52 protein-coding genes, 2 tRNA genes, 2 pseudogenes and 1 riboswitch (1 of these 57 cut by a window edge) are annotated in these 56125 nt (G+C 59.1%); of the genes and pseudogenes, 33 read left to right on the top strand and 23 right to left on the bottom strand.

Annotated elements, in window-relative coordinates; all coding sequences use genetic code 11:
* The 7 genes from AC1EJZ_RS08695 to AC1EJZ_RS08665 all read right to left on the bottom strand — a co-directional run.
* A protein-coding gene (locus AC1EJZ_RS08695) for an ABC-ATPase domain-containing protein (RefSeq protein ID WP_058237670.1) crosses the window boundary here: on the bottom strand, positions 1 to 1540 show its 5' portion. The gene continues 215 nt to the left of window position 1, outside the view; 1540 of the gene's 1755 nt are visible here — the first part of the coding sequence; its start codon is at positions 1538 to 1540; the stop codon falls past the left edge of the window.
* A 167-nt stretch (positions 1541 to 1707) separates the two neighbouring features.
* A complete protein-coding gene (locus AC1EJZ_RS08690; protein ID WP_092648079.1) occupies positions 1708 to 2331 on the bottom strand; it encodes a hypothetical protein in 624 nt (207 codons plus the stop codon).
* 122 nt (positions 2332 to 2453) lie between these two features.
* Positions 2454 to 4607 (bottom strand): class 1b ribonucleoside-diphosphate reductase subunit alpha, encoded by a 2154-nt coding sequence (gene nrdE / locus AC1EJZ_RS08685; protein ID WP_058237672.1) that lies wholly within the window; start codon positions 4605 to 4607, stop codon positions 2454 to 2456.
* On the bottom strand, positions 4568 to 4993 hold the full coding sequence (gene nrdI, locus AC1EJZ_RS08680) for a class Ib ribonucleoside-diphosphate reductase assembly flavoprotein NrdI (protein ID WP_058237673.1): 426 nt from the start codon (positions 4991 to 4993) through the stop codon (positions 4568 to 4570). Before nrdI ends, nrdE begins: the two co-directional genes overlap by 40 nt.
* A gap of 169 nt (positions 4994 to 5162) precedes the next feature.
* Positions 5163 to 5426, bottom strand: a complete 264-nt coding sequence (gene nrdH / locus AC1EJZ_RS08675) for a glutaredoxin-like protein NrdH (RefSeq protein WP_058237674.1) — start codon at positions 5424 to 5426, stop codon at positions 5163 to 5165.
* A gap of 464 nt (positions 5427 to 5890) precedes the next feature.
* Complete coding sequence (locus AC1EJZ_RS08670; protein ID WP_257525615.1) at positions 5891 to 6412, bottom strand: GNAT family N-acetyltransferase; 522 nt, start codon at positions 6410 to 6412, stop codon at positions 5891 to 5893.
* Between the two features lie 124 nt (positions 6413 to 6536).
* On the bottom strand, positions 6537 to 7370 hold the full coding sequence (locus AC1EJZ_RS08665) for a hypothetical protein (RefSeq protein ID WP_058237675.1): 834 nt from the start codon (positions 7368 to 7370) through the stop codon (positions 6537 to 6539).
* Between the two features lie 74 nt (positions 7371 to 7444).
* Here AC1EJZ_RS08665 and AC1EJZ_RS08660 point away from each other — a divergent pair, with 74 nt between their 5' ends.
* The 5 genes from AC1EJZ_RS08660 to AC1EJZ_RS08640 all read left to right on the top strand — a co-directional run bounded on the left by AC1EJZ_RS08660 (position 7445) and on the right by AC1EJZ_RS08640 (position 11404).
* Complete coding sequence (locus AC1EJZ_RS08660) at positions 7445 to 7927, top strand: fluoride efflux transporter FluC (protein WP_058237676.1); 483 nt, start codon at positions 7445 to 7447, stop codon at positions 7925 to 7927.
* Positions 7924 to 8379, top strand: coding sequence for a fluoride efflux transporter FluC (locus tag AC1EJZ_RS08655; protein WP_058237677.1), 456 nt, complete (start codon positions 7924 to 7926; stop codon positions 8377 to 8379). Before AC1EJZ_RS08660 ends, AC1EJZ_RS08655 begins: the two co-directional genes overlap by 4 nt.
* Positions 8380 to 8440: 61 nt before the next feature.
* A riboswitch (SAM riboswitch) is annotated at positions 8441 to 8531 on the top strand.
* Between the two features lie 4 nt (positions 8532 to 8535).
* Positions 8536 to 9528, top strand: coding sequence for a methionine ABC transporter ATP-binding protein (locus AC1EJZ_RS08650; RefSeq protein WP_058237678.1), 993 nt, complete (start codon positions 8536 to 8538; stop codon positions 9526 to 9528).
* A 2-nt stretch (positions 9529 to 9530) separates the two neighbouring features.
* Positions 9531 to 10274, top strand: coding sequence for a methionine ABC transporter permease (locus AC1EJZ_RS08645; RefSeq protein WP_058237956.1), 744 nt, complete (start codon positions 9531 to 9533; stop codon positions 10272 to 10274).
* A gap of 218 nt (positions 10275 to 10492) precedes the next feature.
* Entirely contained in the window at positions 10493 to 11404 is a 912-nt protein-coding gene (locus AC1EJZ_RS08640) for a MetQ/NlpA family ABC transporter substrate-binding protein (protein WP_480294594.1), read from the top strand.
* Positions 11405 to 11583: 179 nt separating this feature from the next.
* Here AC1EJZ_RS08640 and upp read toward each other — a convergent pair whose 3' ends face one another.
* Entirely contained in the window at positions 11584 to 12222 is a 639-nt protein-coding gene (upp, locus tag AC1EJZ_RS08635) for a uracil phosphoribosyltransferase (RefSeq protein ID WP_058237680.1), read from the bottom strand.
* Between the two features lie 84 nt (positions 12223 to 12306).
* Between upp and tadA the strand changes: the two genes are divergently transcribed.
* The 3 genes from tadA to AC1EJZ_RS08620 all read left to right on the top strand — a co-directional run bounded on the left by tadA (position 12307) and on the right by AC1EJZ_RS08620 (position 15561).
* Positions 12307 to 12960 carry a tRNA adenosine(34) deaminase TadA gene (tadA, locus tag AC1EJZ_RS08630; RefSeq protein ID WP_074026232.1) on the top strand — a complete coding sequence of 218 codons (654 nt, stop codon included), beginning with the start codon at positions 12307 to 12309 and terminating at the stop codon, positions 12958 to 12960.
* A 98-nt stretch (positions 12961 to 13058) separates the two neighbouring features.
* Positions 13059 to 13147, top strand: a tRNA-Ser gene (locus AC1EJZ_RS08625).
* Between the two features lie 854 nt (positions 13148 to 14001).
* Positions 14002 to 15561, top strand: coding sequence for an Ig-like domain-containing protein (locus AC1EJZ_RS08620; RefSeq protein ID WP_058237681.1), 1560 nt, complete (start codon positions 14002 to 14004; stop codon positions 15559 to 15561).
* Positions 15562 to 15736: 175 nt separating this feature from the next.
* On the opposite strand, the gene AC1EJZ_RS08615 is transcribed toward AC1EJZ_RS08620, so the two are convergent.
* From AC1EJZ_RS08615 to tdh, 3 genes are all read right to left on the bottom strand, one after another.
* A complete protein-coding gene (locus AC1EJZ_RS08615; RefSeq protein WP_058237682.1) occupies positions 15737 to 16357 on the bottom strand; it encodes a superoxide dismutase in 621 nt (206 codons plus the stop codon).
* Positions 16358 to 16517: 160 nt separating this feature from the next.
* Positions 16518 to 17711 carry a glycine C-acetyltransferase gene (locus AC1EJZ_RS08610; protein ID WP_058237683.1) on the bottom strand — a complete coding sequence of 398 codons (1194 nt, stop codon included), beginning with the start codon at positions 17709 to 17711 and terminating at the stop codon, positions 16518 to 16520.
* Positions 17712 to 17733: 22 nt separating this feature from the next.
* Positions 17734 to 18792: an L-threonine 3-dehydrogenase gene (gene tdh, locus AC1EJZ_RS08605; protein ID WP_058237684.1), complete on the bottom strand. Its 1059-nt coding sequence runs from the start codon at positions 18790 to 18792 to the stop codon at positions 17734 to 17736.
* 314 nt (positions 18793 to 19106) lie between these two features.
* Between tdh and AC1EJZ_RS08600 the strand changes: the two genes are divergently transcribed.
* The 7 genes from AC1EJZ_RS08600 to AC1EJZ_RS08570 all read left to right on the top strand — a co-directional run bounded on the left by AC1EJZ_RS08600 (position 19107) and on the right by AC1EJZ_RS08570 (position 30217).
* The gene (locus AC1EJZ_RS08600) at positions 19107 to 20531 is read left to right on the top strand and encodes a serpin family protein (protein WP_082628644.1); all 1425 of its coding nucleotides are present in this window, start codon (positions 19107 to 19109) and stop codon (positions 20529 to 20531) included.
* A gap of 493 nt (positions 20532 to 21024) precedes the next feature.
* Positions 21025 to 22980, top strand: a complete 1956-nt coding sequence (locus AC1EJZ_RS08595) for a DUF7059 domain-containing protein (protein WP_058237686.1) — start codon at positions 21025 to 21027, stop codon at positions 22978 to 22980.
* Positions 22981 to 23090: 110 nt separating this feature from the next.
* Positions 23091 to 26039, top strand: coding sequence for a type I DNA topoisomerase (topA, locus tag AC1EJZ_RS08590; protein ID WP_058237687.1), 2949 nt, complete (start codon positions 23091 to 23093; stop codon positions 26037 to 26039).
* A 61-nt stretch (positions 26040 to 26100) separates the two neighbouring features.
* Complete coding sequence (gene tmk, locus AC1EJZ_RS08585; protein WP_058237957.1) at positions 26101 to 26949, top strand: dTMP kinase; 849 nt, start codon at positions 26101 to 26103, stop codon at positions 26947 to 26949.
* Between the two features lie 92 nt (positions 26950 to 27041).
* Positions 27042 to 28211 carry a DNA polymerase III subunit delta' gene (locus tag AC1EJZ_RS08580; RefSeq protein WP_058237688.1) on the top strand — a complete coding sequence of 390 codons (1170 nt, stop codon included), beginning with the start codon at positions 27042 to 27044 and terminating at the stop codon, positions 28209 to 28211.
* 114 nt (positions 28212 to 28325) lie between these two features.
* A complete protein-coding gene (locus AC1EJZ_RS08575) occupies positions 28326 to 30011 on the top strand; it encodes an alpha/beta hydrolase (RefSeq protein ID WP_058237689.1) in 1686 nt (561 codons plus the stop codon).
* A gap of 133 nt (positions 30012 to 30144) precedes the next feature.
* Positions 30145 to 30217: transfer RNA gene (locus tag AC1EJZ_RS08570), tRNA-Thr, on the top strand.
* A gap of 79 nt (positions 30218 to 30296) precedes the next feature.
* On the opposite strand, the pseudogene AC1EJZ_RS08565 reads toward AC1EJZ_RS08570, so the two are convergent.
* A pseudogene (locus AC1EJZ_RS08565) lies at positions 30297 to 30527 on the bottom strand (helix-turn-helix domain-containing protein); the annotation flags it as partial.
* Between the two features lie 91 nt (positions 30528 to 30618).
* Here AC1EJZ_RS08565 and AC1EJZ_RS08560 point away from each other — a divergent pair.
* Complete coding sequence (locus AC1EJZ_RS08560) at positions 30619 to 30846, top strand: MerR family transcriptional regulator (RefSeq protein WP_157843529.1); 228 nt, start codon at positions 30619 to 30621, stop codon at positions 30844 to 30846.
* A gap of 295 nt (positions 30847 to 31141) precedes the next feature.
* On the opposite strand, the gene AC1EJZ_RS08555 is transcribed toward AC1EJZ_RS08560, so the two are convergent.
* Positions 31142 to 31555, bottom strand: a complete 414-nt coding sequence (locus AC1EJZ_RS08555; RefSeq protein WP_154955731.1) for a hypothetical protein — start codon at positions 31553 to 31555, stop codon at positions 31142 to 31144.
* Here AC1EJZ_RS08555 and AC1EJZ_RS08550 point away from each other — a divergent pair.
* The 3 genes and pseudogenes from AC1EJZ_RS08550 to AC1EJZ_RS08540 all read left to right on the top strand — a co-directional run bounded on the left by AC1EJZ_RS08550 (position 31554) and on the right by AC1EJZ_RS08540 (position 33808).
* Positions 31554 to 32753: a hypothetical protein gene (locus tag AC1EJZ_RS08550; RefSeq protein WP_154955732.1), complete on the top strand. Its 1200-nt coding sequence runs from the start codon at positions 31554 to 31556 to the stop codon at positions 32751 to 32753. The two genes, AC1EJZ_RS08555 and AC1EJZ_RS08550, sit on opposite strands and share 2 nt — an antisense overlap.
* A pseudogene (locus AC1EJZ_RS08545) lies at positions 32750 to 32944 on the top strand (MarR family transcriptional regulator); the annotation flags it as partial. The gene AC1EJZ_RS08550 and the pseudogene AC1EJZ_RS08545, both read left to right, overlap by 4 nt.
* A gap of 72 nt (positions 32945 to 33016) precedes the next feature.
* Positions 33017 to 33808 (top strand): hypothetical protein, encoded by a 792-nt coding sequence (locus tag AC1EJZ_RS08540; protein ID WP_154955733.1) that lies wholly within the window; start codon positions 33017 to 33019, stop codon positions 33806 to 33808.
* 68 nt (positions 33809 to 33876) lie between these two features.
* Here AC1EJZ_RS08540 and AC1EJZ_RS08535 read toward each other — a convergent pair whose 3' ends face one another.
* Together AC1EJZ_RS08535 and AC1EJZ_RS08530 are read right to left on the bottom strand one after the other, a co-directional pair.
* On the bottom strand, positions 33877 to 34149 hold the full coding sequence (locus tag AC1EJZ_RS08535) for a hypothetical protein (RefSeq protein ID WP_480294589.1): 273 nt from the start codon (positions 34147 to 34149) through the stop codon (positions 33877 to 33879).
* An 18-nt stretch (positions 34150 to 34167) separates the two neighbouring features.
* Entirely contained in the window at positions 34168 to 35166 is a 999-nt protein-coding gene (locus AC1EJZ_RS08530) for a hypothetical protein (RefSeq protein ID WP_058237695.1), read from the bottom strand.
* A gap of 66 nt (positions 35167 to 35232) precedes the next feature.
* Between AC1EJZ_RS08530 and AC1EJZ_RS08525 the strand changes: the two genes are divergently transcribed.
* From AC1EJZ_RS08525 to AC1EJZ_RS08490, 8 genes are read left to right on the top strand one after another with little or no spacing between them, the layout of a single operon-like run.
* The gene (locus tag AC1EJZ_RS08525) at positions 35233 to 35802 is read left to right on the top strand and encodes a DUF6668 family protein (protein ID WP_480294587.1); all 570 of its coding nucleotides are present in this window, start codon (positions 35233 to 35235) and stop codon (positions 35800 to 35802) included.
* Complete coding sequence (locus tag AC1EJZ_RS08520; RefSeq protein WP_058237697.1) at positions 35803 to 36111, top strand: hypothetical protein; 309 nt, start codon at positions 35803 to 35805, stop codon at positions 36109 to 36111.
* Positions 36111 to 36881: a DUF8175 domain-containg protein gene (locus AC1EJZ_RS08515; RefSeq protein ID WP_480294586.1), complete on the top strand. Its 771-nt coding sequence runs from the start codon at positions 36111 to 36113 to the stop codon at positions 36879 to 36881. Before AC1EJZ_RS08520 ends, AC1EJZ_RS08515 begins: the two co-directional genes overlap by 1 nt.
* A complete protein-coding gene (locus AC1EJZ_RS08510) occupies positions 36882 to 38159 on the top strand; it encodes a collagen-like triple helix repeat-containing protein (protein WP_058237699.1) in 1278 nt (425 codons plus the stop codon).
* On the top strand, positions 38140 to 39627 hold the full coding sequence (locus AC1EJZ_RS08505) for an SCO6880 family protein (RefSeq protein WP_074026233.1): 1488 nt from the start codon (positions 38140 to 38142) through the stop codon (positions 39625 to 39627). Before AC1EJZ_RS08510 ends, AC1EJZ_RS08505 begins: the two co-directional genes overlap by 20 nt.
* 2 nt (positions 39628 to 39629) lie before the next feature.
* The gene (locus AC1EJZ_RS08500) at positions 39630 to 41108 is read left to right on the top strand and encodes an ATP/GTP-binding protein (RefSeq protein WP_480294584.1); all 1479 of its coding nucleotides are present in this window, start codon (positions 39630 to 39632) and stop codon (positions 41106 to 41108) included.
* Entirely contained in the window at positions 41105 to 42814 is a 1710-nt protein-coding gene (locus AC1EJZ_RS08495) for a type IV secretory system conjugative DNA transfer family protein (RefSeq protein ID WP_480294582.1), read from the top strand. The genes AC1EJZ_RS08500 and AC1EJZ_RS08495 overlap by 4 nt, the downstream gene beginning before the upstream one ends.
* Before the next feature lie 27 nt (positions 42815 to 42841).
* Positions 42842 to 43888: a hypothetical protein gene (locus AC1EJZ_RS08490; protein WP_480294580.1), complete on the top strand. Its 1047-nt coding sequence runs from the start codon at positions 42842 to 42844 to the stop codon at positions 43886 to 43888.
* A 25-nt stretch (positions 43889 to 43913) separates the two neighbouring features.
* Here AC1EJZ_RS08490 and AC1EJZ_RS08485 read toward each other — a convergent pair whose 3' ends face one another.
* The 3 genes from AC1EJZ_RS08485 to AC1EJZ_RS08475 are packed head-to-tail and all read right to left on the bottom strand — an operon-like array spanning position 43914 to position 46553.
* Entirely contained in the window at positions 43914 to 44306 is a 393-nt protein-coding gene (locus AC1EJZ_RS08485; protein ID WP_480294579.1) for a DUF4913 domain-containing protein, read from the bottom strand.
* 25 nt (positions 44307 to 44331) lie between these two features.
* A complete protein-coding gene (locus AC1EJZ_RS08480; RefSeq protein ID WP_480294577.1) occupies positions 44332 to 46149 on the bottom strand; it encodes a relaxase/mobilization nuclease domain-containing protein in 1818 nt (605 codons plus the stop codon).
* Complete coding sequence (locus AC1EJZ_RS08475) at positions 46146 to 46553, bottom strand: MobC family plasmid mobilization relaxosome protein (protein WP_480294575.1); 408 nt, start codon at positions 46551 to 46553, stop codon at positions 46146 to 46148. Before AC1EJZ_RS08475 ends, AC1EJZ_RS08480 begins: the two co-directional genes overlap by 4 nt.
* Positions 46554 to 47383: 830 nt before the next feature.
* On the opposite strand from AC1EJZ_RS08475, the gene AC1EJZ_RS08470 reads away from it, so the two are divergent.
* The 3 genes from AC1EJZ_RS08470 to AC1EJZ_RS08460 all read left to right on the top strand — a co-directional run bounded on the left by AC1EJZ_RS08470 (position 47384) and on the right by AC1EJZ_RS08460 (position 50083).
* Positions 47384 to 48634 (top strand): LCP family protein, encoded by a 1251-nt coding sequence (locus AC1EJZ_RS08470; RefSeq protein ID WP_480294573.1) that lies wholly within the window; start codon positions 47384 to 47386, stop codon positions 48632 to 48634.
* A 119-nt stretch (positions 48635 to 48753) separates the two neighbouring features.
* Positions 48754 to 49359 (top strand): peptidoglycan-binding domain-containing protein, encoded by a 606-nt coding sequence (locus AC1EJZ_RS08465; RefSeq protein ID WP_480294571.1) that lies wholly within the window; start codon positions 48754 to 48756, stop codon positions 49357 to 49359.
* A 466-nt stretch (positions 49360 to 49825) separates the two neighbouring features.
* On the top strand, positions 49826 to 50083 hold the full coding sequence (locus tag AC1EJZ_RS08460; RefSeq protein ID WP_480294569.1) for a hypothetical protein: 258 nt from the start codon (positions 49826 to 49828) through the stop codon (positions 50081 to 50083).
* Positions 50084 to 50107: 24 nt separating this feature from the next.
* Here AC1EJZ_RS08460 and AC1EJZ_RS08455 read toward each other — a convergent pair whose 3' ends face one another.
* On the bottom strand, positions 50108 to 50656 hold the full coding sequence (locus AC1EJZ_RS08455) for a recombinase family protein (RefSeq protein WP_480294567.1): 549 nt from the start codon (positions 50654 to 50656) through the stop codon (positions 50108 to 50110).
* Positions 50653 to 51477 (bottom strand): Fic/DOC family protein, encoded by an 825-nt coding sequence (locus tag AC1EJZ_RS08450; protein WP_480294565.1) that lies wholly within the window; start codon positions 51475 to 51477, stop codon positions 50653 to 50655. The genes AC1EJZ_RS08455 and AC1EJZ_RS08450 overlap by 4 nt, the downstream gene beginning before the upstream one ends.
* Before the next feature lie 442 nt (positions 51478 to 51919).
* Here AC1EJZ_RS08450 and AC1EJZ_RS08445 point away from each other — a divergent pair, with 442 nt between their 5' ends.
* The gene (locus AC1EJZ_RS08445; protein ID WP_480294563.1) at positions 51920 to 53425 is read left to right on the top strand and encodes a hypothetical protein; all 1506 of its coding nucleotides are present in this window, start codon (positions 51920 to 51922) and stop codon (positions 53423 to 53425) included.
* Here AC1EJZ_RS08445 and AC1EJZ_RS08440 read toward each other — a convergent pair.
* Both AC1EJZ_RS08440 and AC1EJZ_RS08435 read right to left on the bottom strand, forming a co-directional pair.
* On the bottom strand, positions 53382 to 54284 hold the full coding sequence (locus AC1EJZ_RS08440; RefSeq protein WP_480294561.1) for a DNA adenine methylase: 903 nt from the start codon (positions 54282 to 54284) through the stop codon (positions 53382 to 53384). The genes AC1EJZ_RS08445 and AC1EJZ_RS08440 overlap by 44 nt on opposite strands.
* Positions 54285 to 54496: 212 nt before the next feature.
* On the bottom strand, positions 54497 to 54697 hold the full coding sequence (locus AC1EJZ_RS08435; protein ID WP_058237710.1) for an antitoxin VbhA family protein: 201 nt from the start codon (positions 54695 to 54697) through the stop codon (positions 54497 to 54499).
* Positions 54698 to 54964: 267 nt separating this feature from the next.
* On the opposite strand from AC1EJZ_RS08435, the gene AC1EJZ_RS08430 reads away from it, so the two are divergent.
* Together AC1EJZ_RS08430 and AC1EJZ_RS08425 are read left to right on the top strand one after the other, a co-directional pair.
* Positions 54965 to 55297 carry a transcriptional regulator gene (locus AC1EJZ_RS08430; RefSeq protein ID WP_480294558.1) on the top strand — a complete coding sequence of 111 codons (333 nt, stop codon included), beginning with the start codon at positions 54965 to 54967 and terminating at the stop codon, positions 55295 to 55297.
* Positions 55294 to 55527 (top strand): hypothetical protein, encoded by a 234-nt coding sequence (locus AC1EJZ_RS08425; RefSeq protein ID WP_480294556.1) that lies wholly within the window; start codon positions 55294 to 55296, stop codon positions 55525 to 55527. Before AC1EJZ_RS08430 ends, AC1EJZ_RS08425 begins: the two co-directional genes overlap by 4 nt.
* 78 nt (positions 55528 to 55605) lie before the next feature.
* On the opposite strand, the gene AC1EJZ_RS08420 is transcribed toward AC1EJZ_RS08425, so the two are convergent.
* Positions 55606 to 55941 carry a DNA-processing protein DprA gene (locus tag AC1EJZ_RS08420; protein ID WP_480294627.1) on the bottom strand — a complete coding sequence of 112 codons (336 nt, stop codon included), beginning with the start codon at positions 55939 to 55941 and terminating at the stop codon, positions 55606 to 55608.
* Positions 55942 to 56125: the final 184 nt, after the last annotated feature.

The following is a 56125-nucleotide window of genomic DNA, read 5'->3' as shown; positions in this document are numbered from 1 at the left end:
TCGCTTCAGTCTGGCCCGCATCCACAATCTGCTCCACGTCGGACACGTCCACAGTGTGTCGGTCCAGTGTGATCGTATCGAGGCCCGCCGACTTGGTCTTCGGCTTGCCGCGACCCGAATTGCCTCGATCCCGCATGAGCACACGCGGCCTGCCCACCGGAAAGTCCTCCTCATCTGTGCGTTCGCGCGGCATCTCCGCCACCACCGCACGAGCCTGGTCGGTGACATCCCGGCACTGATATGTGTCCATCATCAGCACGCAGTCCGCGATGTCGAGGTAGTCACCTGACCCACCCATGACCATCAGCGTGGAGACGTGGCGCTGATCAAAAAGGGCGCGCACGCGGTCCACCAGCGGCGTGATCGGTTCACGTTCGGCCGCAACAAGGCGACGCATGCGCGCATCACGGATCAGCAGGTTCGTCGCTGACGTGTCCTCATCCAGCATGAGCAGTGGACTGCCCAATTCGACCGCCTCCACGATGGCTGCGGCCTGGGAGGTTGAACCGGAGGCATTCTGCGTGGAAAAGTCACTGGTATCCGCACCGCCCGGCAGATGCGCGATGAAGGCGGAGACATCTACGCCCGTCACCGGGCGCCCATCAGCTGCACGCACTTTCATTGCCGAGGGCGTCGTCGCCACCAATTGCCTGCCATCTGCAGGAACATGGGCGTATACCGAGCGTTGAATCGCGGCGAGCAGGGTGGATTTACCGTGATAGCCACCGCCCACAATGACGGTCACGCCCGGCTCGAGCGCCATGCCGGACACCTCGCCGGCGTGAGGCAAGGTCACTGTGCGGCGCAGTGATTCCGGTGAGCTGAATGGAACGGCGTCCTCCATCGGCAGGTCGGAAACGCCGGACCTGCGCGCCAGAATCGCATCATCAGCCACGAATGTGACCCAGTTGTTGTCGACCAGGGCCTGCTGAAGAGCCTGGTAATCCTCGTAGGTGTGAACGTGTTGATGCAGTTCGTCGAGGTGCCGGTCGGCCTGGTCAGAGACAAAGTCGAAGGTTTCCACCACGATGTCTGGCACGTCCTGGTCAAAGATCCGGGCGGCTGTCAGACCCTGAATGGTGCGCCCACGTGCCGGCATGTGGACCTGGAATCGCAGCTCAACCCGGTCAGGCATCACGGTGCAGGCTGAGCGCTCCAGGATTTCCTGCCCGGTGCGTGCGACCTGGACAGGGGAGCCATGACCGGCCCCTCCGGATCCTTGGCCGGACATTTTTCGGATCGCGTGGCTAAAAGAGCGCAGCAGGAAGTCGGCGCTGGCGACGCGTTGGGTGTGAGTGGACAGGCAGTCGTCAGGGATCCCCATTGTCTGTGGTGAGGCAATCACGCGCACAGCCGATGGCGGTGCGTACGGGTCGGACTGGACGCGGTCAATGGCGATGGAAAAGTCGCCGTAATCCCAGTCTCCGGTTGCTGACTTGTAGGAGCCGTAGCTTTTTCCGTCCAGGCGGCGCAGCAGTTCAATCAGGTCTCGATCGGTGCCGGAACGACGTCGGATAGGAGTATGGGGTCGAGGAGTCATGATCCCAGCCTACGGCTTCACGCGTCCGGACACGAACGTCAGCTGCGCCGGGTTTGTCACCATCGGCTGCTTTGGCGGCAGTCTCAGGCCAGCCGCGCATGGGTGCCACCACCGGCCGATCTGGCGGCAATATCAGGCCAGCCGCGCATGGGACCCCTCGTCGATGCCTAAACCTGTGGATCCGTCATCGCGACGACTATGGCCAGCACCACGCAGACGATACCGAGCAGGATGTAGATGACGGTGACCGCAATTGAGATACCGCGCGCAATGCGGGCACGTGACATCGCCTGAAGCGGCAGACCTGCCCTGCGTCCCTTGTTGATCATCGACTGGCTCCAGATCCACATCGGCACCGACAGCAGTATGCCCAGCGTGAAGAACGAGACGATGGAAAGGATCAGCGCCACCAGCCCGTTCGACTCAATTTCCGTGTAGACCTGCTGGGAGGAATGCTCATTCCAGTAAGGTCCCTGCGGGCCGTCAGTTTGCTGCTGAGGCGTCCACGGTGAGTACTGGCCCTGGGGCGTGCCTCCCGATCGCGGATGCGTGTCCGGTGCGCCGTAGCGGGGAGCCGAACTTTGCCACGATGACGGTGAAGCCGTTGCGGATCCTGCTGAGTCTCCGGACCCGGAACTGCCGGCTGACTCGTATGGGCCGGCGTTGGTCTGACGGGTAGTTGATGTATCGGAGGCGTGGGACTGTGAAGCGGATGAGGCCTCATCGGTCTCAGCATCAGGTGCGAAACGTTTCGAGTCATTGTCATCGGTGGCGTATTGATACATCGGCACGGCAAACCTCCTTAGGCTCACGATCATTGTAAAACATGGGTCGCCCTCGTCGAAGGTGAAAAATCGACGAGGGCGACCGCAGGTGCCTCAAAGAGCCGAGGAACTGAAAGCCTGGCGCATGCCTACAACATGCAGGAAACGCAGCCTTCGACTTCGGTGCCTTCCAGAGCCTGTTGACGGATCCGCATGTAGTACATGGTCTTGATGCCCTTGCGCCACGCACGAATGTAGGACTTGTTGACGTCACGTGAGGTCACGGTGTTCGGGTAGAACAGTGTCAGCGACAGTCCCTGGTCAACGTGCTGCGTGGCAACCGCGTAGGTGTCAATGATCTTTTCAGGGCCGATTTCGTAGGCATCCTCGTAGTACTCAACGTTGTCGTTGGTCATGTAGGGCGCCGGGTAGTACACGCGGCCGATCTTGCCTTCCTTGCGGATCTCGATCTTGGAGACGATCGGGTGGATCGACGAGGTCGCGTTGTTGATGTAGCTGATCGACCCGGTGGGAGGAACGGCCTGCAGGTTCTGGTTGTACATGCCGTACTTCGCCACGTCCGCTGCCAGTGCCTTCCAGTCTTCCTGGGTCGGAATGTGGATCGAGGATTTGGCGAGCAGTTCACGGCACTTATCCGTTGTCGGCTCCCACGTGCCGTTGATGTACTTGTCGAAGTACGTGCCACTGGCGTAGTCGGAATCTTCAAAGCCGACGAACTTTTCACCGCGTTCGCGCGCAATCATGCACGACGCCTTGATCGCCTCAAACGCCACGGCCAGAAAGTACATGTTCGTGAAGTCGAGTGCTTCTTCGGAGCCGTAGTGCACGCGTTCGCGCGCAAGGTATCCGTGCAGGTTCATCTGTCCCAGACCGATCGCGTGGCTCATGGCGTTGCCGCGCGCAATGGAGGGGACGGACTGGATATTGGACAGGTCGGACACTGCCGTCAGGCCACGAACCGCCGTCTCGATGGTTTGCGAGAAGTTGGGCGAATCCATTGTTTTGGCAATGTTCAGGGATCCGAGGTTACACGAAATATCCTTGCCCACGTGCGAATACGTCAGGTCTTCGTTGAACTCGGAGGCTTCGGAGACCTGCAGGATTTCCGAGCACAGGTTCGACATCGTGATGCGGCCCTTGATCGGGTTGGCGCGGTTGACGGTGTCTTCGAAGACGATGTACGGGTAGCCGGATTCGAACTGGATTTCAGCCAGCGTCTGGAAGAAGCGGCGAGCGTTGATCTTCTTCTTGTGGATACGCCCGTCATCGACCATTTCGCGGTACTTCTCGGTCACGGAAATTTCGCTGAACGGCTTACCGTAGACGCGTTCGACGTCGTAGGGGCTGAACAGGTACATATCCTCGTTGGCGCGCGCGAGTTCGAACGTAATATCCGGGATAACGACACCCAGGGAGAGCGTCTTGATACGGATCTTCTCGTCCGCGTTCTCACGCTTCGTGTCCAGGAAGGACATGATGTCCGGGTGATGGGCGTGCAGGTAGACGGCTCCTGCGCCCTGGCGCGCACCCAGCTGGTTCGCATAGGAGAACGAATCTTCCAGCAGTTTCATCACGGGAACAACACCGCTGGACTGATGCTCGATGCGTTTGATCGGTGCGCCCGCTTCGCGCAGGTTCGTCAGTGACAGTGCCACGCCGCCACCACGCTTGGACAGCTGCAAAGCGGAGTTCACACCTCGGGCGATGGACTCCATGTTGTCTTCGACGCGGATCAGGAAGCAGGAGACCAGTTCGCCGCGCGCACGCTTGCCCGCGTTGAGGAAGGTGGGTGTGGCCGGCTGGAAACGTCCTGACATGATCTCGTCGATGAGCTTGCGTGCCAGTTCGATGTCGCCGCGCGCCAGGTACATTGCCACGATGACAACGCGATCCTCGAAGCGTTCCAGGTACCGTTTGCCGTCGAATGTTTTCAGCGTGTACGACGTGTAGTACTTGAATGCGCCCAGGAACGTTTGAAAGCGGAACTTGTAGGCGTAGGCCTGCTTGTACAGGTCCTTGATGTCCTGAGGCTCGTACTGCTCGAGCACGTCGCCCTCGTAGTAGCCTTCGCGCACTAGGTACTCGAGTTTTTCTTCGAGGTCGTGGAAGAACACGGTGTTCTTGTTGACGTGCTGGAGAAAGTACTGGCGAGCCGCCTGACGGTCCGCTTCGAACTGAATCTTGCCGTTCTCGTCATACAGGTTGAGCTGGGCATTCAGCGCATGGTAGTCGAGGTCAGTGCTCAACTCTTCTGGGCCGGTGTCGGTGAGATTTTCGACCAAAATTCCTTCAATCCTTCGCGGACTCGGGAGACATCCTCGGACGTGCCGAGAAGCTCGAACTTATACATATGGGGAACGTGTAGCTTTGCAGAGATGATATCGCCCGCCAAGCAGTACGCCGGTCCGAAATTGGTGTTGCCTGAGGAGATCACTCCCCGGCAATATGAGCGGTTGGTGGCATCGTTGAGGAACTTGATGACCTGTTTGGGCACAGCTCCTTTGATATTTCCCCCGCCGTAGGTAGGGGTGATCAGAATGAAGTCGGTGTGAACGTGCAGGAATTCATCATGCGGGTGAAGAGGGATGCGGTGCGCCGGATAGCCCAGTTTTTCGACGAAACGGCGCGTGTTCCCCGTCGCCGACGAAAAGTAGACGATCTCCACCATGACTGAGGAATCTCCTTATATGGACGTGAGAGCCGGTTAAGTGTGTGAGCCTGCGGGCCGAGGGTGGCATGCGCCGTGGATGGTGTGAACCGTCGGTCGTGCCTTCCGCGTCTGACCTGTGCATGGGAAAAGCCCGACACCTGCGAGGTGGCCGGGCTTCACGCATTGATCAGGCTTGGGCGACCCGCAGCGGTGCAGCCTCGGCAGCCATTGCCGCAGCAGCTTTGATGCGGTCGGGGCGGTAGCCGCTCCAGTGGTCCTCGCCGGCGATCACAACGGGTGCCTGCTGGTAGCCCAGTCCCTTAATGTATTCGAGTGCTTCGGGATCCTGCGTCACGTCGATCGAGGTGTATTCCAGGCCCTGCTTGCCGAGCGCACGGTAGGTCGCATCACACTGCACGCACATCGGCTTCGAGTACACGGTGATGGTCATGGGATGCTCCTTTTTCTTCTATGCGCTCTGTGAGGTGGTGGGGATCGTCAGGTTCGGTGCGCGTCCTGCGCGCCTTCTTGATACCCCGAGCCGTAGTGGCTCCGTTGATGTATTAACACTACACCTTGTGGCGCCAAGTGCAAGTGACCACTACATGTTGTGTCTGAGTGATGGTGTGCATCGCGCTGTGGACAGGCTGTGGACAGCGATCGGCGGGCCTGTATCTGACAGCTTAAACTCCGGGCGGACCTGTGGATAGATGGAATCCCAGCGTGGTGCGCAATCCATATATCTAGTGGGCGTGTTGCGTTTCTTCGGCGTGTCGCCCCTATATTTAGGGTGGCGGACTGGTTGTCGTACCTCTATATAGGCGCATTCGGGCGCTGCAGCGGTGTCACAGGCCATCGTTCAAACGCCATCGGGCCCTACTGTCAGACCCCTCATTGCGGGACAGTCCCTTTCGCTCAGCCTTGGAGCCGGTAGACTTCATGATCTCCCGCCTTCCCGGCACCGGGGACCAGGCGCAGTCCGAGCTTTTCAGCAAGTCGAGCCGAGGCTGTGTTTGCGGGGTCGATAATCGCCACGATTGGGAGCTGTGGGTGGCGGTCGCGTGCCCATTCGATTGCGGCACTGGCAGCTTCGGTCGCGTACCCCTTGCCCTGCGCCTGTGACGCGAAGCGGTAGTAGAGATTCAGGACCGTCTCGTCACCCTCGACCGCATGCCGCACGCCAGTGAAACCGATAGTTTCACCTCCGTAAGTCAACACGACAAAGTAACCGATGCCGTGCTGGTGCCAATCCTGTTGCCACGCGGACGTCAGTTCCACGGCTTCGTCACGGTCTTTCATCGTGAGCTCCGGTCGGTGTCTGTAGGTCAGCGGGTCCGAGTGAATCTTAAAGACAGCGTCAACGTCTGCGTCCTGTGGTGGCCGCAGGCAGAGGCGCTCGGTCATCAGGGGAGTCGAATCTGCCGTCATGTCAGTCATAGTTCTCCTTTGATTGAGGGCGGGCTTCATTGGGGGCGGACTCACCTCGACTACACACTCGGGGCACGAACCGAATCCACAGCATCGCGCGCGAGGCGACCCGAGCCTGACGCATCAGGCTCCGTTACTGGTTCGCCAACTGCCCGGCGATCTGACTGACAAGCGCTTTCACCTCATCGAGACGATCCGCCGGCTGCGGTCCCACAGAGATCAGCACATTGGAAACACGGGCGCCGACGCTCACCTCGTGTTCTGCTGCCTCTGCCTGCGTACTGGTTTCCAGCACCCATCCCTGTGAGATCGCCGCATCATCCCAGTTGGACAACGCCAGCGTCGTAGGCGCCCCGCCACCAATCATGACCGTGTACTGCGAGCACTGCGCCGCCAGATCCTCAACGGCAGTCACTGCTTCTGCTGCCTCGTCACCCGACGGTGCGACAGCAACGAAAACCCCCTTCATATCGGCTGTCTGCTCGTCGCCTTCCTGCGGAAGATACAGACTGCGGTGGGGCCATTGGGCGCTCAGAGCTCCGAAAGTATGAGGCCGCCACAGGATCGACGCGCACGCAGCCGGCTCTATCGCCTCGGGTGGCAGATCACTTTCAGCCGCGCCGGTCGGGTCCGCCTTGGTGTCAGCGCCGTCATCGCCCTCACCCTCGGGAACGTTCTTGAGGGTGCGACCGTCAGACAATGGTGCGGCAACTGCAGCGTCCACCTGCTCTTCCGTTAATTCAGCTTCATTGGCGAGGGAGTCCCCATCTGTCTCATCAGATTGCGCACCGGATTGCGCGCCGTCTGATCGTTCGGCGGCAGGGGCGGATGACTGGCTGGAGGCTCCAGAGTCTTCGCCGCTGCCGCCCGTGTCCGGTGAGCAGGCCACAAGCGTCAATGCCAGTGCTCCTGATGCGGCCCCTGCGAACCAGATGCGAACCTGGCGTCTGGAAAAAACGCGTGTCATGGTTGGCTTCCTTACCTCGGTTACTTCACCCTACCGCGCCGGCATGATGGCACGCGTGGCGTTAGGCTGACCGTGTGGAATCCGCGCACACCGCCTCTGATGACCAGTCCCATTCGCGGCGCACGCCTGCACTTTCGCGCGCACGCCTGGCTGACATTGCGTGCGTGTTCCTCGGTGGCATGATCGGTACCCTCGTCCGCGCAAGTCTTGACCATATTGCGGCGGCACATCCCGCCTCATCGGCGCTGGTGCTGGCGTGGTCGACCATTGCGTGCAATCTTGCGGGCGCGCTTATCCTTGGTTTTTGCGCAGGAGCCGGCCGGTGGCTGAGCGCTCGCGTCAACCTTCTGATCGGCACTGGTATATGCGGGGCGCTGACTACATATTCGACCATGATGCTTGGCGCAGTCACATTCGTCCACAGCCCTCCGCTCGACACCACGACGGGCGCGATGGGCAGAATCCTTGCTGGCAGTGCCATTACCCTCGGCCTGCTTGTCCTGGGGGTAGGTGTCGCCGCTGCCGGCTGGTGGCTCGGAAAAAAGGCGCGGCCATGAGCGCGCTGATGTGGATACTCACCGCCCTGGCCGGCGGGTGTGGGGCCACCTGTCGGTGGCTGCTGTCGGGAGCAATCACGCGGCGACTGAACGCGCCGACGTCTGCCTCGTCAATAAGTCGACATGTGCACGGCTCGCGCGCCCAGCTCCTGCGTCCACTATGTGGAATCGCGGCGGTCAACGTGATCGGATGCCTGCTGGCCGGCGCATTCACGTTTCTGACGACATGGCCGCACTGGTGGACGGTGATCGGCGTGGGGTTCCTCGGTGCGTTCACGACGTTTTCCACCGCCGTCGTTGACGTGTGTGAAGTGCTGCGAAGCCACCGCACGGCCCTTGGTGCGAGCCTGCTGGTCGGTGTGTGGGCGCTATGCGTGGTGGCTGTCATTGTGGGGGCGGCTGCTGCTTCGATCGCGATGTTTGCTCTGGCCACGGTGAGTGCAGGCGGGTGAAGATGGTCACGAGTTGGGCTCGACGTTTGCTCTAAACGCGCCGACACTTTAAAGTAGTGATCGACCATCCAGAGCAGCTAAGAGACCTGGCTCGATGACGCTGCAGCAACCCCCGGTCACGGAGAGGGTGCTTCCGCCAGGACCGATGGAGGAACCATGATTGACCTTCACGACGTACGCAAGGTGTATCACTTGCGCGGCGGGAATGACGTTGTCGCACTTGATGACGTGACGCTGCACGTCGATGCGGGCTCGATTCATGGAATCGTGGGTCAATCGGGGGCCGGAAAATCCACACTGATCCGCTGTCTGACCGCCCTCGAACGCCCAACCAGTGGTGAAATCGTGGTCAACGACGTTGACATGACTCAGCTGCGCGGAGCGAAACTGCGTCAGGCTCGCCGGAACTTCGGCATGGTGTTTCAGGCAGCCAACCTGCTCGATGCACGCACGGCGGCAGAAAACATTGCATACACGCTGCAGATTGCGCGTCGCCCGAAGAAAGAAATCGACGAGCGCGTTGAAGAACTCCTGACCATGGTGGGGCTGCAGGGACGCGGCGGCTCCTATCCCTCGCAACTGTCAGGTGGCCAGCGCCAACGCGTCGGCATTGCGCGCGGCCTGGCTGGAACTCCGGCAGTGCTGCTTTGCGATGAGCCGACCTCCGCACTCGATCAGGACTCAACCGGCCAGATCCTCGATCTGCTGCGCGACCTGCGCGACTCACTGGGTGTGACGATTGTGATCATCACGCATGAGATGGCGGTTGTACGCGAAATCTGTGACTCGGTGACACTGCTCAACCACGGCGGCGTCCTCCAGAGTGGAACGATCGAAGAGATCATGAAGGATCCGTCCTCGCCGTTGGCTCAGGAACTGGTCCCCTTGCCGAACGTGGACGATGCCGTGATCCCGGAAGACCGCGCGCTGCTGGACCTGATTTTCACTTCAAGCCCCGGTGTGCCCACCGGTGCCAGCGTGCTCAACATGAGCGCGTCGATGGGTGCCGACGTGACCGCAGGGGTTTTCGAGTCCATCGGATCAACACAGGTGGGACGCCTGGCGCTGTCAGTGCCGCGCTACCACACTCAGCAGATCCTTCAACAGCTTCATGACCAAGGTATCTACGCGACTGAAAGGCTGGCATGATCATGAATCATGTACTGCTTGCTGCCCACATCGGTGTTGCACAATTTCAGTCCGCCATGATGTCGATTGCAGCAGACAAACCCACCTGGGGTGACAACCCGGCACTGACCAAGCAGTTCCTGCCGGCAGTGTGGGAAACACTCGTGATGACCGGCGTCGCCACACTGGTGACCGTGATCTTCGGTTTGCCGCTCGGCCTGCTGGTCGTCAACACGTCGCGCCACGGGCTCACGCCCAACCGCATCGTGCACCAGATCCTCGGCGTGATCGTCAACGTCGGCCGCTCATTCCCATTCATCATCCTGCTGATCGCGATTGTGCCGCTGACCAGGTTCCTGGTGGGAACCACGCTCGGCTGGAAAGCCGCGATGCCGTCCCTGATTATTGGTGCCATCCCGTTCTTTGCACGACTGGTGGAAACAAACGTGCTGGCCGTTTCACGCGGCAAGATTGAAGCAGCCCAAATGATGGGCGCATCCAACCAGCGCATCTACTGGGGGGTCCAGGTTCGCGAAGCTCTGCCTGCCCTGATCCAGTCGGTGACAGTCCTGGCGATCACGTTGATCGGCTACTCGGCAATGGCCGGAGCGGTCGGTGCCGGTGGCCTTGGAAAGCTGGCCATCAACTACGGCTACAACCAATTCATGCCCGACGTCATGCTGTGCGCAGTCGTTGCGATCATCATCATCGTCCAGGTGATCCAGATGATGGGTGACATGATCAGCCGGCTGGTGGACCACCGCTGAGGCACTACCAGCCGGCACACACCGCGGGCACTGCCCGCATCAGATTTCATGCGCGGCACCCGTCGCATCTGATCCGCAATACGCCTGCAACATGAGGAGTGCATTGCATCAACGGGAAGGTCGCCCTCGTTCATCTCACATGCTTCAGCGCAATTGAAAAAACCTGAAAACTTGACCATTCCGAATATAGAAACGGTTTGCATCGACAGACCGGCAACATGATTGGAGAAACTCTCATGCGTCTATCTCATCTGAACACACGCTCTTTCAAGGCCCTCGCAGTGTGCGGCCTGGCAGCATCCTTCGCGCTGGCAGGCTGCGGCGGCAACTCAACGGAATCAGCCACCAGCGGCTCGGCTGACGCAGCAGCATCAGGCGAAGCAGGCGGCGCAAGCGGTGACGTCATCAACCTGACCGTCGGCGCCAGCCCTTCACCGCATGCCAAAGTCCTGCACTTTATTCAGGACAACCTGGCTGCTGAAGCTGGCATTAACCTGGAGATCGTCGAGTACACCGACTACCATCAGCCGAACGTTGCACTGAACAGCGGTGACCTGGATGCGAACTTCTACCAGACCCCGAACTTCCTGAAAGACCAGGTCAAGGAATTCGGCTATGAGTTCGACCAGGGCGAGGGCGTCCACATCGAGCCGCTCGGTATCTTCTCCGAGAAGATCAAGGACCTGAAGGATTTCCCCGATGGCGGCAAGATCGGCATCATCTCTGATGTGACCAACCAGCGTCGTGCACTCGAACTGCTTGAAGCCAACGGATTCGTCAAGATTGCCGAGGGTGACGAGGCAGCCAACATCAACTCTGTTGAAAAGCTCAAGAACTTCGAGTTCTTTGAAGCCGAAGGCGCACAGCTGGTACGTTCACTGTCTGACGTTGACATCGCCGTGATCAACGGTAACTTCGCGCAGGAAGGTGGCCTGACCATCAATGGTGACGCACTGGTTGCCGAGCAGGGTAAGGGAAGCCCGTACACCAACTTGCTCGTGTGGAAGAAGGATCTGTCTGGTGACAAGCTCGAAGGTGTGAAGAAGCTTGACGAGCTGCTGCACTCCGACGAGGTCCGCACCTTCTTCGAAGAGAACTGGTCAGACGGCACCGTCCTTCCCGCGTTCTAAGCAGCTTGCTGGCACTGCTCCAGACAGTGTGCTGAGCAGTGCCAGATAGGGCTGTCCTCCTGATAGTAACGGCAGCCACTGCTTTACGCGGTAGCTGCCATTCAAGGGAGAAACTTCATAACAGATGGGGCGGCGCACTTCGCGAACGGAAGTGTGCCGCCCCCATCAGTACATTTTCCTTAGTCGATGATGCCGTACAGGCGGTCGCCGGCATCGCCCAGGCCGGGTACGATGTAGGACTTCTCGTTCAAGCCCTCATCAACGGCGGCGAGTACAACGGTGACATCAGCGCGATCACCCACGGCTTTTTCCACCTCATGAATGCCTTCTGGCGCCCCCAGAATGCATACGCACGTCACATCACGGGCGCCGCGTTCCAGCAGGTAGTTCGTCGCGGCTACCATCGTGTGGCCGGTGGCGAGCATGGGATCCAGAATAAAGCACTGACGGCCCGACAGGTCGTCCGGCAGCCGATTCGCATAGGTTTCAACCTGAAGCGTATCCTCGTCACGCTTCATACCCAGGAACCCAACCTCGGCGGTGGGCAGCAGGCGAGTCATCCCGTCGAGCATTCCGAGGCCTGCACGTAGGACGGGAACGACAATCGGACGTGGATCGGACAGTCGTGCCCCAACGGTGGGACACACGGGAGTCTCAATTTCGATATCTTTCACGGCAACGTGACGTGTTGCCTCGTAGGCCAGCAGGGTGACGAGTTCGTCAACGAGCTGGCGGAATGTTGCCGACGGAGTGCGGCTGTCTCGAAGAACAGTGAGCTTGTGGTTAATCAGCGGATGATCAGCGACATGTAGGTGCATGGTTCAAGCGTACCGCGCCGGACATGCCTGAGGCGATCGAGTCGTTACTGTTGTCCTTCTCCGCTGGCGCGGTAGGCTTACCTCGTGACGGTCGACGAATCATGGTCCCAGGCGATGGGACGCGCACTGTTTCTGGCGAACCGTGCCCGCGAAGCGGGCGATGTCCCTGTCGGAGCGGTGGTCCTGGACCCGCACGGCACGGTCATAGGGTCAGGCTGGAACCAGCGGGAAACGACCCACGATCCCAGTGCTCACGCTGAAATTGTGGCGCTGCGTCAGGCCGGCCTCGCGATGGGCACATGGAACCTTGCGGGATGCACCCTGGTTGTGACCCTCGAGCCTTGCACGATGTGCGCCGGAGCGGTGGTCAACTCGCGCGTCGACCGCCTGGTATTCGGCGCGTGGGACGAAAAGGCCGGAGCTGCCGGTTCGCTCCGCGACGTCGTGCGTGACGCTCGTCTGAACCACACAGTGGAAGTGATCGGCGGAGTTCTGCGCCAGGAAGTGGAAGTCCAGCTCAAAGGATTCTTCTTCGAGAAGCGCTCAGATGCGCTTCATGAAGGTCGCTCCCCACGAGTCACGTCACACTCGGCCGCCGCTGCCGCACTCCCGCCGGCCTCCCGCTCATCATCAACGAGGAAGACGCCGAACGGCCCTGATACGACAGTGCCGCCCGCATCGCCTGGTGAGAATCTGCTCCCGAAAGGAGTGCGCCTGCGAGGTCGCAAACGATCCTGACGACGGGCACCCGGCAACGTGTTTTTGGCCACGGTTAGCCGCCAGATCGCTGCTGAAGTAGCGTTGGTCGACGGATTTCGTGTAATCTGACTGGCCGAGGTAGCGTGTCCGAGCGGCCGAAGGTGCAGCACTCGAAATGCTGTGTGGTGATAAGCCACCCTGGGTTCGAATCCCAGCGCTACCGCCATTAAGAACCGCAAGATACCAACGAAAAGTCAGGGTCAGCGGTTCAGGGAAAACCGGACGGTGCACCAACGGTGCACATTCAGACCAAACTGCACACTTCGTGAGCGCTCAAAAGTAGTTAACGCTCAGACCTAGCGTGCTCAGTGAATAGCGCTAAACGCCCCGCCGCCTGACACCCTCACTGCTAGCCACACAGACACAGCGACAAGGCAATCGAGACAGCGGCCACGACAAAACGAACAGTGTCACGCCGTCAGCAGCGGTCTTACAGTTCTTCTTTATCGGCTGACTGCACACCGGGCACAGCCGAGTCTGACGGGATTTCCTCACCAATCATAATCAACACAAGAAATCAAGAATCATCACGACTTAACCCCGAAAAACATAAGTTCACCAGGAAACGCCGACCTGGCAAGCCGAAACACTCAACCGGAGCACCACGTTTTGGCAATTGACCCTTCTTTGGCTCCTGCCCTCTCCTGCGAGTCGGCAGGGGCCAGGTCTGTCAGTACACGCCCGCACCCCGCATGGCAATTGACGAGGGCGCCCCCATCCACTGTTGATCAGGGGGTTCGTGCACACGCCGCCCTTAGATTGAGGGGATTGTGCACCACAGAGCCTGAGAATGAGGGCAGTGTGCACACATCACCCGAAGAACCAGGCCGTGGCGCATCCCTTCCAGTACGATCTACGCAACGATGCCGCTACACTCATTAGTCGAACACGGCCATTCGAGCGGTACTCGGTGCTCTGGCGAGAGGGCCATTTCTACCAAAGTGTTGGGTTTTGTGGACTGGGAATGTAAAATGCTCCTAACCATCAATCTGGTGTGAGAAGGGACTCGCTACTGTGAGAATGAAAACGAGGGCATCACTGAGCGCACTTGCAGCCTTCGCGCTGGTCGCAGGTGTGCAGGGCATGACAAGTGTGGCGCAGGCAGCTGAAGAACCGCCTGAGAGCAGTTATACGCTGAACTTCAAATGGAAGACGTATGACAGCAATCCGGGGTGGACGTACGACCAATCGCGTACGGGTATTTCCAAAAAGATGAGGATGTACTGCACTCTCTACGGCAAGACGAGTCCGGATGCGGCTGAGAAGCAAATTCCTGCTTATGAGTGGGCAGATGTTCAAGTGACGTATGGCGAGAAGTCGTCGTATGTCGTGAAGACGCCGTCAACTCGCACCGTTGACGGTACGGATTATGTAGATGTGCATATCGATGCGTGTTATCACGTCATGAATGACGAAGAAGGATTTGCGCGTGATCTTGCCACGTCCCACTCGACCGTGGCTGGCACCAACGTCGACGATATTTCGATCTTTCAGCAGGCGAACACCGACTTTGAATTCGTTCTGACTGAAGGCGTCATTCACCCCGAAGATGCGGATGGTGTATCGGTCAAGATCGGACTGAATCGTACCTATAAAGGTAAGACTGAAGAAAACTTCAAAGGAAAAAGCCGCCAGAAAACTGTCAATACCTACAACTTCAAGGGCAACGCAGTTCACCATCCGAGCGCGGAATACAATGCTGATCGTACTCAGACGCCCATTACCAGAGCAGCTTCCGGGAATGATCTCGACATCTTCAGCCCTTATACGGGTCGCATCAAGACCTACGCGTTGAATGCGAAGTTTGCTGACACGGGCGGCGTTGTGAACGCAAATGGTCGCTACGAGATTGAAAAGGTCGAAGGCGACGATCTGACTGGGTGGACTGTATACGTCAAGTCCAATGTGAAGGAAGTTGCGCCTGAGAAACCGACCACCACCCAACCGGACAAGTGCGGTGAAGAAGCGACCGTTAACCTGCCAAAGGCGGAGGATCCTGACAATCCGGTGTGGAATTACGAGGAGACCCGCGTTAATGCGAAGGGTGAGCCGGACGAAAAAGGCCAGTTTATGAAGGTGACGGCTAAATTGGCTGACCCTGTTCTCTACATCGTGAAGAAGGATGAAACCACGGGCGAACCGGTCCAGACCGAATGGACATTCGACATCGCCGCTGCCGCATGCCCGGCAGCACCAAACTGGGATGATGTGACAACTCCTGCTGACAAGCCTGTCGTTGTTCCCAACCACGGTGGCCCGGTCGCCGACGGTGCCACTGTCCAGGTCAAAGGACCGGGAACGGCTGTTATCAACGACAATGGCAACATCACCGTAACCCCGAATTCCGGTGCGCGCGTCGGTGATGTCATTACCGTGACTGTGCTGGACAGGGACGGCAAGGTGCTTGATAGCTTCCAGGTCACGTTGACGAAGGTTGACCAGGTCATCACAGTCAAGCCCGCTGCCGACAGGAAGGGACTGGCACGTACCGGTGCTGATCTTGGGATGAGCGGTGCTGCAGCGGCTCTCGCGCTGCTTGCAGGTGCGTCGACCATGATCTTGGCGCGTCGTCGACGTTAGTAAACGATTCGGTTCACCGCCACAGGTGATCTGCAGAGTGTGGCTCCTCGTCTTTCAGGCGAGGAGCCACACTGCCTGTGAACCGCAAAAAGAAGGTGCTCCGAAGCATGAAACTTCGGAGCACCTTTGGTCAGTGGTGCGCCGCGCTGTCGCGGAGCATTCAGTTAGCGGAAAGTCAGGCTACAACCAGACCCTTGAAACCGCGAGCGCGCTCCAGGCGCTCGCTGACATCCTGCCAGTTCACCAGGTTCCACCACGCCTTGACGTAGTCAGCCTTGACGTTCAGGTAATCCAGGTAGAAGGCATGTTCCCACATGTCCAGCATGAGCAGCGGGACCGTCGCAACGGGCACATTCTGATGCTGATCAAACAGCTGGAACGTCACCAGGCGCTCCGCAATTGTGTCCCATGCGAGCACTGCCCAGCCGGAACCCTGCAGACCGGTCGCAGCTGCGGTGAACTGTCCCTTGAATGCGTCGAAAGAAGTGAAGAATTCCTTGATGGCTTCAGCCAGCTCGCCTTCAGGCTCGCCGCCGCCGTCCGGAGACATGTTCTTCCAGAAAATCGAGTGGTTGGTGTGGCCACCGAGGTTGAACGCCAGATCCTTCTCCAGCTTGTTGATCGTGGGGAAGTCGCCCTTCTCCTGCGCTTCGGCAAGCTTTTCGAGGGCGGTGTTAGCGCCGGTCACATATGTGTTGTGATGCTTGTCGTGGTGCAGCTCCATAATCTTGCCGGAAATGTGCGGTTCCAGCGCGGAGTAGTCGTACGGAAGATCAGGCAGTGTATAAGTCGGCATGGCAGCTCCTTAGCTCTAGACGAGGCGATTTGCCACACATCCGGGCCTTAAGCCCTGGATGCTTCTTCTTTAGGGTATCGGCCTTCGAATCTTTTCGCATGACTTATATGAGGTAATTACTGGTCACCCTCGTCCACTCTGTCAGTCCGACATCAGCTGCCTACCCAATAACGCTCTCACGTGCATCAATGAATGCCTTGACACACGCGCGTACATCGTCCTCGCTGTGCGCGGCCGACAGCTGCACGCGAATACGTGCCAGCCCCCGCGGAACCACAGGGAAACTGAACGCCGTGACATACACACCCAGCTCCAACATGCGGGCCGCAATTTTGACGGCCAACGCCGCTCCATCATCTCCACGGAACATCACGGCATGAATCGGATGCGAACCGGGCAGGACATCAAATCCGGCGTCCTCCATGAGAGAGCGGAACAGTGCCGACATCTCCTTCAGGTGAGCGCGCGCATCGTCAGCCTGGGCGGCCAGTTCCAAAGCCTTACGCGACCCTGCCACAACAACGGGAGCCAACGTGTTGGAGAACAGGTACGGTCGAGCCTGCTGACGCAGGGTGTCCACAATGGCCTGCGGGCCAGCGACATACCCACCCGAAGCGCCACCCAGCGCCTTGCCGAGTGTGCCGGTCAGAATATCCACCCGACCCTCCACACCGCAGTACTCAGGAGTTCCCCGACCGTGCTGACCGACGAACCCTGTCGCGTGCGAATCATCCACCATGACGAGGGCGTGAAACTCCTCTGCCAGATCGCAGATCTGTTCAAGGGGAGCGTACGAGCCGTCCATCGAGAAGACACCGTCAGTGACGATGAGGACCTGATCGCACTTCTTGTCTCGAGCTGCCTGGAGCTGGCGACGCAGATCCTCGATGTCGGCATTGCGGTAGCGGAAGCGGGTGGCCTTGCACAGGCGAATACCGTCAATCAGTGACGCATGGTTGAGCTCGTCAGACACGATGGCGTCATCGGGACCCAGAAGGGCGCCGAAAATTCCGCCGTTGGCATCAAAACACGACGAAAACAGGATGGAGTCATCCATGCGGAGAAACTGAGCGATCTCGCGCTCCAGCGCACTGTGCTGATCCTGAGTACCGCAGATGAAACGCACCGATGACATTCCGAAACCCCACCGGTCAAGCGCTTCCTTCGCTGCATCGACAAGTCTCTGATCCCCTGCCAGTCCCAGGTAATTGTTGGCACAGAAGTTGAGCGCCTGCCCGGAGTTGGTGTCAACGTGGGAGCCCTGGCGACCCAGGATTTCGCGCTCCTCCTTATACAGTCCCTGCTGGCGAATCTGATCGAGGTGAGCTGTCAGCCGTTCGCTGAGTGTGTCCATTGTGAAATGCTCCTTCGGATCTCTATTTCTCCCAATCGATAATGACTTTACCTGCCGTGCCGCTGGCTGCGGCTTCGAACGCATCCTCCCACTGCTCAGGGGCGAATCGGTGCGTGATGATGGAACGAACAGATTCGCGCAGCTTCTCGGACGATTCCATCATGAACGTCGCCAGGTACCACGTGTCGAACATCTGGCGCCCATACACCCCTTTAATGGTGAACATGCGGGTGATGACCTTGCCCCAGTCCACGGGGAAGGCGCCTTTCGGCAAGCCGAGCAGTGCCAGTGTTGCACCATGGGTGCAGCAGTCGATCAACGTGGTCAGCCCGCCGGGAGCTCCCGACATCTCGATTCCCACGTCGAAACCCTCACGAATGCCCAGTTCAGCCATCACATCTGGAACCGTGCGGCGCGTAATGTTGACCACGGCGTCCGCCCCTACCGAGCGCGCCATGTCCAGGCGTTCCTCCTGAACGTCGGTGATGACGACGTGGCGCGCGCCCGCATGTCGGGCGATCGCCACGCACATGATCCCGATAGGGCCTGCACCCGTAATCAGTACATCCTGACCAGTCATCTCCACCTGCTGACAGGTGTGGACAGCGTTCCCAAACGGATCAAAAAGTGCGCCGAGCTCCGGGTCGATGAGGTCGGGCTGAACCCACACGTTTGACGCCGGCACCACCACGTAGTCAGCGAAACCACCGTCGCGGTTCACGCCGATGCCGACGGTGCGCAGGCACATCTGCTTGCGGCCCGCGCGGCAGTTACGGCACCTGCCGCACACGATGTGCCCCTCCACTGATACGTGCTGTCCGGGATGTAGCTCGTCGCAGCCGAATCCGGCAGCGACACCCTCGCCAATTTCGACGATCTCCCCGAAAAACTCGTGCCCCAGCGTCTGCGGTGGGGTGAGGGATCCGGGGGCTCCGCCATCCCAGTTGAACAGGTGAACATCCGTGCCGCACAGGCCTGCGCGCTGCACTTTAATTTTGACTTCACTCGGGCCGACTGCCGGTTCGGGGATGTCGCACAGCTCCAAACCTGGTGCCTGTGCCATTTTGCGAAGTGCGCGCACGATGAGCCTCCTTGCTGCCAAAGCTGCGATGCTGCAGGCTGTCTGGAGGGCGAGCGCACCGCCTGAAAAATGTCAGCTCCTAGTGTGGCACGTATAGCCGCTGAAGTGAGAATTTGCGAGGGGAGGCCGAAGCCTGTGCGGATGACCGTATCGTGGTACCGCTCAGCTCATGGGGTATAGGTGCGCTGAGGCGTTGGGGCCTTGGTACTGGATGATCGTGGCAGACGATGAAGATGTCACGTCTTGGCAATGGTGGGTATTCATTTATGTAACGGGGGTTGTGGGCTGCTTCACTTCCTCATAATCTATGGATTATGGATAAAGGTTTTGAGGTGTGTCCCCATTGGGGGCGCGTGGTGTGCGGTTGTATCGGGAGTGCGATCCTTGTGGCTGGATGCACGATGGGCGGCGGACAGGGAGATGAACCACAGTCCCCGGCTGGCACAGTGGTTGAGCAGGGCGTGCCGCTCAATGTGGACATCGAGATTGGCCCGCTGGAAGCCGGGTCGTTTGATTCGCTTGATGATCAGGCCCGTGTGTCGATGTATGCGATGGGGTTGTCCACCGTTGCGCGCGCTGCTCGCTTAGGCGGCAGCGCTCAAAGTGGCAGTGCGGATGAGGGCGGCATGAGTGGCAACGGTGAAGCCAGCGTAGGCGGTGATTCGAGTGACACGAATGTGTTGACGTCTCCTGTTGGCACGGCGACAGCTATTGCGCAGATTGCCTTGGGTGCCCGAGGGCAGACGCGCGCGGAGTTTGAGCGGCTGATGGGCCTCAGTTCTGATGATGCGGCCAATCAGTTTTCCAAGGCATGGAACATGTGGGATCGCTGGAATGGTGATCCTGGGCAGGTCGCTGGTGGCGCAGTGGCCGAGAACCCGCTGGTCGCGCGATCGATGCGTATGGTCCTCGACGACGATCTGGTGCCTGATCCCGCGTGGCTTCATGCCGTAACGTCGAATTGGGACAGCGAGGTTGCCGATCTGGATCTGCAGTCTGCGTCAGCCAAGGAGGACCTGGACAGCTGGGTTAATGAACGCAGCGGAGGTTTGGTTGACGCCTCCGCAATTCAGCTTGATGAAAACTCGCGCCTGGTGGGGCAGAACGCGGTGGTTTTCAGTGCTCCGTGGGCGAAGCCATTTGATCAGAACAATACGCGGCGAAATGAGTTCTACACGGCTGAAGGGCCAGTCAAACTGGTCGATACGATGCACGCCGAGACTCCGGCACGTGCATTCGAGGACGACAAATGGACCGCCGGGACGCTGCCCTACAAAGGTGATGAACTGGTGCTTCACATTCTGATGCCTCACGAGGGGACACAGGTGAGTCCGGCCAGCATCGATGAGATGGTGAATGTGCTCGGTGACGTGGATGAGACGGAGGTGGACGTGTCTCTGCCGAAGGTCGATTTCACGTCATCATCGGATCTGCTGACGATCCTCGAAGACATGGGCGCACCTGTCGATCTGGGACACGGGGACTTTTCAGGGTTTGGCACCTCCGCTGATGAGGGGTCGGCGGTGTTTCTCGACCAGTTTGTTCAGCAGGGACGTTTAATCATGAAGGAGAAGGGCACTGTGGCGGCAGCGGTGACCGAGTTCGGAGGAAGAGCTACTGCGCCGGCACCGCCGCCCATGCTTGTGTTTGATCACCCATACCTCGCGATCATCGCGGAAATGCAAACCAATACGCCGCTGTTTATGGCATGGATCGGTGATCCGTCCCTGGTCAACTAGGGCAACTCAGTCGACTGCCAGGCGCATGGTGAGACGGGCTGCCCGTCCCTGATTCCCCTTAGGTTCGCCCCAGTGCAGGTGCACAATGCCCCAGGAACTCGTGCCCGTGTGCACATACCCCTAAAAAAGGCGTCCATACGTGCACATACCCCTGGAAAGTCGGCCCTGTGTGCACATACCCCTAGATCTAACGTCACGCCACATCACCCGAATTCTAAACATGCAGGTCAGGAGGTCGCGGGCTAGTCCCCGACGATGACATCCGAGGTTTATCTAGGGGAATGTGCACCGAGAGACCTTAAATCTAGGGGAATGTGCACCGAGAGACCTTAAAACTAGGGGTATGTGCATTGAGCAGCTTCAGATCCAGGGGTATGTGCAACTGCGACGTCCTCGCGGCCTCAGGTTAGCTGCCCGACTCGGAGCGCACGTGCACGCTCACCCGGCGACGTCCTCGCGGCCTCAGGTTGGCTCGTCCGCGTAGGCTGGGTGCATGCGAACAGATGACGTGTCGGATGCGAGCCAGCAGATTCCGCCGCAGACACCCTCGGGCGCGACGAAACCGCCGCACCCTCCCTCGGACATTGCGAAGTCGCCGCGACCGCCTGCGCTCGACGACAATCTGATCGAGGCATTGCGCCGGGACCTTGAAGCAGCTCACTTCACCGTCGATTATGTTGACTCGCTGCTCAGCCAGCAGGCGCAGAATGCGTTGATGCGTGATCAGCGCGTGCCGGCGATGGTGGAGCTTCAGCGGCTGATTGATGGTGAGTTCGCCGGGAACGCCGCAGCCGCCGCAACGTTGGCGCAGCTGTTTATCCTGGGGATGGATGTGGACTATGACCGCGTCGATGCGGCATTGCCGGCTCTGGGCAGTGCTGGGGCCTGCGCGCTCGGCCTCATCGCACCTGCCGGCGCGAGCGCGAATGCCGCCGAAACCAGCGGTGCCGACGCGAACGCGAAAGCCGCTGAGACCGGCAACCTCGCCGGGAACGCCGGTGAAACCAGCAGCGATGTCGAGTCAGCCGCCGCTCCGATGCGCGCGCTGTTTGACCTGCGACCACATGCCGCCACGCTGCCGGACGGCGACCATCACTGGTGGGTCCTCTCCGATCTGGGAGAGGCCACAACGGGCAGGCCGCTTGCTCCTGACCACGTGCTCGGCATCGGCGGAGCAACGACAACGTTGCTGACACTGACCGACCGCACACCCGTTGACAGCGCACTGGATGTCGGCACAGGCTGCGGCATTCAGGCACTCTACCTGGCCACGCACTGCACCCGAGTCGTGGCGACAGACCTGTCTGAACGCGCCTGTGAAATCACCCGTTTCAACGCCGCACTGAATCAGGTAGCCATTGACGTGCGCTGCGGATCCCTGTTCGAGCCGGTCGCCGGCGAGCGCTTCAACCTGATCGTCTCCAACCCACCATTCGTCATCACTCCCGATTCGGTGCGCGCATCCGGATTGATGCAGTACCGCGACGGTGGCGCGCAGCGAGACCACCTGATTGCGCAGATCATTCGCGAGGCACCCGACCACCTGACCGAGGGCGGCACCATTCAGATGCTGGCAAATTGGGAGGTCGACTCTGACTCCACCGCCACATGGTCCGATCACCCCAGAAGCTGGTTCGACGGCCTCCCCGTGGACGCGTGGGTGATTCAGCGAGACTGCCTCGAACCTGCCCAATACGTCGAAATGTGGCTGCGAGATTCCGGCGGCACGCTCACCGCCCGCGACACGTTCGAACGCGCATACGCCGACTGGCTGGCTGACTTCACCGCGGCCGGCGTCCAGTCGATCGGCATGGGACTCATTGCAGCTCGCCGCCGCCCGGATTTCGCTGAGAAGGGTCCTTCCGCCGACGGGGGTAGTCCGATTGACGAGGACGACGTGGCCGCCTCACCATCCAGTGCCAATGGGAATGAGCCGGATCGGGCGACGCAGCGCCGGCCCGCATACGTGGAATGTGACGCGGTGGCGACCGGACATGTGCCAACCGGGCGAGACATACGTCGAGGCCTTGACATTATTCAGCTCGTCGCCACCCGCGCCGGCGGAGGCAAGATCTATGGCAGCAGTGACAATGGCGGCAGCGTGGAGGGCGATAGCACCGATGGCGGAAGCGCCGACCTCCTATGGGACCTGCACGCCGTGTGCAGCCCGGATGTCACCCAAGTGCGTTATTTTGCGCCCGGTGAGGCCGACCCGCAAGTGATCGAGCTGCTCCAGGGTGGAGGTGTCGGACTGAAAACCTCGGTGAGTTCGGAACTGGCCGGCCTGGTGGGCGCTGCAGATGGCGAGCTGACCCTGGGACAGATCGTTGCCGCGATCGCAGCGCTCATGGAACTTGACCCCGGCGACCTGCGAAATCGTCTGTCGCCGGAGGTGATCCGCCTCCTCAAGTTCGGCATATTGCGCACCAGCTCACAGGACACGCCGTGAGCGAGATGCCGGTTAAACGTTGTATGGTCATCAGCGAACCACATTTCGCGGCTAAGTGAATTTCCCTCGGGAAGGCGAAATGACGGACAGGCAGGAAGGAACGGAGGGACATGGGCGCGTCGAAGTTAGTCATCGTCGAGTCTCCGGCGAAGGCGGCCACTATTGGATCTTATTTAGGGCCGGGCTTTCGTGTTGAAGCCTCGGTCGGTCATATCCGCGACCTGCCTCAACCGTCCGAACTGCCCGTGTCCATGAAGAAGGGCCCGTACGGTCGTTTCGCCGTCAACGTCGAAGACGGCTTTACTCCTTACTATCAGGTGACGCCTGAGAAGAAAAAGCGTGTCACTGAACTCAAGCGCGCCCTTAAGGATGCTGACGAGCTCTACCTGGCCACTGATGAGGACCGCGAGGGTGAAGCCATCGCGTGGCACCTGCTGGAAGTGCTCAAACCGAAGGTGCCCGTCAAGCGCATGGTGTTCCACGAAATCACCCGCGAGGCTATTGAGCGCGCACTGGACAACACGCGCGATATTGACACCGACCTGGTTGACGCGCAGGAGACTCGACGCATCCTTGACCGCCTCTACGGCTATGAAGTCTCACCGTTGTTGTGGCGCAAAATCCGCCCATCCTTGTCGGCCGGCCGCGTCCAGTCGGTAGCAACTCGCCTGATTGTGGATCGTGAACGCGACCGCATGGCGTTTATCCGCGCGGACTACTGGTCCATCGATGCCTTCATTCAGGCTGACGAGGGTGACTTTACGGCGCGTGTGAGCGCGCTCGATGGGCGTCCTGTAGCCACTGGCACTGATTTTTCCGAAGAGGGTGTGCTGTCGGACAAGGCTCGCAAAGCTCAGACAGTGGCGCTGGATGAGGCTGCAGCCGACCGCCTGGCGGACGGTCTGCGTGAGGCTCCCTCGTCGATTGAATCCGTCACGAAGAAGCCGTACCGCCGTCGCCCTGCTGCGCCTTTCACGACGTCAACCCTGCAGCAGGAAGCTTCCCGTAAGCTGCACTGGAATGCGTCCTCAACGATGCGCACGGCGCAGTCCCTGTACGAGTCCGGTTACATCACCTATATGCGTACCGATTCGACCGCGCTGTCGAGCCAGGCAATCCGTGCGGCGCGCGCCCAGGCAGCTGAACTGTACGGCAGCGATGTCGTGCCGGACAAGCCCCGTATCTACGGCACGAAATCCAAAGGCGCGCAGGAAGCACACGAAGCGATCCGCCCTGCTGGTGACCATTTCCGCACCCCCGATGAGGTGCGTTCGGTGTTGAGCCGCCAGCAGTGGGCGCTGTATGACCTGATCTGGAAGCGCACAATTTCCTCGCAGATGGCGGATGCGACGGGGCATACCTCCACGATCCGTGTCCTCAGCCAGCTCACCGATGTGCTCGAGCTGCCAGATGGCACGGGCGCGCGGGAAGTGACCTCGTCCGTGTCTGGTACAACGATCACGTTCCCCGGGTATCGACTGGCCTATCAGGAAGGCCGCGACAAGGATCGCGATGAACAGGCGCTGTCACAGCCCGCCGCTGACGCAGCATCCGCTTCACAGCCTGGCTCGCAGGATGGTGCGCGCGGAGCGGAAACCCTGCTGCCTGCCGTGGAGGAAGGCGAAACTGTCACGGTTCACCACGCTGAAGCCGAAGACCATCAGACCCAGCCACCGGGGCGCTACACTGAAGCGTCACTGGTGAAAATGATGGAGCAGCTGGGAATTGGCCGCCCCTCCACCTATGCGGCAACGATTCAGACGATCGGAGACCGCGGCTACGTCACGCACCGCGGTCAGTACCTGGTGCCTACGTGGCTGGCGTTTTCCGTCACGCGCCTTCTGGAGGAAAACCTCTCTGACCTGGTGGATTACGATTTCACGGCGTCGATGGAAACCGACCTGGACCGCATCGCGGGCGGGCAGGAGAACTCGACGCAGTTCCTCACGGAGTTTTATCTCGGCAGCAGCGCAGACCAGACAGAGGCCGAGACTGCCAGTGGCGTCGATGGTCCGCGTGACGAAGTGGCCGACGCAGCGGCGGATGGGTCTTCCTCGTCGAAGCGTGAAGGACTACGCACCCAGGTTGCCTCGCTGGGCGACAATATCGATGCGCGGGCGATCAACTCGATTGACTACGGCAACGGCGTGACGCTGCGCGTGGGGCGCTACGGGCCGTACCTGGAGCGCGACAGTGACGATGTGCGCGCCAACGTGCCGCCGGACGTTGCGCCTGACGAGCTCGATGAAGCGAAGATTGCCGAACTGTTCACTCAGGCAGCTGATGATGGCCGTGAGCTCGGCATCGACCCGGCCAGCGGGCATATGCTCATCGCGAAAAATGGTCGCTTCGGCCCCTACGTTTCCGAAGTTCTGCCCGAGGACGCCGACGAGGGCGACGCTGCGAAATCGACGCGTAAGAAGAAGGTGAAGCCGCGCACGGCTTCCCTGTTCAAGTCGATGGATCTGGCGACGATCACACTGGATGATGCACTGATGCTGTTGTCGTTGCCCCGTGAAGTGGGAGCTGATCCGGCAGATGGCGAAGTGATCACCGCTCAGAATGGTCGCTATGGGCCGTACCTGAAGAAGGGGAGTGACTCGCGCTCACTGGAAAGCGAAGAGCAGTTGCTGACGATCACGTTGGATGAGGCGCTGGCACTGTTCGCTCAGCCTAAGACACGCCGTGGCCGCACGGCCAGGCCGCCGTTGCGTGAATTCGGTATTGACCCGATCTCTGAGAAGAAAGTGGTGGTCAAGGACGGCAGGTTTGGACCGTACATCACGGACGGTCAGACCAATGTGACGGTGCCGCGATCCGAATCGATCGAGTCGCTGACTGAAGCCCGCGCCTTTGAACTGCTGGCTGACAAACGCGCCAAGGGGCCTGCTCCCAAACACGGACGCAAGAGCACCTCCAGAACGACCCGCAAGAAAGCCTCCACGAAGAGTGCGAAGACGACGCGTAGGAGCGCCGGGACTGGTGCGAAGAAGTCGTCGGGCACGTCCAAGGCTTCAGCGTCGAAGAAGAACTCCTCATCTGCGGATGGCGACCAGTAGTGCGTCGGCCTGAACAGCGTGCATGTACGCAAATGCCGGTGCCTCGTGCAAAGATAGGCTCATGAGCACTTCCAGCGGGGATTCGCGGCGCAGGCGCGGCCTGTTCATCACCTTCGAAGGCGGTGACGGTGCAGGCAAAACCACCCAGATCGAACACGTCAAAGAGTGGTTTGATCAGGCTGGATGCGTCTCGTTTGTGACCCGCGAACCGGGTGGAACTGACATGGGTAACCAGCTGCGTCAGCTCATTCAGCACGGACCCGAAGACGTGGATCCGCGTACTGAAGCCCTGCTGTATGCGGCCGACCGCGCCTACCATGTAGCAACCGTGATCAGACCCGCGCTTGCGGCCGGTCAGGTAGTGCTGGCTGACCGATTCATTGACTCGTCAGTGGCCTACCAGGGCGCTGCGCGCGAACTGGGCGTGGATGAGGTACTGGCCTTGTCAAAATGGGCGACGGAGGACCTGTCGCCGGATCTGACATTGCTGTTGGATTTGCCCCCCGAGGTGGGTGCCAGACGAGGGTCGGCGTCGCACACCGCTGACCGTATCGAGCGTGAATCAATGGACTTCCATGAGCGAGTGCGCCACGAATACCTGCACCTGGCAGATCGCTACCCAGACCGCATTGTCGTCATCGATGCGGTCGGCACCCCTGAAGAAGTGTTCCGCGAGATCAGAGGCGTACTGGAGGAACGCGTTCGACCCGCATTGGGTCTCCTCGTCAATCATGAGGCGCACGATCAGGTCGAGCTGTCTGCGACCGAATCACCCCAGCCGAACGCGCCTGCGCCCGAGCATGCAGCATCGCAGACAGGCGATGAGGACCGGGCTGGCACGATGGTGGCGGCTTTGCTGAAAGAATCCCAGGGCACGTTGTGGGAAGGTGACAGTGAGGGACTGCTGTGATGAGCCCGACGTGTTGCAGCGGTGTGCCCACCAGCGGGTATCAGCGCCTGTACGAGGCCTGTGCGCCGGTATCGCTGTGAGGCAGGTGAGCGATGAGCGTATGGGATGACATTGTCGGTCAGGAAAAGGCCGTCGCCACGTTGCAGGAAGCTGCCCGCGCCGCCCGCCACATCGTCGAGGGCAACAGTGATCGCAGCACCCACTCCATGACCCACGCATGGCTCGTGACAGGGCCGCCGGGTTCCGGGCGATCCAACGCTGCGCTCGCATTTGCCGCGTGCCTGCAGTGCACAGGAAGTGAGATCGGGTGCGGCACGTGCCCAGGATGCGTGACGACAGTGGCTCGAACAAACGCTGACGTGCTGAGTGTTGCCACAGAAACCAGCATTATTACTGCAGAACAGGTGCGCGACATCATCATGCGCGCCCAGGTGGCGCCCTCGCAGGGCCGCTGGCGCGTCATCGTTATTGAAGACGCGGACCGCATTCAGGAACTCTCGTCGAATATCCTGCTCAAGGCTATCGAGGAGCCTCCCGAGCGCACCGTGTGGGTGCTGTGTGCACCAAGCTCCGAAGACATGATCACCACCGTCAGGTCACGCTGCCGACAATTGTCCTTGCGCATCCCATCGATTGACGCTGTGGCTGGTCTGCTGGTCCGGCAGCTCGGCGTGGATATGAACGTGGCGCGCGAGGCTGCGCGGGCAGCGCAGTGCCACATCGGGCGGGCGAAAGCCTTGGCGCGTGACCCCGAGGAGCGCGATAAGCGCCGTCAACGCATCCGCGCTGCCATTCACGTCGCCTCAGTCGGTGAAGCCGCTGTCGCCGCCCATGACCTAGTTGAGATGGCGAAGAGTGACACGGAGACGGTTGCCGAGCAGCGCAACACGGAAGAAGAAGCCAAGTTGCGCTACCAGCTCGGCATGGTCGAGGGCGACAAGATGACGCCGCATGTGCGCTCACAACTGCGCCAACTGCGTGAAAATCAGACCCGCCGCATGAAACGCTCACTGACCGACATGCTGGATCGGATCCTGCTGGACGTGATGAGCGTGTATCGCGATGTCCTCATGCTCCAGCTCGGTGCGAATCAGGATCTGATGAATGACGATGTCGCGGAGGTCATCGAACATATCGCCCGCACCTCCAGCCCGGAGCAGACTCTTGCGCGCATCGACGTGATCGACCAGGCGCGCACCAGACTGACCAACGGTGCGAATCCACTGCTCGCAATGGAAGCAATGGTGGTGGCGCTGCGTTAGATGCGCGTGGCGTCCAGCCGGAGGGTGCGCGACCGCATCGACACTGTCCGTGAACCAGGAGGCCCCGGTCTTCCATACGGGGGTAGGTAACTGAATCATTGTTAGTCTTGACCCATGAAAACGCGTTCACGCAACATCGTGATAATTCTGCTCGCCATACTGGTCGTCGTTGCGCTGGCAACTGTCAGTGCCGTGCTGATCGTTGGACACGACCGCAAGAGCGGTGGATCTGCCACTCACCAGCAGTCAGCCGTCAGCGAAGATGGTCGCACGGTCATCACCTCGGAATCAACGTTCAGCGACACTTTGGGTGACCTGCCGGAACCAACCATTGAGGGCTTCTACCAGCAGAAAGTCAACTGGCGTGAATGCACTGATGACGACCTCAAACAGATGGAAGGCTCGCAGCAGTCATCAGACGGATATGAGTGCGGCGCACTGTATGCACCGTTGGATTGGGACCAGCTCGACGGCGATGTGATTGCACTGGCGCTGGCCATTCACCGCGCACCGCAATCCGAAGGCGCATTGTTCTATAACCCCGGTGGGCCCGGTGGCCCGGCAACTTCGATCTTGCCCTACATTGCGAGCCAGGGACTGTCGATGGATCTGGCGGACCGCTTTGACATCGTGGCATTGGATCCGCGCGGAGTCGGCCAGTCCACGCCGGTTATCTGCCTGACAGACAAAGAACGCGATGAAACGGCCGCAATGTCCGACGATCCAGCCGATCAATCCGACAGCACCCAAGAGCCCACCCCGCAGGAAATTGTTGAGGATCTGAAGGCTGAATCCGCCAAGCTGGCAGCTGGATGTAAGGAACACAGCGGCTCCCTGGCCGAGCACGTCGACACGATCTCAGCTGCCAAGGATTTTGATATGGCGCGAGCCGCCCTCGGACAGGACAAACTGACCTATCTGGGGTACTCATACGGCACCTACCTGGGAGCGACGTACGCCGAGCTGTTCCCCGACAAGGTCGGACGCATGGTGCTTGACGGTGCGCTCGACCCGTCGCTCAGTGTTGACGAGGTTGAACGACTGCAGATGCAGGGGTTCGAGGACGCCCTCGCAAACTGGATTAAAGTGTGCTCCGCATCGTCGGACTGCCCGGTGGGGTCAAGTGTTGACGAAGGACTGGAGACTCTGAACGCGTTCTTCGATCAACTGGAAGAAAAACCGCTTGAGACGCAGGATCCTAACCGACCGCTGACGTCTTCCCTGGCCTTCAGCGCCGTGATCGGCCTGCTGTACGACACGCAGTTGCACGATGCGTTGACCCAGGGGCTGGATATGGCAATCAAGCAGGACGATGGGTCAACGATGCTGGCGCTCGCAGATCTGCTGATGGAACGCAACGCTGATGGCACGTACCAGAATAATTCGATGGAAGCAATCAGCGTGATTAACTCCCTGGACTATTCTCCGGTCGGAGACATTGAGCAATGGGCTGCTGCAGCGGAGAAGATGAAAGCTGAGCTGCCGTTCATGGGTCGTTTCGCCGGGTATTCCTCTGCCGCTTTGGAAGGCTGGCCCATTGAATCTACGCGTGAACGCGGACCGATCCACGCTGAAGGCACCCCGGAGATTGTTGTGGTGGGAACGACGCACGACCCCGCCACGCCTTATGTGATGTCGCAGGCGCTTGCCGACCAGCTCAGTAAGGGCGTGCTGGTGAGCTGGGATGGATGGAATCACACGGCGTATTCGCGCGACGGGTCGCGGTGCGTGCGTGATGCTGTTGACGGTTTCTTCCTCAACGGAACCGTCCCGCAAGACGGTCTTCAGTGCACGGATTAGGCACTAACCTTTGTGCGTGACGCGCTCCACCTGTCGAGCATTTGTCGCAGGCGTGGGTAGTCGGCTACAGTAAACGTCGTTGCCTATCAATTGATGCGCGTGGCGCAGCCACGTAGCGCTGATAGGGAAGGCGGCCACCTTAGCTCAGTCGGCAGAGCGATTCACTCGTAATGAATAGGTCGTGGGTTCGATTCCCACAGGTGGCTCTGAGCTAGCCCCCGCGAGAGCGGGGGTTTTCGCGTATCCGGGGGTGAACGGAGCAGGGATCCAGCCGCCTTTTCCATCCGGATGCGGCATAAGGTCTTGAGCTTCAAGATCAAAGAATGCAGCGGTAAGAAGCAGATCCTCGGCCGACCAGCCAACGTTTCCACGAAGCTTCCGGCTAAGTGACGATGGTGAGACGCCGATCGCGTGAGCAAGAACCTGTGCTTGAAAGCCAGCTGCAAAGAGATGCTGATTGACTGACAGTCCAACAGCTTGGTCAACAGTTATTTGTGAGCTCTGAGTCGGTGGCATCCGAGTAGACATATTTCAAATGTAACCCATGCGTGCAAATACCGCAAGTGTTGTACTTGACGGAAAGTCCACAAAAGGGCATTCTTGTTGCATGAACATGCAAAAAACGCAAGTAGATGAGATTATCGGCACTGTTGTTGCTGCGGAGATCCTTGGGGTTTCGCCTGATACCGTCCGGCGTTGGGCGCGAACGGGGAAAGTTCGCTATGTGGAGTTGCCTTCAGGGCGGATGAGGTTTCGGCGCGAGGATATCGAAGTGTTGTTGGAGCCGGTTGAACCGCGTGGCGCGGGTGGTGGAGCGGTGAGGGGGTTGTGGTGAGTGCTGAGGCGGTTCAGTGGGCGTGGCGGGTTGAGTGTCGCAGGTTGAGTGACAAGCTTGTTCTTCTGCGGTTGGCGTGGAAGGCGGATGACGGTGGGGTTGTTCGTGTTGATCCTGCTTTGGTGTCGGGTGTGACGGGTTTGAGTGTGGCGCGTGTTGAGGCGTGCTTGTCGTCTTTGGAGCGTTCGGGTCTTATTGAGGCTCGGCGTTGGTCTGATTCGGGCTGTTGGTCGGCTCGTTTGGTGTTAGGCGGTGTGCTGTGAATCTAGGCGTTTTGCGTGCGCGTGTTGCATGTTTAGGGCCGCAGATTTTCCTTGGGGGACCGTATGGTCCAGCGTTCTCCGTCTTCGGTCTGCTCAATGGTAATGAACGCTGTTTGTTGCCATCGCAGCATAGTGGAGAGCTCACGAAGAAGCGTTTCTGGAGAGTCTGTTTCCGGAAGGTAGACCGTGTGGGTTTTCATGGTGACGCCGGAGGTTCGGCTGTTCGAACCGTCAATTGTTGCTTCTGCGGCTGTTGTGACTCCGAGTGCTCCTTCATCTGCTTTTTCAATTTTGACGTAGGGGTCGATGCTTCCTGCGTCACGAATCACGTTCACAATGGTGCTTGCTGCTGTCTCGGGTTTGATTATCCACATGTTCATTGGGGTTGCGCCCTTCTTCTCGTGGGTTTTGCTTGTGCTTTTGAGTTTAACCAGAGGTGTGGTCATGGCTGGTGAGTTTTTTGTCGTGCGTCGTGGGGCGACTGCGGTTCCTAATGCGACGGTGTGGAATAAGAAGTTGTCCATTCAGGCGTTGGGCGTGTTGGCACTGCTGTTGTCGATGCCTCCTGGCGCGCCTATGGGGTATCGGGCGTTGCTGGGGCGTGGTATGGGGCGTGATTTGTTGTTGCGGTGTTTTAGGGAGTTGGAGGAGTCGGGGTATCGGTGGCGGTTTTATGACCGTCAGGGTTCTGGCCGTTTAGTGACGGTGGTGGGCGTGTTTGATGTGCCTGTTTGTGAGGTGGAGGCGCGTGAAGCGTTGGAGTTGGCTCGTGGTGGAGCGCTGGGTGCGGTGTGCTCGGCAGGTTCGGGTGAAGGCAAGCAGGAGACTGGACCGTCTTCGGAGCAGGAAGGCGAGCCTGATCCGGTTGAGCGTCTTGGTGATGGTGCTGTAGGCGAGTCGCATGATTGCAAGGGTGTCACCGTGCGCCGGATTTCCGGCGCACGGTGTGAACGGGGCGATTGTGATTCCACCGTGCGCCGGGTTACCGGCGCACGGTCAGCCGTAGCACGGTCAGCCGGCGCACTATCCCTACGGGATACCAAGTTATTAGATAAATCTAATAACCTGACCGAACCAGACCTGGGTGAATCGGATTCGAAGCGTTGTGGTGATGAAGGGTGTGGTGCGGTTGGGTCCGGTCGGGCTGTGAGTGTTGATGGTTCTTCTGGGTCTTCGGGCGTGTCGGTGTCTGGCGGCGAGAACGTGGTGCCTGGCGCGGGCTTGTTGGCGCAGTGTCTGCCGCCTGGGATGCAGGCGTTGGATCCGTCTGGTGCTGCCAGGGTGGTTGGGTTGTTGCGTGAACGGTTGGATGCGGGGTGGCGTCCGCGTGAGATTCGGCGCGTGATGGATCAGCCGGTGCCTGGTGATGTGGGCCGGTTGTCGGCGTTGGTGGCGTATCGGTTGGAGCGCAATGTTGCGCCATTGATGGCGCCTGCGCGCCTTCAGCGTGTGGCGTTGGATGCGGAAGCTTCGCGTCGGCGGCGTGCTGTTGAGGCGTTGGAGCGGGATGCTGGTGCGGATGTTGATCCGGTGTGGTCTCGCGTGTGGGATGAGGTGACTGCTGAGTGCGTGGGGGTGTCGCGGGTTGTGCAGGTGCGTGAGGCGCAGAAGCGGTATGACCGTTTGGTTGGTGATCAGGCATGACGTCGTGGTTGGTGTGGGCGCGTGGTGTTGGGGGTCTTACTGCGTCGCAGTCGTTGGTGCTGTTTGAGTTGGCGCGGCTTGCGGATGCGCGTGGTGTGGTGATTTGCGCTGTGGAGTATCTGGTGGAGTGTACGGGTGTTTCTCGCAGGTCGGTGTTTCGCTCGTTGGCGGGTTTGGAGTCGCGCGGGGTTTTGTCACGCCAGATGCGGTATGTGCGGGGTCGTAAGGCGGCTTCACGGTTCGTGTTGCATTGGATGGCTGGGGTGAGTGATTCGCCTGTCCAGGGCGAGTTGTGTCCTGGACAGGCTGGGCGCGAGTCTGATGCGTGTGTGGGTGTTGTGCCGTTGTCGATGTCTGATAATGAGGGGTTGCGGCGTGTGGTGTTGGAGGCGGCTGCTGAGGGCTGGGTAGGCACTGCGGCGCAGTGCTTGGCGGTGACGGTGCAGGAGGTGGGCGCGCGCCAGTTCTCAAATGCGATTTCTCGGGGTGTGCAGTTTTCTCGGATGTCGTGGTCTGAGTCGGTGGCTGATACGTGTGGGATCGCGTGGGAGGTGTTGATGACGTGTGCCTCGCAGGTGGTGGAGGCGTCGCGGCCGTGGGCGGTGTGGACGACGATTGTGAATCGGCGGTGTTTTGCGCGCGATAAGTGTGCTGGTGTGGAGGAGGCGGTGGAGCCGTCAATGATGCCTGAGGCTGGGTTGCGTCCCGGCCAGGGCGATACGGCTGATGTGTGGGTGTGTGTTGATGATTTTGAGGGCCCGCTGGCTCGTATGGTGGAGGCGCTTATTGAGGCGGGAATGACCGAGACGTTGGCGTGGGCGGGAACTCGCCGTATAGCTGAGCTTGCGGTGGGTGATAGTAGTAGGCGGCATCGAATGGCGAGTGTGGATCCACGGTTGGGTGATTTGGGCGTGCAGGGTGCGGCTGCGCGCGCGTGGATGACGATGTTGGTTGGTTCGCGGCGTGGTGTCAAAGGCAGCCTGTTGCAGGCTGATGATGAGGCGCTGATGATAGCTGCTCGCGAGGTGGTGGAGGCCTTAAATCTGGCGGCATAGCAGGAACGTGAGGTGGATCACACGTGGCATTTGGGGGCATGGTGCCAGTTTGGCACCATGCTTTTTTGTTAGAGGGGTTTGAACTCGTTATAGATTTGTTCGAGTACTTCTTCGTAGTTGGTGTCTTGTCCTACCTCGACGGTGTTGGTGTTGACGGTGATGGTGATGCGGTAGAAGATTCTGATTTTGCTTGGGTTCAGGTTGAGTTCTTGAGCGATGTTGATGCCTTCGGCTTTGGCTGTGGTGTAGTCGTGGGCAATGAAATATCTGCTTCCTGCTTCGTCGGGGGTTTGTCCGTCGAAGGTGACGATGTATTCGTTGTGGCGTTCGAGTTGTTGCATGGCAGTGGTGGTGTCTCCTTAGTAGATGGTGATGGTGCCGGTATTGACGAGGCCGTCACAGCTTGTGGTCCATGATTGTGTGCCGAGTGGGATGCTGGTGAGGATGGCGGTGGCTGTTCCTGGTATGGGTGTGCTGGCGTTGGCTGCGTGTCCTGCGATGCTGATGGTGCAGGTGGTGTATCCGCTTCCTGAAACTGTGATCGAAAAGGTGGCAGCGCCGCTGTCTCCAGTGTTGACTGAGGTGTTCATTGAGGTGACGCCTGTGGGCGCTGGCTCTGGTGCCGGCTCTGGTGCTGGTGGTGTTGGTGGTTCGGGCGTCTGCGGTGCTGGCTCTGGTGCGGGTGTGGGCGCGGGATCTGGTTCTGGTTCTGTGTGTGGCGTCGTGGGTGCGGCTGGTTCTGGCTTTGGCGGAGTGGTTGGTGTGGATTGTGGTGTGCGCTGCTGGTCTTGAGTCTTCTCGGCTGGTTTTTCGGGTGCGGTGGATTGCGCGCTTTGGGCGTTGGTGGGTGTGTCGGTGTGGGTGAGGGTTTTGCCTGTTTGGTGAGTGCTGGTGATGACGATTGTGGCGGTGGCTACGCTGAGGAGGAGGATGAGTGGTGCGGTGAGGATGAGGCGTGTCCGGTGTTTCCTGCTGTGCGGGTGTGAGCGTGTCGGTGTGGGCGCGTGCTCGGGGGTTTGGTTGTGGCGCGCTGCTGTGTCGTTATCGCTTGGGTTGCTGGGGTCTATGGTGTTGCTGGTATTGCTGGCGTTTCCGGTATTGCTGGCTGTCGGCTCTGGTGTGTCATGGGTTTGGATGTGTCCGTCTGGGTGCACGCTCATGTAGTACGTGCCTTCTGGGCCTGTTGCGGTGACGGGTAGGGCGCGGTTGTAGTGTTTGGCTTGTGCCAGGGCAATGTTCATTGCGTCGTGGTGTAGGTGTTGGCTGGGTTGTAGGCGGGCAATTGTGATGCCTGCTGAGGTGACGGTGGCGGTGCCGTTGTCGTGGTGTGTGATGGTGATTGGTGGCCAGCTGGTCATTGCGTGTCTTTCATTGTCTTGGTGGTGTGTGCGCATTGTCTACGTATTACGTAGAAGGGAGCGCACATGAGGAATCCTTGGGCTGGCTCGGGTGGAGAATTCTCCTCGGACTACGGCGACCGCGCGGCGGTGTCTGGGTCTGTCCGGCCGCCTGTGTGGAAGCCGGGCGCGCAGGTGGTGGCGGCTGGCGGCTTGCCGATTGCGTTTGCTGGTGGGTATTGCCCGTTGTGGGTGGTCGGCGCGCACGGCGGCGCGGGGGCGACGTCGTGGGCCCGCTTGTTGGGCGCGGGTGATGCTGGTGTGTCGTGGCCTGATCCGAGTAGGTTGACGCGCGTAGTCGTGGTGGCTCGGACTCATTTTGCTGGGCTGAGGGCCGCGCAGGACGCGGGAATCCAGTGGGCGTCTGGCCAGGTTGGGCGTGTGGAGCTGGTTGGTTTGATTTTGGCGGCGGATGCGCCTGGTCGCAGTCCGAAAGAGCTTGCCCCGTTTCGTCAGCGTGTTGCTGGCGCGTTTCCGCGCGTGTGGCTGGTGGGCTTCCAGAGTGCGTGGCGTACCGGTTTCGCGTGGGACGTTCCGCTTTCGAGGGATGTTCGCAAGGTTTTGAAAGATATGTCGTTGATTGGAAAGGACGAGTAAATGAGTCTTGTTGCGAGTGGTGTTGGCGTTGTTGAGTCCGTGGTGGGGCGCGCGGGGCTGATTTGGATGGATTTGAATCCGACGCCGGTTGCGCCTCCAGGTGTGGAGGCGCGCGTGCAGACGGTGCTGAATTGGGTGATGTGGATTGCCGGCGCGTCTGTGATTGTCGGTTTTATTGTCGGCGGAATCATGCTTGCGGTGTCGAATGAGCGTGGGATGGGTAATGAGAACGTGCGCAGGATCGGCTATGTGATTATGGGTGCAATTGTTATTGCGGCTGCGGCGGCTCTGGCGAAGGCATTGCTGTAATGGCTGAGGAAAAGAGCACGAACATTCTTGCCCGCCCAGCCTTTATTGTTTCGGGGCTGCTGGTAGTTGCGTTGCTGGTAGGCTTAGGTTTTCTGGTGGTCACACGGGATGCTGTGCCTGTTAGTGGTGAGAATGCCGCCTCCCCTTCCTCGGGCGCTTCGGGCGCTGGTGCAGGTAAGCAAAGCGGTGGTGAGTCGCCTGATGTGGCCACTGCTGGCGGCGCTGGTGCGTCTGATTCGGTGTGCGGCTTGTCGTCTTTGGAGCGTGCGGTTCCTGAGCAGGCGTTGCCGTCGGTACCTGTGCAAGTGGGAGAGCGGATCACAGTGCCGAGCATTAACGGGTATGGGCCTGGCATGACGGATGGGATTTCACGGTGCTTCGCTCATAGTCCGGCGGGCGCGATTTTGGCGTCAGCCAATTTCCTGTCGTGGTTTTCGTCGAAGGAGCGTCTTGATGAGGTGGTTCCTGCCCTGATGGCTGCCGGGCCGGATCGTGATCGGCTTGAAGCACAGATTAAGGCCGAATGGCAAGGTGAGACGGGCTCCGCGTTGAGCATTCACGGGTTCCGGTATGAGGATCGTGGCCCAGACGTGGCGATGGTGGTGTTGGCTGTGTCGTCGGTGTCGGTTCCTGACACGCTTGTGGCGTGGCCTGTGGTGTTGGTGTGGCAGGACGGTGATTGGAAGGTGCAGGCTCCATCTACTGACTCGTGGGGTGAGCGCGTTATTGACTCACTTGCATTGGAGGGGTTCGTGGAGTGGAGTGCGTAAATGTGCCAGTTTTGGGAACTGTCATGCAAGATCGGTGAGGTCGCTTCTGAGGCGACGCACAACATTATCGCAGAATGGGCGTACAACATCATTCAGGATGTGTCTGCCACGTTGCTGAAGGTCGGCACGGTGTGGACGGGTGTGGGTACCCCCAGGCTTGGGGGTGCTGACTCGGCAGTGGGCTTCGTACACTCCACCACTCACATACTTGTGGTGGCGCTGGCAGTCGCATCGCTGTTCGTGGCTGGCATCCATTTGGCGCTGTCCAGGCGCGGTGAAACAGCGATGAGCGTGCTTCAGGGACTCTTGGCGCTGGCGGTGGTCTCTGGTGCATCTGTCGGTGTTGGACAGTTGCTGGTGGATGCGTCAGATGCGTTTTCCACGTGGGTGATCGGCCTGGCGATTGATGGCGATGCGGGCAAGTTTGGCTCGAAAATCTTGTCAGTGACGAGTGTGACGGGCAGCTTGGGGCTGACGGTGCTGATCGTGGGTGGCTTGGGCGCGCTGGTCGCGAACTTGGTCCAGATAGGCCTGATGTTTATTCGGTCAGCAATGCTGATCCTACTGGTGGGAATTATGCCGCTGGCAGCTGGCGCCTACTCGACGAAGTGGGGGCGGGGCTGGCTGTGGAAAATCGTGGCATGGTTTTTCGCGTTCCTGATGTTTAAGCCGGCCGCTTCCATCATTTACGCGGTGGCTATCAAGCTGGTGCAAGGCGATTCCTGGGTTTTGGCGAGTGGTGAGGACTTGACGAGTTTCGTCATGGGCGTTGTCATGCTGATCCTGGCAGTGCTGTCGCTGCCCGCCCTGGTGACCTTTATGGTGCCGGCCACTGAGGCGCTCAGTGCCGGTGGCGGTGGCGCTGCTGGTGCGGGAGCAGTGCTGGCGACGGGTGCAATGACTGTGGCCCGCGTGGGTGCTGCGACGGCCAGTGGAGGAGCTACAGCGGCAGCGGGTGCTGGTGCGGGCGCTGGCGGTGCGACGGGAGCCGCGTCGAGTGCGGGCGCAGGTGGAGCTTCTGGTGTTGGTGCTGGTGGTGGTGCGCGCTCGATTGGCGCGGGTAGTGCTGGTAGCGCCGGTGGTGGTGCGACGAGAACCGCGTCGAGTGATGCCTCGCCGGCGCCGAACAGTTCTCATCAAAGTGGCCCGTCAGGTGCTAATGGCGCGTCGGGCCGTGATGGGAGTTCGGGTCCGAGCGGTGCGCCTGGGCGTGACGGCGTGGACAGTGATATGGGCGGCTTCAGTCCTACTGGTGGTGATGTTCAAAATGAGCGCTGAGGCGGTCAAGGTTCGCACGTATGGCAATTGGCGTATCCCGCGTCGCGCGGGCTTCGGCAAGATGGGCTTTGGCGAATCGATCTTTGGACTCGTCGGCCTGGCTGTCGTGAGCGTAGTGGCCATGTCGAAGGGCGTGGTGATCGCATTGGCGGTCGCAGTCGTGTGGGCTGGTCTCGTGCTGCTGATGGTGACCCGCGATGTGCATGGGGTGTCTGTGGCAGAAAGGATGAATCAAAGGATGCGTTTTGGCAGGGCGGCGCGCAGGAAGTCGAATATTCACGCAACGGGCGGGATAGCACCGGATGCGACGCAGGGCATGTGCGAGTTGCCTGGCATGTTGCACGCGTCGCGGTTGAGTGAGCATCGTGATTCCTATGAGAGGCCTTTTGGGCTGATCGAGCACGGGGATGGGACGCTGAGCGTGGTGATGAGCGTGGCGCCTGAAGGTGGTGCTTTGACCGACCAGGACACGATTGACCGTCAGGTGGCGCTGTGGGGAATGTGGCTGGGGGACCTGGGCGGGCAGATGGGGGTTGCTCAGGCAAGCGTGTGTGTTGAGACGATCCCTGATAGTGGGGATCGGCTGCGCCGTGAGGTAGGCTCTCGCATCAGCCAGGATGCTCCACTGGTTGCGCGACAGATGCTTCAGCGCATTGTCGATGAGTATGGGCAGGGCGCGGCACGTGTGCGCGTGTGGATTACGATCACGTTTGACCCTTCCAAGATGGGCTCGTCGAAGAAGCGGGCGCAGGCGGTGTCGCGTATTTCCTCTGATCTGCCTGGGCTGACTCAGACGCTGATGGGAACGGGCGCAGGCGGTGTGCATGTGCTGACCGCGCGTGAGGTATGTCAGCTCACGCGCGTGGCGTATGATCCGGCGTCGGAGGTCTTGTTTGAACAGGCCGCTAGCGCGGGCGAGCAGGTGGCGCTGGTGTGGGAAGATGCGGGCCCTATTCGTGCTGTGGCCGAGTGGGACTACTACCGCCATGATTCCGGTTTGTCACGCACGTGGGTGATGAGTCGCCCTGCACGCGGCTATGTGCAGTCGGGCGTTTTGCGACGAATTTTGGAGCCGTCACGGGATGTGGAGCGTAAGCGGGTGACGATCATGTATCGACCGGTTGACGCGGCGAAGGCTCCAGCTGCGGCCGATGCGGACGTGAACAGGGCTGCGGCTCGGGTGGAGAATACTCCTCGTCCCACAGCGACCGCGCGACGTGAGCTGCGCGCGGCACAACAGGTGGCTGATGAGGAGGCAGCTGGTGCGGGATTGCTGGATTTTGCACTGATTATCACTGCTACGACGAGTACGGATGAGCTGGACGACACCTCCAGTGCGGTCACTGCGTTGGCATCATCGTCGCGCCTGCTGGTGCGACCGGCATACGGCGCTCAGGACAGCGCGTTTGCCCTGGGCCTGCCGCTGGGGCTGCGGCCTGCTTCTCAAGGGCTGTCGGGCGGGTGGTAGTGATGGCTGGGTTTGTTAGTGACTTGCTGGCGGCCTTGTTTGGAGGTGTCAGCGCGACGGCGAGCAAGGGAGGCCGGGGTAGCGGCTGGCCGGCTAATGGGCCGTTGATCCAGCCGTGGAGGGCGACCTCAAAACAGGTGTGCGGACTGTTCCCGTTTATTGTCGGGTCAAATACGGCGTTGGTGGGAGCACCATTGGGGCGCGCGCTGCGCGGTGGCGGCGCGGTGTGTGCTGATGAGATTAGCTGGTTTGAGCGCGGGCTTATTTCCGCACCCTCAGCAATGGTGCTCGGCTTAAACGGATTGGGCAAGTCGTCGTTGGTGCGCAGGATGATTACTGCATCTGCTGGGTTTGGCGTGCACACAATGGTGCTGGGCGACATCAAGCCCGATTACGTGGCGTTGATCGAGGCTTTGGGTGGCCAGGTGATCAGCATTGAGCATGGCGGTGCTGGGATTAATCCGTTGGATGCGGGCAACGTGTCGGAGGCCGTTGCACTGCTGGAGGCAGCCGGCAAGTGGGAAGATCGTGACAAGCTGGTTGCGGCGGCTCATGAACGCAAAAAAGACATGGTGTGCTCGCTGATTCATATCATTCGGCGTACTCCTCCATCTGATCGTGAAGAAACGATTGTGGATGAGGCAATCAGAATCCTGGAGACCTATGAGCGGCCCGTGGTACTGGCTGATCTACTCGAAGTGGTGCGCCAGGCGCCTGCCGCGCTTCGTGCAGCCGCGCTGGATCGTGGGGACCTTGATCATTATCGCGCGGTCACTGAAAGCCTGGAAGCATCCCTGATGGCGCTGGTGTCGGGCCGGTTTGGCGCTCTTTTCGCGGTGGAGACCACGACGCCGATGATGATGGACCGATGCGTGGTGTTTGACGTGAGCGCGTTTAAGGAAGCCTCAGAGGACCTGCAGGCAGCCTTGTTGCTGGCGTGCTGGTCGTATGGGTTCGCCACGGTCGAGATAGCTCAGACGCTGGCGGATGCGGGCGTGGCACCCCGTCGGCGCTACAAGATCGTCATGGATGAACTGTGGCGTATTCTGCGTGCCTCATCGGGGCTGGTGGAGCGGATTGACTCGCTGACTCGCCTGAACCGCACGATCGGTGTGGGGCAGGTCATGATCACGCACTCGATGGCCGATTTCAACGCTCTGGCATCGCCTGCCGACCGGCTGAAAGCGGCAGGTTTTGTCGAGCGGTCGAAAATGCTGTTCCTTGGCGGCATGCCTGCGCGTGAGATGAGCTTGCTGGAGGGCGTGTTTTCCCTGACAGAAAAGGAAAAGGAGATGCTCACGTCGTGGAACGCGCCTGGCACCTACGACCCGACCACGGGGCGTGATGCCCCGCCGCTGGGAATGGGGAAGTTCCTGCTCAAGACGTCTAACGCGCCTGGCACTCCCTTCCAGGTGCGCTTCGTGGGCGGTGAGGCCGCACTGTCAGATACGAATCAGCGGTGGGCCAGGAGAGCCCGATGAGTGTTCGAGACGGTGCGGATACGTGGGAGCCGTCCACTCTCCTCATGGTGGTCGTGACCGTCATGGTGATCGCCGGCAGCGTGCCGCTCGTCGTGGGTGTGCACGTGTGGGCGTGGGCGCGTGGCGTGGCGGATGTGTCGTGGAATCCGTTCACACTCGTGTTTGATTTGGCGGGCGGCCGAGTGGATCCCACGGGGGAGGTGTATTGGTGGATTGCGGTGGTGGCGCTGATCCTTGTGGTGGTGAGTGGCCTAGTGGTCCTGGCAGGTGTGCGCAGACACCGCCAGTCGCGTCGAGGTGATGAGGCCGCGCAGTACGCGGGACGCGGCCGTGACATTGAGCCGATCACATTGAAGGCTGTTGCAGCCAAAGCTCAGCGCCTGGGCGTGCAGGGTGCGGCTGGATTGCCTGTAGGTCGCACCGTGGCAGCGGATGCGGCCGTGTTGTCCTCGTTTGAAGATGTGTGCATCACGATTGCCGGTCCCCGCACGGGCAAGACAACAGCCTGGGTGGTGCCGCGTATCCTAGCTGCGCCTGGAGCAGTTGTGGCCACCTCGAACAAGCGTGACATTGTGGATGAAACACGCTCCAGGCGTGAAGCGGCTACGGGCGAGCGGTCATGGGTGTTCGACCCGCAAAATCTCGCAGGCACACGCCAGTCGTGGTGGTGGAATCCCTTGTCGTATGTGACTGACTATGTGCAGGCGAGCGCGCTGGCTGACATGTTCCTGTCGGCTGAGGACGTGTCGAACAAGGATGGAACCGACATGTGGGATCGATGGGCGTGCCAGTTGATCTCTCCGATGCTGCTGGCTGCCGCTCTGGCGGGCCGGCCACTGACAGCCTTGCAGCCGTGGCTTGCTGATCAGACGAACGATGAGGCAGTGCTGCTGCTGCGCAGCATGGCTGAGGAGTTCGCAGATCCAGATACCCGTGATGACGTGCGTAAGGCGGCAACGAGCCTGGAGGGGTTTATGGGCATGCCTGTTGAGACGCGGGGCAGCGTGTATGGCGGGGCATTGCGCATCATGCACTTTCTGAATAACACGAAGCTGATGCGGTGGGTGACCCCATCGGAGGGGCTACCCCAGTTCAATGCGGCCGAGTTCGTCAGGACGCGGCAGACACTGTATTGCCTGTCTCAGGAAGGGCGCGGCAGTGCCACTCAGATAGTGACCCCGCTCACTGTGGCTGTAGTGGAAGCGGCCACAGCCCATGCGAGCACGCAGCCGCGCGGCAGGCTGGCCACTCCCATGCTGATTGAGCTCGATGAGGCGGCGAACGTGTGCCGGTGGGGTGAACTGCCCAATCAGTACTCGCACCTGGGATCGCGTGGAGTGTGCGTGGACACGGTATTGCAGTCGTGGAGCCAGGGCGAACGAGTGTGGGGCGAAAAGGGAATGAAGGCATTGTGGTCGGCGGCGAACGTCAAGATGTATGGCGGCGGTGTATCTGAGCCTGAGTTCTTGCGCAGCATATCGGAGCTGATTGGTGTGCATTATGTGGACTCCACACAGGTGTCCAGGTCAAGCCAGGGCCACTCGTATTCGACATCAAAGGCGTCCCAGCAGCGCCCTATCGCCACGGTGTCGGATCTGCAGGCCCTACCGCAGGGGCGGGCATGGGTGTTTGCGTCGGGGGCTGTGCCCACTCTTGTGCAATTGGTTCCCTTTTGGGAGCAGCCTGGTTTTCAAACAGTGAAATAGCAGTGTAAGCGTAGAAAGGCGCATGTGATGGCAGATCAGGTGGTTAATGAGACGAGTGCGGAGATGGCGCGTGCCTGGCGGGTGGCGCTGGCGGTAGGCAGATTCATGGCGATGCGTCGCGAGCAGGCCCTGCGCGCGGCCCAGAAGTCTTCCACCTACCACGAGCAAGCGTTGCGCAGGGCGATTAGGCAAGAGCGCGCTCTGGCTGAAAAGGTGTATTCGGAGGCGCTCACGTCACACTGGTGGGACAGTGCATCACGCGATGAAGCTGTCTACGTGTACGGCGTGGCGAAAAGGTTTAGCGACATTGACCCGCAGGCGGGGCTGGCCGCGCGAAGGTGTGAGCGTGAGGCGAAAGAGCGGTGGGGAATTGAGGTCACCGCTCCAATGAGGGACGTGGAGGATATTCCACGGGTCGAACAGGCCCTGAAGGTGGCGCCGGTCCTTGATAATGAGGACGTGGAGGACGTCAGGCCCGTTGTCCAGGACGTGCTGTACCGCACGTATGAGCAGCTGGCTGGCAGTGAACGTCGCGAGGAAATTCTCCACTACGTGCACGAGCAAAAAGACAGTGCACCGCAGTGGCTGAACGATATGTGGAAACATGACCTGGCGGCATGGCTCGGTGACAGTGAGCAGGTGGATGCGCGTATTCGTGCGATCTATCCCGACATTAGGGCCGCTCAGGCCGAGCAGGCTCAGGCTGAAAGGGCACTGGGCCGTGCGCGCGAGAATGCGAGCATCGAGACACGTGAAGCATCTGAAGCCCTGGAAGCAGACAGGCAAGGCAGTATGAGTCCTGGCGGTGAAAACACAGTGAAGGAAGTAAGCGAGGCAAGGCACGCCGGCCACAGCGAGCAAGCCGCGTGGGACACACTGCAGGCGCGCCAGGCGCACGCTCAGGCGCTGCTGGATAAGGGTGCGGATCCGCAGTCGGTGCGGGCAGCCATCACGGCCGACAAGGGCCTGCACACCCCTGTCAGGCAATCGATGAGCACCGTCGCCAGAACATCCACACGTCGCGCCACCCCGCGAGCTCAGAAATCGGCGCGCGTGCAGACCCGTCACATGTGATCCAGGTGTCGGCTGCCCCCTATGGCTAGTTACGCGGGGCGAAAATCTCTGGGTCGGCTGGATCGCAGGGCAGCTGCCCATCAGGGTGATATCGCAGGTCGCGGTGACCACCCGTGACGCTGCATCCCTTGAATGGCCCGTCATTTTCAAACAGGACGTTCATGATTGGATCAGCATACGAGACCAGCCACTGTGCCGATGCCATCGGCCCATCGTGCACTCGCATGTATTCCCATGACAGCCATAGAGCCTGCAGACGGTAGACCGCTTCGGCGTGTTTCCACCACTGGGGGCACCACGTCAGCCGTCCCGTTGGCAGGAACCGGTCATAGATTCGCGCCAGGAGATCCTCCACGAAGGCGTCAAGCGTGGGATACAAGAGTTCTGAAGATGCGTTTTCGTCGTTTTCGTCGTCCATGCTCACAACGTGGGCCGTGCGCACACTAGCGCAACTGGCCGCGCCCGCGCTCTGTCGTGCGCCCGCGTGGGGTCGGGTGGTGTGTGGGGTGGTTGAGTTTGGTCAGTTGTGGTGTTTGCCCGATGCCTGGCAACGGTCGCCTGGATGTTCTCTCATCATGGTCAGTCTCGTTGCCACTGGTGCTGGAGCCTTCAGTATTTGTCCCGAATCCATCGGGCAACGCGAGGAACTTATGGCGCGCGCGCAAACGCTCAAAGTAATCGCCGTTGGAGGGTGCTCCAACTGTCACCGGCTCCTCCTGGACTGAGGGCGCGGAGCGTGTTGCGGCCGGCTCAGGCAATACGTCTTGTTGCAAGGTTGCCGTGTCGACCTGGAGAGATTGGTGAGTCGTGTGCGGTGCTTCGGCGCGTAAGCGGTCGTACACAGTGCGCGTGTCACGCAAGATCATGTGTGCGGTGTTTGTTTGGCGCGCTTGTTCATATAGGTTTGCCAGTGTCTTCACCAATTCCAATGCCTCCACCAGCATGAGTGCATAGTTCACCTTGCTGGTCTTGGGAGTGATGGCTGTGCTGAGCAGCCGCGCACCGAGAACGACCCACGGGCTCGTCCCACTGCCAGTGACGGGCCGCTGTTTCAACTGTGCGTTTCGGCCGACCTGCCGTGCGGAGTAGTCCAAAGCGCGGCGCATGTCCTCACTCAAATCCGATTGCTGCGCGGCGGCCGCCAGAAGTCCGGCCACATCATTGGTCGCATTAGCCAAGGCAAGCGGATCAGTCGGGTCAATGCCGACTAGCTCGTCGCGGTAGATTTCCAGCGCACGCTTATGCCCTTGCCATTCCTCCGGCGTGTAGGCGCTGCGGTGCGCGCCAAGCGGCATCCCCTTCCAGGCATCGTGCCATGCGCGCACTGCATCAGTAGAGGCGTCGATGGTGTCTGGCCAGCGCTCGCGCAGCGCGCTCAGCGTGAGGTCACGCGCGATGGAACCACCGGCGTACCACTGTGTACGCTGTCCTGGCTTGGTGTGCAGGGCAGCAGAGTACCCCACGATTACATCCGTGTGTCCCTTGGCAAAGCGTGGGCGCAGTCTCACGCCCAGGCCACGCGCGCGGCCGATGAACTCAACCTCATTGCTCGCTGCCTTCGCGGCGGCACGCAGACGCGTTTCCAGTGCGGCGCGGTCAGTGACCGGCTTGCCGGCCCGCCTAGCGGCATTCAGTGCCTGCGCACTGTCGCACTTAGATGAGCGATTGTGTTCGCGCCCTTCCACGATACGTAGACCGTATTTGTGTTCGAGAGCGTTACACGCGCGTTGGCTGCGGGGCTGATCGTTCCAGTTGTTCCACTTGGTCCCATCCTCACGAATGATGTTGGCGGCGATGTGGATGTGGTCCCCGCCGTTTTTTGACGCACCGTGATGGATGGCGACCCATCGGCACTCGGACTTCCCACATGCAGAGGTAAACTCCATCTGGTCCATGAAGTCGCGTGCGATGGCTGCCCATTTTTCTTCTGACAGTGGCCCCTCGTCAGGCGATAAAGAAAGAGAACAATGCCAGACGTGGTTCGCACCGTAGTCCGTTACTCGCGTCCTGCCGGCCGCGGGGTCGAACTTGCGGATCGGGCCGCGCGAGGTGCGGTCCGTTTCATTCATGAACGAGTCAAGGTAGCGAGCAATTTCGCCGGCTTGAGCGGTGGACAGTTCACTCCAGTCGCCCCACCGCTTCATGATGGTGCGTGAGCCAGCCACGAGGTGAGGCTCAGTGTGTTCGTTGGCGCGTCCTGGCCCAACCAGGTAACGCATGAGCCCACCCATGTCCCCGCCATCGACGATGTTCGGCATCATCGGCGCACACTCGCAAGCAAGTAGTTGATCTCATCGACGCTGTGCTCAATGTGGTCGAGAACGTCATTCATATGGTCGGGGAGCGCGTGGTCAGTGTGAGCGTAGCGAGTCAGCTGATTGACGTTGTTTGCCAGGCCGGTGAGCTGACGCCGGTAGTCACGCAAACCGGCAATCAACTCGTGAAGGTTATCGACCGCAATCTCATCGGCTGCAACCGGATGCAACGCGCAATGCACCAGCGTGCGAGACAAGGACCATCCGGCGTTGCTTGCCTTCGCTTCCAGCAACGCACGCTCGCTACGAGTCAGATGCACTCGCAACGACGTGCGAGTCACGCCATTAACCTGCCGTGGAGCGCGCCGAACATGACGGCGCTGCGCGCCCGTCACCTCAGCCTCACTCATCCCACCCTCCTCAGCGTAGCGACCCGACAGGGACCACACCTATAGTGTGCCTCCAGGTAGCCACCCGTGTCTACCTGCAAGCCTGTTACTGGTACCAGTAACATATAGCTTGCTACCCGCGCTTCCGCACGCGCTGCTGCGCGTGCTAGGAGACGGGGAAACGCACCGTGTGCGTGTGGCTTGGGTAGCAAGCTAATGGGATGTGGCGCGCTGCTGCGTCCACGTTCATCTCGCGTGTGGGTATGAGTCAGGTGCCCGCTGTGAGGTCACTACTGCGTCCTGTGTAAGCGATGCGCGCTCTGCGCAATAAACGTCGCACCGTCGTCTTAACCGGTCCAGTCCGGTCCGGTCCGGTTCGGTTCGGTGGTGTGCGCGTTGTGCGCGCACACCCCACGTCACTATGAATGCCATGACGAATGGCTTTCATAGTGAAAGGAAGCAGCAATGCCTGACAAGTTCGACCCCGTACACAATCTGTTCGCACGTGAAGGAAAACGCGAGGACGCTCTACGCGACCTAGCTGAGGCGATGACGGCACTGCAAGAGGCAGTGAGTAACTACCGTGATGCCCACAAAGCCTGTCCCTCAGGGTGTCTAAGACAGGCCTTGAAGGCTGCCCAGGAGAGAGCCTGATGGTTTATGTGTGGGTTCCGGACCTGAATAAGGAGATAGTCGAGAATGAGTGTTGTGGCCCGACGCGATCCGGCTGCTAAAGCCAAGATTGATGTGATTGAAAAGAGCTGCTTGCTAATCCTGGAATCGCGGCAGTGTCGTTACTCTCATGCATCACACGCTTGTCTCTATTGCGCTGCCCACTTTAGAATGCTTCCATGACACGTTCGGTCACGGGCCAAGGGGGGCCTTACCTTCACCTAGCGATAGATACTCGAGCCGGGAGACCCGTACGCGTATTATGCGTAGCGCTCAGTGCTTGCCTTGCACTAGTCGTAGCTACAGTTGGGTTTGTATATTACGATTTTGCTACCGACCTTCGTGCCAACACCCTCGATATTTCATCTCTTGGTGCGCCATCCATTTCACAATCCAGTGCCGAGCAGGTACTCCCTGACTCGTTTCAAGGGCGAGCGGTCAACATCCTATTTGTAGGCATTGATTCGCGCTACGGGCAAGACAGCAATGATTACGGTGATCCTGACAGCATCCAAGGAGTGCGATCAGATGCGACGATTGTCATGCATCTGAACGCTGATCGCACCTCACTCCAAGCCGTATCGATTCCGCGCGATCTTATGATTGATATTCCAGCCTGCGCACGCAGTGACGGTACCGTTTCGGAGCCGACTTTCGCACAGTTTAATTCAGCTATGACGATCGGAGCGAACTACGCTGACGATGTTGCAGGCGGAATCGCATGTACGAAAGCCACCGTCGAGAATCTGACCGGATTGGTCATGGATGCGTTCGCTGTGATTGATTTTTCCGGGTTTATCACCATGGTTAATGCTCTTGGCGGAGTTTGGTTGGACCTTGCCGAACCTGTTTATGATGAGCGTGCGTCTCTTGATCTTCCTTCTGGCTGTCAGCTCCTCGATGGCAATCAGGCACTTGCCATATCTCGAGCGCGCTACAATCTTGCTGACGGCACAGATATCTCTCGTATCGACCGCCAGCATGAAGTACTTGCAGCATTATTACGGCAACTTGAGGATAAGATTGATGCCTCTGATATCCCGGCCCTCTTAACCTTTATTAAGCAAAGTCTTGCAGCAGTTCAAGTGTCAGAGAACCTCGCCGACATAAATCGAGATGCTGGACTGCTACTATCGCTCAAGAACTTGAAACAAACCGGCATCCATTTTCTAACAATGCCGTGGAGTCTTTGGAGCGAGGACGTCAACCGAGTTGTACCCGACGAACCGCGTGCCACGGAGCTTTGGAAAACTCTTGCAGCCGACCAACTATATTCACCCGACTCCCCAGATTCGTCGGATCCCGAGGCTGGCGAATCGTCTCAACCGAACGATTCACCCTCCACATCTGAAGTCGCAGAGCATCAAGACGCTGAACCCCCCCAATCGCCCATAGTCGCCGAACATGAGTCGTGCCCGCCGCAGCAGTAGTCCGATGCGCAGGCTGTTGGAACTGACCTAAAATGTTAGCTTTTTGTGATCTGCAGGCAAAGGAGTGAGTTTATAATTGACCTGTCGCAACGGAGCGGCCTTATCTGAAGGAGCACCTCATGTTCTCATATGTGACTCACCGTAAGTTAGCATCACTTGTTGTGCTTGGAGCCTTAATATCCATCCCACAAGTCGCCTTTGCAGACGGCCCTGGTGATGAATCCCAGTCTGGAGCACCGATCCCGCCCAACGATATTTCAATTAGCGAAGAAGGGAACGCCACTAGTGCAGATTCACTAGTGAATTTAGGACGTGACGAGCTTGGAATCCATGAAGAAGATGGTTCTGATCTAAACATGCAAAGTACCCCCGAGGCCATCGTTCCCTTTGCGGCTAACGTAGCTTGCAATGATTCGTACACGATAAAACTCGGCGGATCGTATGCCCGCGTTCCTGTATGGATGCCATCCTATGGCTTCTCATATAACTGTTACCTTGAGCGTGGAGCAGAAAACAATGGTGTCCAAGCTCTTCAGTACTCTCTTAGGTTCTGTAATGGGCAGAACATTGCGGTAGACGGAGTATTTGGCGGGGCGACAGAACAGGCAGTTAAGAACGTACAGTACACGCATGGTCTGGTAGTTGACGGCGTGTACGGCCCGGACACTTCTCGTGTGATGAAGTGGAGGACCTATGATAAGCGCTGTCTTAACTTGCGGAATTAGAGTGTCGAAAGAATTCCCGCTGCTTTTGGAGTATCGTTGGCACCCTTTTGAACGAAACCTGACAAGAAAACGCACCCTGGGGCCGGAGCTTCCTTAATGGACCGGTGATCTAGTCGAAATCACGTCGAGTTGGGAATAGTGCACTTTCATGAAATCTGAATATCTGACGGACAAAAGGGCGCTATTTAATGTGTGCGGCGGGCGCGCGGAGCAGCGGGTAGCAAGCTAATGGGATGTGGCGCGCTGCTGCGTCCACGTTCATCTCGCGTGTGGGTATGAGTCAGGTGCCCGCTGTGGTGTCACTACTGCGTGCTGTGTAAACGATGCGCGCTCTGCGCAAGGGACACGTCGCACCGTCTTTTTAACCGGTCCGGTTCGGTTTGGTGGTGTGTGCGCGTTGTGCGCGCACACCCCACGTCACTATGAAAGCCATAACGAATGGCTTTCATAGTGAAAGGAAGCAGCAATGCCTGACAAGTTCGACCCCGTACACAATCTGCTCGCCCGCGAAGGAAAACGCGAGGACGCTCTACGCGACCTAGCCGCGGCGATGACGGCACTGCAAGAGGCAGTGAGTAACTACCGTGATGCCCACAAGGCCGCAGTCGACACGGGTTGGGCAAAACGAGACCTGAACGGCGCAGGCTTCTTCGACGTTGCCAAACTTCCAAAGGTCAGGAAGATCAACCCGACTCAGCCAGGAGCACCGACAGGCGACCTCTAGAAAGACGGCTCTCAAACCGTTTCTTTATCGGCTCAGTGCTCGTGAGACGCTGGAACGGCTCACCCCCAGCACTTTGCCGATCTGCGTAAAGGTCGCGCCGCCCTCGCGCATGGCCCTGGCAGCTTTGACCCGCTCGGATGTCATCACGGTTGGCCGTCCTCCAAGCCTGCCCTGGGCGCGTGCTGCTGCAAGGCCAGCGCTGGTGCGCTCTCGTATCAAGTCGCGTTCAAACTGTGCGAACGCGGCGGCCATGTGAAACACGAGCCGACCTCCAGGAGTCGTCGTATCAATCGACTCAGTAAGGGAACACAACTCAACCCTGCGCTCATCCAGCTCTTCAATAACGTGCACAAGGTGGGCCAGAGAACGCCCTAATCGATCCAGTCTCCACACGACGAGAGTGTCCCCCTCGCGCAAGTAGTCAAACGCCTGCGCAAGCTCCGGCCGATCAGCGCTGGCACCCGAAGCATGATCAGTGAAAATGCGTGCACAACCAGCCCGTTTCAAGGCGTCCACCTGAGCGTCCACATGCTGATCAAGAGTGGAAACACGCGCGTACCCGACAAGACTCATAGCGCACCTCGCCCATACCCGTAACCCGACTGGAGCTTTCGCCCATGCGGGGGCAAGGAGTGGGGCATGGGGCGGCTGGCCTCTGTGAGGCGTGGTGTTTCTGTAATGCCTGGTAAGTGCTCGCGCAGTGGAGTGACGACCTTTCTTAGCACCATTTCCAATCGCGTGTTACTTCCTGTGGCTTGACTGTAGAATCGTGCCGCCAAGAACTCTTCTCTCAGAGTATGGCCGGTAGTGAATCTGCGTGGATCCAGGCTCCAACCAGCCTGTTCACAAAGCTGCGTATAGAACATGAACTGGCTACGCGTATTGCCTTCTCGGAACGAATGAATCGTATTGATTTCTCCCCATGACTCAGCCAGCGATTTCACGAAAGCGTCCCTGGGCATTCCGCGGAAATAATCCTGCTGCCTAATCAGCTCATACTGTTGTTCAGCGGCCGCAGTCAGTGTCTCGCCGGCAGGGTAATACCCGTAAGTGCGCCAAGGCGCCTCAGGATCACCTGGTTCGAAATTGACGACATCAGGGTAGCTCTTAGTCATGTGCGTATCTGGCGCGGTTCGTTCCTGCCCTGCCCACTCATACACATCCTGAAAAATGTGGTAGTGAATAGCTTTCATATGCGCATAGTCGAAACGGCCGTCAACAGGCTGCTGAGCCAGCTCTACCATACGGATCAAAGCAACCTTCTCTTCCAATCGCTGCAACTGATCCTGATCTTCGATGCCGTAAGGGGCGCCAGGGCTAGTGAACTTGTTGCGCAGCACAGTCGTGCCTGGAATGAAATAGTCACTCCACGTGTAGAAGGCAGCGCCGGTCATTGATGTGGTGAATCAGCACTCACTATAAGACAGATAGCCTCATCTGCGGACATGTGCCTCTCGGCTACTTTTTGAGCAAGCCTGCGTGCATACGGGTCAGTGACCCGATGCCCAGCTAATGCTAGCCCAGCATCTGCAACTGCAAGCGCATCCTGAGCGCACTTACGTGACGTTGCAGGGTTTTTGAGCACTGTTGGCATAGTCCCCTCCTTCGGCCGAAAACCCCAAAACAACTCTTTTCGTCTACTCGTAATTCTACCTGACGGGCGTGCACTACTCAATAGAGGGGTGTTTTGACCAGTTAGGTCTGCTGAAGGTTTGGCCCACATCCTTCCCTGACCCACAATCGTGAAACGCCCCGATGTCAACCAAACCTTCAGCAGACCCCGTGATTGGTTATGCTGTTCGTATACTGTCCGTTCATTAAAATAAGGGGGCCTGCGTGCGGCCTATCAAAGAAGTTGGGTTAAGCCATGTGTTACTAGACCTTGAAAACTATCGGATCCCGGATTCACAGGCGTCACAAGATGATGCATTGCATTACCTCTTTGAATCGGAGAATGTCCTAGAGCTGGTTGAGAAGATCGCGCACGATGGTTATTTGGACAATGAGCTACCTCTTGTTGTGCGAGCGGAGACAGAAGGTGGGGAAACCGGAGAATTCATTGTGCTGGAAGGGAATCGTCGAGTCGCTGCCTTAAAAGCGCTTAGTGGACTAGCAACTCCGGATGGATGCAAGAAGCAGCTGAATAAGGTGCGAAAGAAGTACGCCCATGAGCTGAAGAACTTGCCGACGAAGATTCGGGTGATAGTTATGGAATCGCGCGAGAGCGCTTTACCGCACCTCGGCCGAATGCATATTGGGGAATCGAAACGGCGGTGGAGCCGTGACCAGCAAGCAACGTTCTACTATTCGATGCTTGATAAAAACACCAACGTCAGCGATCTCAGGGTGCGCTTCCCGAACCAGCCTGGTTTGAATAGGCTATTGAAAATGGCGTCGGTTCGGCGTTTCATCTCCCATGCTAAGTTCACGGATGGCTCATTGAGAGCGTATGCGGCGTCGGCGGATTTGACGATGTCATCGTTCGAATATGCTTATGGCAGTAAAGACATTGCGGATGCGGTTGGGATCAGTTTTAACGACGACGGACTCATTGAGCCTTCTCCGGAACGAGAGGGAGCCGAGCTTGATGGGCAAAAACTTGGTGCGTTGGAGCTGTTGCTAACAAAGTTCCGATCGAATGAGCTCAATACGCGAAGTGCGGCGTTAAAGAAGGGCACGCCTGAGCATATGGAGCTTATTCGTCAGCTTGAAGGTAAATCGGAAACGGCCGATGGACAGACTCCACGACCGGACGAAGGATCTACTGAAAAGAAGGAAAAAGAGCAGAGCTCGTACCCAGGCGGAGCAAATACCCCCTCAAACGAGGAGACGCGCGGTGACGACCAGCAGGGCAATAACAGTGAAGAATCGTCGCCAGGGAGTCGCCATGATCCACGCACCTACCAGCACCTCAACATGAAGTCCGTGGAGAACTTATATCGCGATGACAAAGTTCCCGTTAACATTCAGATCCTGTTTGTTGAACTCCAGAAAATCAACATTAGTGATCTTCCCGTAGCGTCAACGATGCTTATGCGCGCCGTTTTAGAAGCAACGGTGAAGCGGACATTGACGGATCAAGAACAGCATAACCGTAACCAGCTAAAACAATTATTCAAGGTTGTGCAAGATAAAGCGAATTCCGAAAACTGGCCGTGCAAGGGCGGCGTAAACATTATAGCAGATGCTAATGTCTCGACCCCTGGCTCGATCACGTGGTTCAACATGGTCGCCCATGATTTCGATTTGCACCCTGCGGGGGAAACGCTTCACCATGCGTGGTCACTGGTTTACCCCGTCATAGAACATATGTTGAAAACGTCTCTCGATGGCACTCCATAATGGCGCGAGCCACCCTTGGGGGGGCGACGAGTAGTTCTTTTGCCTTTCCTGGTTTGGTTGCAGAGTAGGTGATTTCGAGATCGGCCATAAAACTGTCACGGTATAGGTGACGGATGAGTGAGTGATCGTCGTACGTTAGTAGCCAGTGGGCTGTAGGTATGCGATGGATATGCTCGGCGAGTGCTTCGTGATCTCGCCCGTCGAAAGCATTCAGGTAGAGTGATCCTCCAGCTGCAACATAGGGCGGGTCAATATAAATCAGCGCTTCAGGCTCGTTTCCGTAGCGTTCAATTATGTCTCTCCCGTCCAAGTTGTGAAGCACGATCTTGTCGGCGAGGGAACCGAGGGCGTTGATCCGGTTGGACAGAGTCGTCCTGTTGAACCTTGCGTCGATTCTGTATGCGCCTTGTTGTTGTTTTCCTCCAATGACGCCGGCGTTGAGAATTCCGGATCGGTTAGTGCGATTCAGGTAGAAAAATGCCAGTCCCAGAGAACACAGATCTGTGTCGTCCTCTTCCTGGTATATATTCCGTTGGCGTTTCCATTCATCGAGTGTCAGCGGTATGGATTGCACTTGTTCGATGAGCCAAGAAGCGTGGTATTTGACGCAGTACCAGAAAGCGTAGACGGCAGGGTCTATATCATTAATAATCAGCTTGGCGATTATTCCTTCGCGCAATAGTGCTGCGCCGGCACCGGCCCCACCAGCATAGGGCTCGATATAGATAGGGTTTTCCAGATCTAGATGTCGAATAAGGTCTGCGAAGAATCCTGCCATGGTTGCTTTTCCGCCGGGGTAACGTAGAGGGGAATGCGTGCCATACCGGCGGCTGGTGACGATGCGCAAACGATTGATCATGGTAGTTATCCCCTGAATGATGATGTCACGACAGTGGCCCACATTAGGTGAGGCATGGTGTGTGGATGTTGTTAACTTTGAAAAGACGAAAGTGTCGGGTCGTTGGACTAGTTTCCTTGTTCATGCGGCGGGCTGGTGTGCCTCGGAGAGGATAGCGACGTTTCGTTGGTAAAGAAATGTGGGATATGCCTTGATCCAAGATTGAAGCGAGTCTACACCAGGCCGCATGCCAAGCATTCTTCTTCGCTAATGTCTCCGCGCACGTAGTCAGTTAGGTTCCTAGTAACTCGCCTTGTAGGCTCATTTTCCTCGTGCCAGCCCAAAGCAAGAGCGTCGAGCACGATTTCCCGTTGCGTCTGGGTCATGCCGTGGAACAGTTCGAGCCAGCGCTGCTCAACGTCGAAAGCCTCCATGATACCCCTTCCTTCTCCTCACAATTCTACCTGACGGGCGTGCATTACTCAATGGTCGCAGGTTTTGAACGATTACGGTTGTGGGCATGACTTTTGCGCGTTCGGATTGTTTGATTTCGCAGGCTTTTGTGATCGCCGCCCTGAGCGTGCATTAACGGTCGATTCTGCACGCCTGGCGGCAAGAAAGTGGCAGACCCCGCCCAAACCTGTGAGGGATGGATTCCTGCTGAGACGGTACAGTGGAGTGGACATGAAAGGAGGCAGGCCATGAGTGAGGCGACAGTGACCCGCATGCGGTTACGCGACATCAAGCCCTATGACGCGCCCGCCTCGCTCGACGAGCTGCACGGCCCCTATGACGGGCTCATCGACTTGCCTCACCGCGTACGCTGGCAGACAGATCGCCTCGGCGTGGATGTGTCGAACCTGGGCTGGCGTCGTATGGCCTACCAGGCACTGCTCGCCGAAGGCACCGCTGACGAGCAGCGCCGCTTGATGAACCGCAACCGGCTCATCGAGACGTGGCCAATCCTGAACATGGACCCGCGCGTGCGCGCCTTGTGGGAAGGACGCTTTCCCAAGCTCCGGGCGACTGTGTGAGCAACGACCAAGAAGAACAGCGACGCATCACACGCCTAGCACTGGAGGCCGCCGGGGACGACGCCGACTTCGCCTTGGCCGGCTCAGGTGCGATCCGTGAGCATGGATTGATTGATCGACCTACCCAGGACGTGGACCTGTTCACCGTTCAGCAGGCCCAGGCACACTTTGGCAGTCGCCGCTGGCTGCGTCGCAAGAATCTTGATAGGAGAATCAGGTGGGTCCGATAGTCGCTTCGGCTCGGGCGGCCGTAGAATCGCGGCCTCCCCCCCCTACAGCTCGGAGTGGAGGCCGCGATCCGCTGTTTTTTAAGGCAGTAGGCCAAGTATGTCGTCTGCGGTGGTGATCACGTGCGCGCCTTCTTGGATGAGTTTGTTTGATCCTGCTGCCATCACTGAGGTGGTGGGCCATGCCACGGCTCCTAGCGGAGTGCCGTAGGTCCTGGCTTGTAATCCTGCGAATACGGCGCTTGCGCGGTGGACGGCTTCAATGACGACGAGGATGCTGGCAGTGTGAGCCATGAATGTTTTGAGGTCGAGGAATGCGCTGCGCACTGGAGGCTCGTGGTCCTCTCGCAAGGACAGGTGTGCGCCTCCACAGTTGATGAGCTGGGTGCAGGTGTGAGCGTTGACGCGTGGGTAGATATTGTCTAGGCCTGAGGGGAGGCAGCAGATTATGGGAGTTTCGTGGGCTCTGTTGCAAAGATTGGCGGCAGCCTACCTCTGACTGCCGCCAATCTTTGCAACAGAGCCGTCGATATCACCCGAGCAGGCGACCCGAACGTTCGGAGGCTCCTCGCTGTCCATTCGCTCCCCTGGCGCGGTATGA

Source organism: Pauljensenia sp. C0170B5, assembly GCF_056590195.1.
This window is presented reverse-complemented; position numbering and strand designations above follow the sequence as displayed.

What these genes read in the sequence shown, in the direction of transcription:
- AC1EJZ_RS08470 (WP_480294573.1), top strand. Translation starts at nt 47,384, where the DNA reads ATGACACGTTCGGTCACGGGCCAAGGGGGGCCTTACCTTCACCTAGCG.
- AC1EJZ_RS08640 (WP_480294594.1), top strand. Translation starts at nt 10,493, where the DNA reads ATGATTGGAGAAACTCTCATGCGTCTATCTCATCTGAACACACGCTCT.
- AC1EJZ_RS08530 (WP_058237695.1), bottom strand. Translation starts at nt 35,166, where the DNA reads ATGACCAGCTGGCCACCAATCACCATCACACACCACGACAACGGCACC.
- AC1EJZ_RS08460 (WP_480294569.1), top strand. Translation starts at nt 49,826, where the DNA reads ATGCCTGACAAGTTCGACCCCGTACACAATCTGCTCGCCCGCGAAGGA.
- AC1EJZ_RS08515 (WP_480294586.1), top strand. Translation starts at nt 36,111, where the DNA reads ATGGCTGAGGAAAAGAGCACGAACATTCTTGCCCGCCCAGCCTTTATT.
- AC1EJZ_RS08620 (WP_058237681.1), top strand. Translation starts at nt 14,002, where the DNA reads ATGAAAACGAGGGCATCACTGAGCGCACTTGCAGCCTTCGCGCTGGTC.
- AC1EJZ_RS08610 (WP_058237683.1), bottom strand. Translation starts at nt 17,711, where the DNA reads ATGGACACACTCAGCGAACGGCTGACAGCTCACCTCGATCAGATTCGC.
- AC1EJZ_RS08535 (WP_480294589.1), bottom strand. Translation starts at nt 34,149, where the DNA reads ATGCAACAACTCGAACGCCACAACGAATACATCGTCACCTTCGACGGA.
- AC1EJZ_RS08430 (WP_480294558.1), top strand. Translation starts at nt 54,965, where the DNA reads ATGAGTGAGGCGACAGTGACCCGCATGCGGTTACGCGACATCAAGCCC.
- AC1EJZ_RS08595 (WP_058237686.1), top strand. Translation starts at nt 21,025, where the DNA reads ATGCGAACAGATGACGTGTCGGATGCGAGCCAGCAGATTCCGCCGCAG.
- AC1EJZ_RS08490 (WP_480294580.1), top strand. Translation starts at nt 42,842, where the DNA reads ATGGCAGATCAGGTGGTTAATGAGACGAGTGCGGAGATGGCGCGTGCC.
- AC1EJZ_RS08500 (WP_480294584.1), top strand. Translation starts at nt 39,630, where the DNA reads ATGGCTGGGTTTGTTAGTGACTTGCTGGCGGCCTTGTTTGGAGGTGTC.
- AC1EJZ_RS08435 (WP_058237710.1), bottom strand. Translation starts at nt 54,697, where the DNA reads ATGGAGGCTTTCGACGTTGAGCAGCGCTGGCTCGAACTGTTCCACGGC.
- nrdI (WP_058237673.1), bottom strand. Translation starts at nt 4,993, where the DNA reads ATGGTGGAGATCGTCTACTTTTCGTCGGCGACGGGGAACACGCGCCGT.
- AC1EJZ_RS08475 (WP_480294575.1), bottom strand. Translation starts at nt 46,553, where the DNA reads ATGAGTGAGGCTGAGGTGACGGGCGCGCAGCGCCGTCATGTTCGGCGC.
- AC1EJZ_RS08480 (WP_480294577.1), bottom strand. Translation starts at nt 46,149, where the DNA reads ATGATGCCGAACATCGTCGATGGCGGGGACATGGGTGGGCTCATGCGT.
- AC1EJZ_RS08655 (WP_058237677.1), top strand. Translation starts at nt 7,924, where the DNA reads ATGAGCGCGCTGATGTGGATACTCACCGCCCTGGCCGGCGGGTGTGGG.
- AC1EJZ_RS08485 (WP_480294579.1), bottom strand. Translation starts at nt 44,306, where the DNA reads ATGGACGACGAAAACGACGAAAACGCATCTTCAGAACTCTTGTATCCC.
- AC1EJZ_RS08560 (WP_157843529.1), top strand. Translation starts at nt 30,619, where the DNA reads ATGAACATGCAAAAAACGCAAGTAGATGAGATTATCGGCACTGTTGTT.
- AC1EJZ_RS08495 (WP_480294582.1), top strand. Translation starts at nt 41,105, where the DNA reads ATGAGTGTTCGAGACGGTGCGGATACGTGGGAGCCGTCCACTCTCCTC.
- AC1EJZ_RS08670 (WP_257525615.1), bottom strand. Translation starts at nt 6,412, where the DNA reads ATGACTGACATGACGGCAGATTCGACTCCCCTGATGACCGAGCGCCTC.
- tmk (WP_058237957.1), top strand. Translation starts at nt 26,101, where the DNA reads ATGAGCACTTCCAGCGGGGATTCGCGGCGCAGGCGCGGCCTGTTCATC.
- topA (WP_058237687.1), top strand. Translation starts at nt 23,091, where the DNA reads ATGGGCGCGTCGAAGTTAGTCATCGTCGAGTCTCCGGCGAAGGCGGCC.
- AC1EJZ_RS08580 (WP_058237688.1), top strand. Translation starts at nt 27,042, where the DNA reads ATGAGCGTATGGGATGACATTGTCGGTCAGGAAAAGGCCGTCGCCACG.
- AC1EJZ_RS08645 (WP_058237956.1), top strand. Translation starts at nt 9,531, where the DNA reads ATGAATCATGTACTGCTTGCTGCCCACATCGGTGTTGCACAATTTCAG.
- AC1EJZ_RS08615 (WP_058237682.1), bottom strand. Translation starts at nt 16,357, where the DNA reads ATGCCGACTTATACACTGCCTGATCTTCCGTACGACTACTCCGCGCTG.
- AC1EJZ_RS08450 (WP_480294565.1), bottom strand. Translation starts at nt 51,477, where the DNA reads ATGACCGGCGCTGCCTTCTACACGTGGAGTGACTATTTCATTCCAGGC.
- AC1EJZ_RS08465 (WP_480294571.1), top strand. Translation starts at nt 48,754, where the DNA reads ATGTTCTCATATGTGACTCACCGTAAGTTAGCATCACTTGTTGTGCTT.
- AC1EJZ_RS08525 (WP_480294587.1), top strand. Translation starts at nt 35,233, where the DNA reads ATGAGGAATCCTTGGGCTGGCTCGGGTGGAGAATTCTCCTCGGACTAC.
- AC1EJZ_RS08510 (WP_058237699.1), top strand. Translation starts at nt 36,882, where the DNA reads ATGTGCCAGTTTTGGGAACTGTCATGCAAGATCGGTGAGGTCGCTTCT.
- AC1EJZ_RS08575 (WP_058237689.1), top strand. Translation starts at nt 28,326, where the DNA reads ATGAAAACGCGTTCACGCAACATCGTGATAATTCTGCTCGCCATACTG.
- AC1EJZ_RS08650 (WP_058237678.1), top strand. Translation starts at nt 8,536, where the DNA reads ATGATTGACCTTCACGACGTACGCAAGGTGTATCACTTGCGCGGCGGG.
- AC1EJZ_RS08555 (WP_154955731.1), bottom strand. Translation starts at nt 31,555, where the DNA reads ATGACCACACCTCTGGTTAAACTCAAAAGCACAAGCAAAACCCACGAG.
- nrdH (WP_058237674.1), bottom strand. Translation starts at nt 5,426, where the DNA reads ATGACCATCACCGTGTACTCGAAGCCGATGTGCGTGCAGTGTGATGCG.
- AC1EJZ_RS08665 (WP_058237675.1), bottom strand. Translation starts at nt 7,370, where the DNA reads ATGACACGCGTTTTTTCCAGACGCCAGGTTCGCATCTGGTTCGCAGGG.
- AC1EJZ_RS08520 (WP_058237697.1), top strand. Translation starts at nt 35,803, where the DNA reads ATGAGTCTTGTTGCGAGTGGTGTTGGCGTTGTTGAGTCCGTGGTGGGG.
- upp (WP_058237680.1), bottom strand. Translation starts at nt 12,222, where the DNA reads ATGCACCTACATGTCGCTGATCATCCGCTGATTAACCACAAGCTCACT.
- AC1EJZ_RS08505 (WP_074026233.1), top strand. Translation starts at nt 38,140, where the DNA reads ATGTTCAAAATGAGCGCTGAGGCGGTCAAGGTTCGCACGTATGGCAAT.
- AC1EJZ_RS08600 (WP_082628644.1), top strand. Translation starts at nt 19,107, where the DNA reads ATGGATAAAGGTTTTGAGGTGTGTCCCCATTGGGGGCGCGTGGTGTGC.
- AC1EJZ_RS08550 (WP_154955732.1), top strand. Translation starts at nt 31,554, where the DNA reads ATGGCTGGTGAGTTTTTTGTCGTGCGTCGTGGGGCGACTGCGGTTCCT.
- AC1EJZ_RS08455 (WP_480294567.1), bottom strand. Translation starts at nt 50,656, where the DNA reads ATGAGTCTTGTCGGGTACGCGCGTGTTTCCACTCTTGATCAGCATGTG.
- AC1EJZ_RS08440 (WP_480294561.1), bottom strand. Translation starts at nt 54,284, where the DNA reads ATGATCAATCGTTTGCGCATCGTCACCAGCCGCCGGTATGGCACGCAT.